Here is a 57,080-nt window from a genome sequence, read left to right on the forward strand (position 1 = left end):
CTTGTCGTTCACGCGCGCGGGCGGCCACCTCGACCGGGCCGGCAGCCGTGGTCACCGTCCGCGGCCGGTGCCGGCCGTTGCGGACCACCAGCCGGCGACCGGCCTCGTCACGCTGCCCGGCGAGCTCGGCTATGTACTGGTCCACCTCCGTCTCCAGAGCGGCGGCCAGCATCCGCCGAGCACCCTCGCGGACGATCTCGTCGATCAGGGAACCGGCCTCGGTGGTGCCGTCTTCATTGACTACGCTGAGCACGGGCGTGCCTTCCCGACCCGCGTTCGCAGCGCGGGCCTACTCGGTGACTTGACGATCACTCACTCGGGGAAGGTACGCCCTTCACGCGTCCTCCACAGGAGCTGATCCACAAGTCCTGAGCATTGCTCGTCGCCCCTCCCGCTCCTGCCCCGTATCCAAAGCCTTCTACGAACGCAAGAGAGCCGAGGGGAAAGAACCACAAGCAGGCAATCATCGCGCTCGCGCGACGTCGTCTGAACGTCCTGTGGGCCCTCATACGCGACGGTCGCACCTTCGAGATCACCGCGCCGCCGAGCCCCATCCCGCTGAGCTGACACGCTCACAGTGAGTCACGAGGCTGTGTTGACAAACACATTGGGAATCAGTAACCGGCTCAACCACGAGTCATTTTCGTGTCAGTCCCTCCCCAGGATCACAGCCACCCTCGTCTGGCGGCGTTCACGCCTGCCTGGAATCTGCTGGCTGCCTCCAGCCTCTCCATCAGGTGGGACATCATGCGGCGGACCGTGCGCAGCGAGACACCGAGCTTTCGGGCCGCGGACTCGTCCGTGTCGCCGGAGGCGATGATGCGCAGCAGGGTGCGTTCCACGGGCGTGCACCCGTTGTCGTCCGCCGGCGGCTGCTCACCGAAGGAGGTCCCTGTCGCCCAGCACTGCTCGAACAGCGCGCACAGGGCGGCCATGACGCCTGGGCTCTGGATCTCCAGCGCGCCTGAGCGGGGCGCAGACGGGTCCAGAGGCAGGATCGCGATGCGGCGGTCGACGATGACCATCTGTATGGGCACGGTCGGCACGGTGCGCAGTTCGCCGCCGTGTTCGATGAGCCAGTGGGCGTAGGCGAGTGTGTCGGGGTCGTTGCGGAAGCTTTCCCTGCAAACTGCCCTGATGGTGACGCCGCGGCGCAGTGCTTGCTCGTTGAGCGGAGTGGCGGCGCTACGGGCGTCGGGCCGGTGTGCGCCTCCCGGATTGAGTGACAGGCATTCGAACTCCGTCGTGCGCTGCAGCTCCTCCAGCCGGGCGCGGACGGCGTCCAGCCCCTGAAGTCTGATGGCGCTGTCGGACAGCCGGTTGCTGCGGTGCTCGGCGGCAATGGCGGCAATCGCCGCGCGTGTGGTCTCCACCTGGGCCTGCCGCCCGGCGAGTTCGGCTTCCGTCGAGGCGAGCAGCGTCGACAACCCGACCTCGGGACTCACCGGCCGGAGCCTTCCTCCGAACTGGTCGGACGGCTTGAGCAGCGCCAACGCCGCCAGTTCGTCGAACGCGGCCCGTATCTCGGCCTCGGTGAGGCCCGTGTCCTTGGACAAGGCGGCCACCCCGTGATCCGGGTACTGCAGCGTCGTCCGGTACACGGTTTCCGCATGAGCTGACAGTCCGAGCAGTTGCAGCACGTCGCTCTCTCCCCAGATCTACACCTTCGGCAAGGTCAGGCTTCCGGAGGGGCAGGAGGTGAACAAGTGTCAATGGAGACAACCTGGATCGGCGAGGAGGTGGCTCCAAAGTGCCAGGCAGCTTGAAGCCCGCCGTCTGCTAGTGACACCGCTTCGACGGTTGGACAGGCTTAACCCATCGAACGCAACACCCTACAAAACAGGGTGAAGGCAGAGAAACGACGCAATAGACGGCTATTCAAAAGGTGGAGTCTGTCATGTCCCGGATCATCGCAGTGCTGCTCACGTCCGCCGCTTCGATCGCCGGCGTCACCGCCTCCGGCGCCGTCGCCCCCAGCGCTTCGGAGCCCCGAGGCGTGGTAGCGGGTGACGGATTCGGCTGGGGCACCGGACAGATCCTCGACGACGGATACGGCTGGAGCCACCCCAAGGACACCACCAACTCCCCCCGGCAGCTCTGACACCGACGGCAGACGGGGACACACACCAGCCCCCGCTGAAACTCCGATGTACATGATCACAATACGGCTGGTCGGTTCCCGTGGAACCCCCGCTGCTCCGGCCCGCCTCAGAGAACTGCTCACGGCCCACTTCGCCCCCGCGGACCGGATCGAGCACCTGTGGCTACGCACCAGCGCAGGCCAGATCGACATGGTCCTCTTCATCCTCGCCGGATCCGAGGCCGAAGCCCTGCTCGCCGCTCACGCCGCCTGCGGCCGGGCCCTCGACCGCTCACCCCAGCTGACGGCGTGGCGCATGCACGACACCTACCACTAGTACTCCAGCAGGATTTTGCTGTCTGACCTGGGGGTTTCGCTGGGCGGCTGGAGTGTAGCGGGCTTCGGAGTGGTCAGAGGTGGTCTTCGGGAGGCCACCCCTCGATCGTGCGAGAGCGACGCAGGTAGTGGCAGCGGCGGGCGACCGCTTGGCGTTTCCGGCGCCCCCGCCGTACCGACCCACCGCCCGACACCCACCGCCCCCGCACTCTCACTCACATACGACCGTCCGTCCTCAAACCCTTCTCAACACCCCCGCCCGCGGCCTCGCCACCCCGGTCGACGTCTACCTCGCGTCCGACATGAACACCGACTGTGCGACCCACGCAAGCCAGGCGGTCGAGGCCACCGAACGCACCGGTTTCGGCGGCTTCTCGGCCACCGAGCAAGGGCACAACCCGCTGCTGGGGATCGGCACTGAGCTCGTCCAGCTGTGGCCTGACATGGTCGACGTCATTCTCGGGTCAACCGTGACACACCTACACCCAGACACTCGAGGCGGCGCCCGCGATCGCACAGCGGCTGGCGCTGAGTTCGCCGGACCGTGCTCAGCAGCGACATCGCCCCTGCTCACCCGCTTCGGCTCCGGAACCGTGTACGCCGCCCAAGTGGCGCGCCTGCCATGACTATGGAGGAATCCTGATGCCCACGATCCACATTCGACTGGTTGGCGGCCCGGCCGCATTCCCGCAGGAACAACGGGACAGGACGGTGACACCGGAGAGTCTTGAGGAACTGGACGACCGGGTCAGAGTCCGGTTCCTGGCCGGGTGGGAGCATTTCGAGTACACCGGCGACGAGTCGGCCGATCCCGCCGACGGGACAGTCGTACGATGCTACGAGTGGATCTACCGCACCCATATCGCCGAATGACAGTGAGGATGTAAGTGAGCGTTCCCCGGCGGGGTCTGACCCACCCACTGGCTGACTAACTGATCGTTTCAGAATGCCGTCCTGCGGAGACGCTGGCGGCCCCATGGAACAATCCTTTCAGCCACGGGCTCAGGGGAGATGACGCCGTATGGAACGGGTTGGGGCTGCGCGAGACCTCGTGCTCGGTTACGTCCGCGCTCTGAACGCGATTGATGAGGCCATGAAGGGGGCGATCCCCTCGCTTGAGCGACTGGCGGACATCGTCGGCCTGGCCCGTTCGCGCTGGATCAGCCGGAGTGATCACGTCGGCACCTACTCGTACAAGGTTCATGGGGCAGGGTGCCGCTTCGTGAGCGACAACGGCACTGAGGTCGATGTGGACTTTGCAGCCGACGGGAGCGAAATCTTCGACCCCTGGCGGCTACGCGGGTATGGGCTGAGCCTGCCGGAGCCTCTTGAGGTCACGGATCAGGACATGCGGTCCGCAGTGCGGTCGCTGCAACCGCTTCTGAACGAGGTGCGGCCGGGGTGGTTCAGCGTAGCCAACTGATCGCTTCAGGGCGAGGTTCGTAGGCGGCGGAGGCATATGAGACTGCAAGCCAGTTCGAGCAGGCCCTGGTGGAGATCGGCGCGTCGCTCGTAGCGGGTGCGGAGCCGTTTGAACTGGTGCAGCCAGGCGGTTGGGTCGGCCGCGCGGCGAGGTGCTTGCCGTGGGGGCGAGTCCTGTTCCGCGCGGCCTCCCGCCGAACCGGACATGACGGTTTCCCGGTCATCCGGCTCTCCAGTGACTACTGCGTGAGTGGTCTGGCTGGCCGTTCTGAGTGGATACGGTCGTGGCAGGTGTCGCAGGCCACGACGGTTTTGCGTCGCCGGTGGAGCATGACGCGCGCCCAGTCGGAAGGCTGCCATCCGGAATGTGCGAGGTCGGCGAGAGCGCGGACGTGGTGCACTTGCACGTTGCCCTTGCTTCCGCAGATCTCGCAGGTGTCCGCGAGGAGTCTCGCGATGAGTTCCTTCTGCGGATAGTCCACCCGTACCGGCTCGCGATCGGCGAGTTCTGCCGCCCGCTGCCGTTGGAGGGGAATCCCGCCGAACCGTGCCACCAGTGGTTTCCTGTTCTTCCGCTCGATACGGGCCTCGAAGCACACTCGGGGCCCGTTGGGGGTGTCGATTCTGGTCTTGTGCTTGGCGGCCATCTTCGACACTGACGAACGGTGCTTGGCTGCGAGAGTTTTGAGCATGGAGGTCTCCATGACCCATTGCAGCCGGTGCAGCCGGAAGACGTCTCCGGCGAGCAGGTAGTACTGGACGACGCCCCGGTAGATGGTCCCGAAGGTCGCCACGATCGCGTGATCGCTGCTGTTGGTCAGGGCCGTCTTCTTCGCGGGTTTCCCGCGGGCGATATAGGGGGCGCACTTGGCTTTGATCACGTCCCGTGGAACACGGAGTGCTATCTGACCGTTGACCCGACGGTAACGGCCGGTTTTCTTCGTGTCGTTGTGCTGGGTCGTGATCTCATAGCCGAGAAACCTAGCTGCCCGGGTGCGGGCATGGGTGATCAGCGTCTTTTCCTGGGACAGTTCCAGCTTGAGTTTGTCACGCAGGAACTGGGCCAGGCGTTGTTTGATCTGCTCGGCCTCGGCTTTCGGTCCGGTGAAACCGAGGAGGTGATCGTCCGCGTAGCGTATGTAGCGCAGCCTGCGATATGCCGGATCATTGGGATCCGCGCTCGGCAGGCTGACCATCCGCTGACGCAACGCACGGGCCTGGGCCCGATCGCCGCGCCGGCGGGCTTTCGCCAGCAGATTCTGCAACTCCAGGTAAGCCGGGTTTCGGGCCCGGCGGTCTCCTCGGGTGTACTCCGGAATCAGAACCGTTTCTACAAACTCATCCAACTTGTGCAGGTAGATGTTGGACAGGATTGGGGAGGCCACTCCGCCTTGCGGCGCTCCGGAGAGCGTGGTGCCCCATCTCCAGTCCTCCAGGTATCCGGCTGTCAGCATGTTGCGCACCAGCCGTAGAAACCGCTGGTCATGGATCTTTTCGCCGAGGATCGACAGCAGGACCTGGTGGTCCAGGCTGCCGAAGCAGTCGGCGATGTCCCCTTCGATGAACCAGGATGTCCCGGTCCAGGTGTGGTCCACCTCCCGCAACGCGGTGTGGCAGCCTCGGCGGGGACGAAATCCATGTGAGCGGTCGGAGAACGTTGGCTCGTAGTACGCCTCTAATAACAGGCGGACCACTTCTCCAACGAGCTTGTCCGACCAGGTCGGCAGCCCCAGCGGGCGCGTCTTCCCGTTCTTCTTCGGGATATGGATGCGTCGGACCGGCTTGAAGCGGTAACGCTCGTGACGCATCGCTTCAATGATCCGGCCGATCTTCCGCTGTGACATACCGTCCACGGTTTCCGACGTGACCCCGGGCGTCATCGCGCCGTGGTTGGCGTAAATGCGCCCGTAGGCCAGCAGATACAACTGCGGGTTGAACAGTTGCCTATACAGTTCATTGCACGGCAGGCCGCGCCTGCCGCGTTCACGCAGGACACCCAGCACCGTTTTGGCGCTTTGCATTCCGCATACCTCCCGGATTCGAGTGTCCGAATCACCTGGCCCCCTTCGCCCTGTGAACGGCTTTCCCGTCCTCCCTGGCCGGGCGTGACTCCGGCGACTACTACGGGGCCTCCGTCGCCATAGGACTCGCGTCCCGTAGGCGATCCCACGTTCGTCTCTGTCTGTACGTTCTAGCGCGACACAGGCGTCCCACTCATCTCCTTGAATGTCCTCGCTGAACATCGCTCCGTGCTCCGGAAGTTGCTCCGGCCACACAATCGAAGCCAGAGCAGAGCACGGCACCGGTTTCAGATGTCTTTCCGGCGGATGGGAACTTGCATCTTCTGGAGATTGGGCTTCAAACAATCCAGTCTTCGCCATATCGCGCGGGCCACCCAGCACACCGTCTCCGACAACTGAGCCCGGTCACTGGTTTTCTGACATGCTTTTGTCCCCTTCGCCTTTCGGATCCAGGTAAGTCATCGGGCCCAGGAACCTCCTTCCGAGTTCCTCCCGGCTGAGCCGGGGATACAAACAGAGCGCCTCGTGGCGCACAAGGCACGCTCGACCACCCAGCGCACCTTGCCCAGTCCGGAACCGTGGACGACACCGCGTCGCGCGATCAACGGCTTGATGCCCCGCTTCCACAGCAGGCGGCGGTACTTGTCGAAGTCATAGCCCCGGTCCGCATACAGACGCCGGGGCCTGCGGCGGGGGCGTCCCCGAAGTCCCCCAATCGGTGGGATGGCCTCCAGCAGCGGCAGGAGCTGGGTGACGTCGTGCCGGTTGCCGCCAGCGAGGGTGACGGCGAGCGGGGTTCCGTGACAGTCGACGATCAGGTGGTGCTTCGAGCCGGGGCGGGCGCGGTCGACAGGTGAGGGGCCGACGTGATCCCCCCTTTGAGAGCCCGGACGTGCGACCCGTCCACGGAGCAGTCATCCAGGTCCAGCAGGTCGGCGCGTCGAAGCTCGGTCAACAAGGCAGCGTGCAGGCGCGGCCACACGCCGGCCTCAGTCCAATCCCGCAGCCGACGCCAGGCCGTCACTCCGGAGCAGCCCACTGTCTCCATGGGGACGTCGCGCCACGCGACACCCGTCCGCAGCACGTACATGACGCCGGCGAGCGCCGCCCGGTCAGGAACGCGCAGCCGCCCGGGATAGCGGCGGCGGCGCTCAGGAGCGGGCGGCAGCAGCGGGGCCACCCGCTCCCACAGGTCGTCAGGAACAAGATCAGCGCGCACCCCGGACACCCTGCCGACCAAGATCGTTGAGCACAAGACCCGCAGCTCAACTCATTCTGAAACGACCAGTAACCTCGAAGTTTCGTGACGGTCCGCCGACGGAGTCGGTGGACCGTTTCCGTGCCGTGGGCTGAGGTTGTGCAGGCTGAGGGCCCGAGTGTCGCCTCGGGGTGGCGGCGGATTCCACTGCTCCGGGTGTTGGGGTGCTGTCGAAGGGACGGGGAATCCGCTGGTCAGCCAGGGTTGGGCAGTTGGCTGAGCCGGTCGCGGGCTGCGGTGATGTGACCGGTCCAGGTGAGCTGTACTGAGATTTGTGGAGTCCCTGATGCCAGGGTTACGGTCCTGGCGAAGGAGATCCACCAACACTATGCCTGCACCCCGTAAATACCCGGACGAGCTCCGCGAGCGCGCGGTCCGCGAGGTCCGTTCCACCGGCCGCCCGATCGCGCACGTTGCGAAGGACCTGGGCATCCATAAAGAGGCCCTGCGCGGCTGGGTCCGCCAGGCGGAGGCCGACCGTGGCGAGCGCGACGACCGGCTGACCACCGCCGAGCAGGACGAGCTCAGGCAACTCCGCAAAGAGGTGGCGGAGTTGAGGCGGGCGAACGACATCCTCAAGGCCGCGTCGGTGTTTTTTGCCCAGGAGATCGACCGTCCCCGGACGAGGCCGAGCAGGTGATCGACCATCTGCGTGACAAGGGTCTCGGGGTCGATCCCGTCTGCCGGGTGCTGGAGCTGTCGCCGTCGACGTACTTTGCCCGCAAGAAGCGGCCGAAGTCGGCCCGCCGGCTCCGCGATGAACAGCTCATGCCTGTGATCGAGTCGGTCCACGCCGAGTCGGACGGCACCTATGGAGCCCGCCGGATGACCCGTGCCCTCAAGCGCAAGGGGGTGGACGTCGCCCGCTGCACCGTCGAGCGCCTGATGGCCAAGCTGAACCTGGAGGGTGTCATTCGCGGACAGCGGCGCCGCACCACGATCTGCGAACCGTCGGCGCCGAGGCCGCCGGACCTGGTCGATCGGGACTTCACAGCCTCCCGCCCGGACGAGCTCTGGGTCGCCGACATGACTTATGTGAGGACGTGGTCGGGCTGGGCATACGTGGCGTTTGTCCTGGACGTGTACTCGCGGATGATCGTCGGCTGGCAGGTCGCGAACCACATGAGGACCGAACTGCCCCTGGACGCACTGGAGATGGGTCTGTGGAGACGCCGGATCAAGGCAGGCTCCGGCCTCATTCATCACAGCGACCGCGGATCTCAATACGTGTCAATTCGGTACACCGACCGGCTCGCTGACATCGGCGCCTCCGCGTCGGTCGGCTCCGTGGCCGACTCGTACGATAACGCGATGGCCGAGGCCCTGAACGGCACGTTCAAGGCCGAGCTGATCGAGATGCAAGGGCCGTGGCGGGACGTCGACCAGGTCGAACGGGCGATCTTCCAGTGGGTCACGTGGTACAACGAAGAACGCCTGCACTCCGCACTCGACTACGTACCGCCCGCCGAGTACGAACGCGACTTCTGACGACAACAGGAAGCCACCCCGCAGTCCGCCTGAAACAAGACCACCGGACTCTACGAAACTCGGGGCAGCTCACTGCCATGGGCGATCACCGGCTGACCAGAGCTTGTCCGTGCCCGAGCCTGATCCGCGGCCGGGCTGGGCGGGCTCGCTGGCCCGCCCGCCTGAGGTCTTCCTCCGGACAGGAGAAGGGCTCTTCTCTCCCCCTGGGCGAAAGAAGAGCCCTTCTCCCATCGGGCCGCTCTCATTGCATCCGGGACGGCTTCTTCTTGTTGAAGAGCCAGACGTCGAAGAGCTTCGTCAGGTTCTTCCCGGACTTGCCCTCACACAGGGCGATGAACTGTCCGGTGTCGGCGTTGCCGTGCCGGTGCTGTCGGGTCCAAGTACGGAGATTGTCGAAGAAGGTCTCGTCGCCGACGGCCTCACGCACCTTGTGCACGACCATGGCACCGCGTCCATAGACGGGCGGGTCGGAGAGGGGCGCCGCGCTGGGAGGATCGGCCGGAGGGAAGGCCCAGATTCCCCCGCTCTCAGCATCCGTGCCGTCGTAGAAGTCCTCGAAGATTTCGTCGGTGTTCCTGCCGCCCTACTCCTCCTCCCAGAGCCACTCCGCGTAGGTGGCCATGCCCTCGTTGAGCCAGACGTCCTTCCACTTGCGCCGGGTGACGGAGTTGCCGAACCACTGGTGCGCCAACTCGTGGACAAGCAGCCTCTCGTCCGGCGCCTCGGCATCGCCGCTTCGGTGCGGATCACCTCGAGGTCCTCGAAGGGGCCAGGCGGCCCTCAGCGGACTTCTTCCACACCCGCAGCTCGACATGGGCCTCACCAAGCGCGGCCTTGAGGTCCTCGATCTGCTCCTCGAGCATCGCCTCCCGGCTGGAGGCCTGCTTCGATGTTCCGGCCGTCAGGCCAGCCTTCCCGGACTCCAGGAACTGGTCCCGCCACTTGGCCACCGACGTCTGCGACGTCTTGTTCCGGCGGGCCGCCTCAGCGACGGTCATCTCACCAGCCAGGACCGACAGCACGATCCGTATCTTGTCCTCCACCGGGAACTGCGGCGGACGGCTCATCAGGCTCTCCTTCAGCTCGTCAGGGCTCAACAAACCCCTGTGCCAGAAAGTCTGACGCGCGACAGGACCACCCCGCCCACCGAGCACACCGCACCCGCGCCGCCATCCACCGCGCCGGCCCCATCACCACGCTGGTCACCGTCCAGGGCTGGCACCACGAGCAGCTCCTGGCCCCCGTCCGCACCGAAACCCTTCTCCAGGCCACGGGACGGAGCAGGGCAGATCTCCCCGGTGGATGCTTGTGGGTCATGCCCCCCCTCGACGCGACCACCTCAGCGGGGCCCGCCCTGCACGGCTGGTCCCTGGACGAGCCGACCGCGCCCCGGCACACGCAAGCGGCGGCGCCCGGCAGCAGCGCAGACACATGGGCCGGAACCCTTGCGAACACCGTGCCTGCCACCCGCTGGGCGGCTTGACCCGCGGCCGGGCCGCGGGTCGCCATCCGGCGGCGGGTGTCGTGCCTTCGCCGAACGGCGGCACGTCGTCTGTGGTGACGTCCAGACGCAGGCGCACCAAGCACAGTGGGGGCGCCAGGCACCGCGGTCGATGGCGGTGTCGGCACTCACCTCCTCGACGACGATGGGGACGACGAAGATCGGGTCGAGGACCTCGCAGCCGCCCCAGGTGACGCTGAACCGCACCCCGGTCCACGGATGCCCGGGGCCGGAGGCGGTGAGGTGGTCGGCGAGCTGCCGGGCGGCGTCGGGCCGCAGCAGCGTGGTCTCGTCACCGCTTCGAGTGGCGTGTTCATCACCGGCCCCGGGGAGCCTTGCCGGGAAGCACGCACTCCTGTGGTCCCCGTCGGCTATACCGGACCGGAGCCGACTGCCCTGCCCGCCGTAGGAGAAGGAGCCCACCGCCTCATGACCGACGCCGCCAACACCCTCCCACCACCCGTGCCGCCCGTGTGATCACGACCGTCGCCGTCGTCATCGCCGTCGCCTACATGGGCTTGTGGACCTTCATCTCTGTCCCTCAACTCACGGACTTCATCGGCGGCCGGGACATCGACTACCCGGTGTTCCCGGCCATCGCGGCCGTGGCCGGCCCCACCCTGTTCTGGGCCTTCGTCGGTCTCGGCCTCGGACTCACCTCCTGGGGCGGGCTGCCGGGATCGCCAGCACCGGCAGCCTCGCCAGCCTCACGTACGGGTACCTCCTGGCCTCCTCCGACGGCCACGGCTTCGACTACTGGCTGTTCCTCACAATGATCGTCGCCGCCACCCTCGGGGCCTTCTGCGTGACCCCCTACGCCCTCGTCCGCGGCGCCGTCCGGGCGCCGCTGATCCGCCGAGCCGGGGCAAGCCGTCCTGACGGCGCAGCCAGCCCCGGACACGGGACAGACCTCTTCCCTCGGCTATCGCGAGGAAAGAGGTGTCGTTTTCCGAAGGGGGCTTGCCCACGGCATGTGACCTGCGCAAACGAAAGATCGCCGGATTCGGGGGTTCACACCTCCGGCAGCACCTCCGGTCCCCCGCCTAGTGCAACCGTCCAGACAACTGTCCAGCCCCCTCCCGGTGCAACCCTCTCCTGTGCCTCAGCTCGTCCGGTGCTGGATCGCGTACGTCTCGTACGGCACGACGGCCCCATCGGCGGCAGGCTGGTCGGTGGTGCCGGTGCGGGTGAAGCCGGCCTTGGCCAAAACGCGGCCCGAGGCTGGGTTGGCGGGGTGGTGCATCGCTTCCACTCGGTCCAGGCCGACGGTGGTGAAGGCGAAGGCGACGACCCGCTGGGCGGCGTCGGTTGCGTAGCCATTGCCCCAGGTGTCCTCACGCAGGATGTAGCTGATGGTCCCCATGACGGGCGAGCGTCGCCGCAGGGCGATGTGGCCGATCATCTCGTCAGTGTCGAGGATGCCCCAGCTCCACTGCGCCCTCGGCGTCTCGGCCGCCCGCGCAAGGGCGCTGCGGATCTTGTCTTGGGCCTGGTCGAGGGGGAGCGGCCTGCCGGTGGTGTGCCGGACCGAGGCGCCGCTGTAGATGCGGGTGAGGGCGGGGGCGTCGTCGAGAGTCAGGGCGCGCAGGGTCACCATGCTGCGATCAGTTCCTTGGCCGTGGGGCGGTCGGTGGGGTCGGGGGCCAGGCAGGCGGTGATGGTGGCCTCGAAGCCGGGGAACGGCCAGGGCCGTACGTCGGTCAGCGGGGTGGTGCGGCCTTTAGCGATGACGGCCAGCTTGTCCAGGCGGTCGATGTTGTCGTCGTAGGGGACGGGGCGGTGGCCGGTCCAGCACCAGAACAGGGAGGCGCCAAGGCTCCACACGTCGGCAGCCGGCTGCGCCTGAATGTGTGTGTCCGCCGGGGTCGCGAGAACGGCGGCGGCGATCTCGGGGGCGGTGGTGTGGGTCAGGGCGCCGCGGTACGGCAGGGGCCGGTCGGAGTCGGGGCCGCAGGCGAGGGCGTAGTCGATGACCTCGGCGCGGCCGCCTGGGGTGATGAGGGTGTTGGTGGGCTGGATGTCGGCGTGGGCCCATCCGGCGGCGTGCATGCCGGCCAGGTGCTCGGCCCAGGTGCGGGCGATCTGCAGGAGCCAGGGCCGGACCGAGGGCCGGTCGCCTTCGGGGCCGCGGGCCAGGGCGAGCGCCCGCCACAGCGGAACGCCGTCGACCCAGCGGACCGCGAGCCACCGACCTCCGTCCCAAAGGCCGGCGTCGATGCGGTAGTCGGGGCGAAGGGCCCCGGCCGTGGTGAGGCGGAGGATATGCTCGTCCTCCTGGGCCATCTCGGTGGCCTTGTCCCGGGCGGTGGCCTCGTCGGAGTTGTTCGCCTTCAGGGCCACGACTCCCCGGCTTCCCCGAACCTTCCAGGCCCGGGAGCCGCGCCGGTCGCTCAGGAGGCTGGCGGTGAGGGGGTCGCCGAGCTGTTCGGTGAGGCGGGTGAGGGCTTCACCGGGGGGAGGAAGCGCTTGGCCCATGTCTTGATCTCCTTCCACTGATCGGGGACGTGCTCGAGGAGGCCGCGGCCGTCGTCCTCGGCGACGGCGAGCGCGGCCGCCAGGCCCGGGGTCGCGGTCAGGAAGCGGGGGTCGCGGCGACGAACAGCGGCCCGCACAGGGAGGAACGACACGGGGGCGGCCGGGATCCGGTCGCCGGCCCGGGTGGTTTCCTCCTCGCCCGCGTGGAACTTGCCGAACATGATCCCGACGGGGCCGTAAAGGTTCCTGAGGACCCAGTGGGGCCAGGCCAGCAGGTCACGGTGCCGGGCACGGGGGACATCGCCGAGGAGGACGATGTTCTCGCACCGCAGGCCACCGTGCGGCCGGGTCAGTAGAGGGCGCAGCCACTCCGCGGCCTGGACGCCCGCGTGGAACAGCTCCGCCTCCACCGCCGCAGGCTCGCCCTCGGCCCGATACACCATCCAGGTCGTCAGGCCCTGCTGGAGTGACGGGGCCAGGAAGGGGCAGTGGGCGGTCATCTGCCGCACGTACGCCGTGATGTCGACGGTGGTCGGGGTAGTGGTGCTGGCTTCGACGAGGCGCAGCGCCCCGGCGGTGAGTCGGGGCGCTGCGATGGTACGGCTGCGGGTCACGGGCGGTGGGTCGGGGGCTGCTCGGGGGTGAGGTCGTCGCCGTCACCGCCGGCGGGGCCGCAGTCCCACTCGGCCACCACGGTGCCGGTCTCGCGGTAGCGGGTGACGGCCTGCTCATCGACAGTGCCGTGAGCGCCGGTGAACCAGATGTCCGGCAGCGGCCCGTACGCCGCCTCATAGGCCGCGACCCAGGCGATCGGGCCGCGGCCGTTGTTCACGACGTGGCGAATCGGCTGGCCGGCGGTCTCCCGGCACAGGGCCTCGTAGGCGGGCGTGCCGAGCATGTCGTGCCAGGCGGCGTCCACGGCCGGGGAGAACATCTCGGGCGTGGACTGGCCGTCCTTGAAGCGCTGGCCGGTGATGGTCAGGAAGCGGCGCAGCTCGATGGTTGCGGTGCTCACGGTGGTGCCCCTCTCGGTGTCGTGTAGTGCTCGCCCGGCCCGGGCGGGCCGGCCGTCGTGCTGTACGACGCCGCGCACCCGAGGATCCCCAGATCTCGTCCGGGTGCGCGGCGGGTTCAGAGAGCCCTTGCGGACCGGGATGCTGGCTCGGTGAGACGGTCCAGGCGCTCGTAGAGGGCGCGGATGAGGCGGGCGCGGCCCTGCGCGCAGCGCACCGTGCCGTCCGGAACACCGGACAGGCACCGGTGGGCTTCCTCCAGGACGACGTCGGCGGCGACCGCGCGGGCGGCGCCGGTCAGCTGCAGCGCGATCTGCTGGAGGTCCGCTGGTTGTAGCCCGGTCCGCCGGTCCAGCCGAGCACGGCCGTGGCCAGGCGCCCGTGGGTGCCTCGGTCGAGGGGGAGTTCACCTTCGAGGAGCCCTTCGGGGTCATGCAGAACCAGGTGTCTGTTGCTCATCAAAGCCTCGTTGCGGCGGTCTCGGGGTGTCTGGCAGGGGCGGGCATGGCCCAAGGCTGGGTAGTTAACGGATTCGCGCTGGTGGCAAGCGAGTTGGCGGGTGTTCCGTGATGGAGCGGGGAACAAGGGCAACGGAGTCCCGTTGGAGCAGGTAGTCCGCCAAGACTTCTGCCGTTACGGAGCTCCGTTGCCTGCACGCCATTGTGCCCTGCCGCCCGGTCTGACGACCGTGACCCGAAGCCTCACCGTGGCCGGGGGCCGCTTCGCTCCCGGCCATCTGGGCGAGTTGACCCAGGTTCTGCCGTTCGAGCTGGTCGACGCGGTCCTGGAAGAGACCCGGAGTGTGCAGCGCAGGCTGCGGGACCTGCCCTCCCGGGTCGGGGTGTACTTCGTGCTCGCGATGTGCCTGTTTCCCGAGGTCGGTTACCGGCTGGTGTGGCAGAAGCTGATCACAGGCCTGATCGACCTCGACGTGGCAAGGCCCAGCACGAAGGCCCTGCGAGACCTGCGCCGCCGGGTCGGCGCCACGCCACTGCAGCGCTTGTTCGAGGTGCTGGCCGGGACGCTGGCCCAGCCGTCGACACGCGGGGTGAGGTTCGGGCCGTTCCGCACGGTTTCCTTCGACGGCTGCAGCTCCATCAAGATCCCCGACAGCAGCCGCAACACCGACCGCTTCGGACCGCAGAGCCGCGGCGGCTACCCGATGCTGGAGTTAATGACCTTGGTGGAGACCGGGACCCGGGCCCTGATCGGCGCGGTGTTCGGCCCGACCAGAGAGGGCGAGACCGACTATGCCCGCCGACTGCTGCACCACCTGCGCCCGGACATGCTGGTCCTGTGGGACAAGGGCTTCGACGCCAACGCCTTCCTCGCCGCCGTGGCCGACACCGGCGCCCAGTTCCTGGGCCGGATCCGCGCCAACCGCCGCACCCCCGTCCTTGTCCGTCTCGCGGACGGCTCCTATCTGTCCGTCATCGGCACCGTCCCGGTCCGCATCGTCGAAGCGCAGATCGTCGTGACCTGCAAGGACGGCACCTCGTTCACCGGCTCCTACCGCCTCGCCACCACCTTGACCGACGCTGGCCGCTACCCGGCCGGGGCACTGGTCGCGCTCTACCACCAGCGGTGGGAGCATGAATCGACCTACTACGCGCTGCGGCACACCCTCCTGAGGGGCCGGGTGCTGCGTTCGGCCGACCCCGCCGGTGTCGAGCAGGAGCTGTGGGCTCATCTCGCGCTCTACCAGGCCCTGCGGACGGTCATGGTGGAGGCCGCCGAGTCGCGGCCGGGCACAGATCCGGACCGCTGCGGCTTCACCACTGCCCTGCACACCGCCCGTGACCTGGTCGTCCAGGCCGCCGGCGTCACCGGATGCGGGACGACCGGTGTCATCAGCCAGCGCATCCTGGCCGGGCTCCTTCCGCCGAGGCGGCCCCGCGTCAGTCCGCAAGGTCAAGTCGCCCATCTCCCGCTACCACGCCCGCCAGGACGACGGCCGCCCGGATACCAGCCGCACCGTCACCGGCCTCGACATCTCCATCCTCGAACCCGAACCTGAGCTGCCCGCCGCCTCACACGACGACCGTCACATCCCGCCGGACGACCGCCGCCGACAGCGTGTCCTGGAGGTCCTCGACACCGACCCCGACCGCCACTGGCACCCGCGTGACCTCGCCCGTCACCTCGGCGACGTCACCCTGGGCACCATGCGCCGACAACTCGACCGATGGGCCAGCAACGGACTCATCCACAAAGCCGGACCCGCCGCCTACACCAGCCAAGGCACCTCATGAACCCCTTGCCACCAACGCGAATCCGTTAACTACCCGGCCTTGGGGCATGGCCTGGCTGCCGTCGTGCTCTTGGTCCTCGGTCTGCTGGGCCAGGAAGCGCTCGTAGCCGCGGTCGGCGCGGGCGAGCAGCGCCGGCGAGGGAACGCCGTACCGGGGCGCGGGACCGGTGGTGCTGATCGTGCGTGCGCGCATGAGGCACCGCCCTTCCGCTGGTGGTCCGTCGGTGCTTCGACGCTACGGACGGCGCAGGCCGGGCCTCAAGAAGGTTGCGGATAGTTGCGCGGGTTCACTCCAGGGCGTCGGCAGCGGCCCGGAGGAGCGTCCGAGCGGCGTCGCCGTGGACGGCCATCTGCGCCAGACCCTTGAATGCTTTGGCGTAGTCGGCCAGTTCGCGGGGCTGGCGGACGTTGATGCCAGCGGTGAGGGTTTCCACCACGGCGTGCCGGTCGTCGTAGAGGTAGAACGCCTCCAACGGCCACCCCGTGCGCGGGACGCCGAGCGGGATGATGCCCAGGGAAACCGACGGCAGCGGCATCACGGTGAGCAGGTGCTGCAGCTGGCCGGCCATCGTGGCGGGCGTGCCGATCCGGGTGCGCAGCACCCACTCCTCGATGAGGACGACGAACCGGTGGTCGCCCTCGTAGAGAAAGCGGGAGCGGGCCAGGCGGGCGGCGACGGCCTCGCGGATGTCGTCGGGGGTGCCCTGGAATTCGGTGATGGAGCGCATCAGGGCTTCGGCGTAGTCGGCGGTCTGGAAGAAGCCGGGGATGACGTTGGAGACGTACGCGCGGCAGGTGCGGGCGGCGGCGTTGCGGGTGAAGACCTCTTCCTGGGCGCGGCGCATGCCAGCGCGGTGCTGGCGGCGCCACTCCATGTACATCGACTCCACCGCGCGGGCGGTGGCCACCAGGTCCGCCGCCTGATCCTCGGCGTTGCAGGCGGTGCACCAGGCGCGGATGTCGGCGTCGGAGGGTGCGGCCTTGGCTCCGAGGATCCGGGAGGTCTTGGCCTTGTCCCAGCCGCAGCAGCGGGAGAGTTCACGCCCGTTGATCCCGGCGTCCCGCATGAGGTGGCCCAGGCGCACCGCGAGGGCTTCGCGGGCGGCCTGGGTGCTGGACGACGGGGAGACGGGCATGAGGCGCAGGTGTCCTGTGAGCGCGAAGGGTCAGGGGGTGTACTTGGCGTGCGGGATGGCGCGCTCCCACACCTTCTCGAACGCGGTGCGGCAGAGCTCGGCGGCGGCCGGGTCGGTGGTGCGCTCGCGGCCGTCCTTGGCCCAGTCGCCGGTGCCGGTAAAGTGGTGGAACTGCACCAGGCGGTCGTCAAGGAGCCAGAAGTCGTTGCCAGGGAGCGGGATGGTGCTCGCCTCGCGGCGGGCCAGCCAACGGACCTGCTCGCCGGCCTGGAGGTTGAGCGGGGTGATTGCGTACTCGTAGCGGATGTACTCGGTGACCGGCTCGGACACGATCCGCGCGCGGCGCATCACCACCCCACGGCCCACCGCCTCCCGCACGAGGGGCATCCACTGCGGCCAGAAGGAGCGGGCCGGGTCCAGGTGCGGGATACCGGTGCGGAGGAAGGCCGCGAAGTCATCGGCTTCGCCGCCTACGGCGTAGCTGTCGCGCATTTCCAGATGTACGGCCGTGCGCTCGGTGGCGGCCAGGAGCTCAGCGAACGTCGCGTCGTGCAGCGCTTGCGCGTTCAGCGGCATCGCATGCCTCCCTCGGGATCGGCACCATCCGGGCCGGGATGCGGATCACCCGCTCGTGCGCGGGGATCCCCTACCGCCTCCAGACCACCCACAAATCCCTCCTTGCAGCACCGAAGTGACGACCCGACAGCCCTGAATCTCAAAGACCCCAGACCGGTGAACCATGTCTCCACCGCAACCGTTTAACCCGGTGACAGTCAGCAGCCCGACCAGCTGTCCCAGTCCACCGTCCGCACGAGTTGCCTCAGGAAGATCCTGTGATCACCTTCCATGGCCCTTGGCAGATCAGGGTCATCACCAAGTCCGCCCTGTTCGACCAGCGGCTGGTGGTCAGGACCCCCACGGGAACTGTGATCATCCCCGGAAACGATGGGGCCTCCCGCGTCATAGACGAGCCCACGTGGAGCCTGTCGCCTGAGCACAACCACTGGGGCAGGGGATGGCGGACCAACATCCGACTCACCCCCGGTCCCGTCACCGCGCACGCCAGCGGAGGCCGCAGCCAGGAACTGTGGAGCACAGACTGGGACCTCGACGGCCACGACCCCAACCGGCGGAACCAAACGGGGAGCCGGCCCGTTCGAGATCCTCCGACTCTCCCTGCACACCGGCTCCGTGACGGTCACAGCACTGGCCGCGGACCTCGCGGTGGCCAAGGAGACGATTCGCCGGGACTCCCATGTGTTGGAGCAGCACGGGCTGGTACGCTGCACGCACGGTGGGGCCTACTCGGTCGAGAGGGCGGGATAGTGGGGCGCTGGGATGCTCTCCGGATCCGTCATCGACCTGGCGTACGTCGGGGCCAACGGCATCTCCCGCGAGTACGGACTGACCACCGACGACCCGGCCGTCAGCCAGGGTCAAGGCACAAGCCGTCCGCAGAGTCAGACGACGCATCTTCACTGGAGTGCGCGATCAAGTATTTCCGCTCATCGGGCGCCGTCCGACAGTTCCTCACCATCCTCTGCCAGAACTCCCCTCGCTTCCGGCCTGGCCTCCATCCGATGGCCGCTGACCTTCCGCTTCCGCGCATGGGACCACCTCCCCGGCCTCAGTTCCCCTGCCCGTCGCGGCCTGAACCAAGTCCCACTGACCCGACGCACCCGCAACCACCAGGCCAGGGATGCGATTCTTCTCGAATCTCACGACCCGTTCCTCGCAAGATCAGGACGAACACGCTCTTACGGGCAAGAACGCGACGAATGAAACGAACTGCAGCCACCGTGGCAGATGACCGGATATTCACTGACCGTCACCTCGCATGAGGAGGAACCCTATGTCCGAGAAGCCAGCCCCTCGGCTGCACGAAACCGCGTCCGATCAGGAGCCGGACGAGCTCACCGAAACCTTGCGCCAAGTGTTCGCATCGGTGCTGGACCTTCCTCCCCTGAAGGCAGACGACGACTTCTTCGACTGCGGAGGGCATTCACTGCAGGTAGTCCGTCTTATCAGCCGGATCCACCAGAGCCTTGGGATCTCGTTGCGGCCGGTCGATTTTATCGACCATGCGACTCCACGCCGGCTTGCCTCCCGTATCCGGCAGTCCTGAGTGTGGGCTTGCCGTCGGATCGCCGATGGGAATCAGCACAGTCTTCTCGAACCCGAGAAAATCTCCTTCGAATTGGTCGGCGAGTATGCCGGGAGTCACGGGGCCCAGCACATCAGCTTGTCATCGGCAGTTCCTGATTCACATGAAGGAGGAGGCTCATGCAGAATTCCACTGCCTGCCCGGAGGCCCTGGGCCGTGTGAAAGCACTTGTCGAAAGCGCGATCGCCCCCATCGTCGTGGTTGACTTCTCCTGGCTCTCCGCTGCTGGCACACTGTCCGACTTGCTGCATCGCAAGGCCGCCGGGCACGGGTTGTATCGGATTGATGCTGTCGAATGCCTCGACCAGGCATCTCCGGGCGCATCGATCCGGGAACTCGCGGGAGCCTGCGCCGAGCAGTTGAGGCAGCTCGGCATCCAGCCTGCTGCCGTCGTCGGGTACTGCGGTGCGTCCGGCTTGGCCATGGAGCTTTCCCGGGAATTGAATCCTGCCGACGGGGCGGAAAGTTCCATAGTTCTCGTCGAGCCCACCTGGCCGACGATGGAAGATGTCCTTAGTAATATTGCGGAGGTGCGCTCTGCTGTCGGAGCACAGAATACATGGACCGGCCCGCTGACCGTTGAGGCAATCATCGGCCAGCTCGCGGATGACATCGACGAAAGTCTCCGCGCTGGTGGGGTTCCCGAACCGGATCGCAAGGTGTCCGCGAAAATCGTTCTTGAACGCTACCAGGCATGGTTCAAGTTTTTGCTCGCCGTCGCCGAGACGCAGCCTCCTGAGGCGCGCAGCCCCGTGACCGTGCTCACCGGACATGACAGTGCGAACGGGCCGGCGGCAACCTGGGCCCCCGAGCTTGTTCGACTGCAGCGCATTTCAGTAGCAGAGAGCGACATGCTCACCAGTGACCGGACAAGCCAATACATCACCGAGATCTCCGCCATCGCCTGGGAGCGGATCGAGGCAGTGGGAGGAGCGGGAAGATGACCGAAGAAGAAATGAATCTGGTCGCGGTGGACCGATGGATCGGTTTATTCAACAGCGACAGCCACCGCATGATCGATGAATGCTACGCGGATGATTTCCGGGTTCGCTATATCGGCGTCGGTGAGATCACCGACAAAGAACTCTATCACGCCGTCGAACACCAGAGCCAAGCCGCAATGCCTGACATCACCGCTCGCGTCGTCCGCGTCGTAGCCGCAGGTGACACGGTTGTGGTCGAAGGAGTGATGTCCGGTACGGATCAGGAATCGAACGAGCAGGTGAGAGTCGAGTTCTGCTCGTGGCTCACGTTCGAGAACGGACTCATCACCCTCGAGCACTCGTACTTCGACGCCCAAAGCGGACCTGGCATGTCGGATCTGATTACCGCAGCTCTCGAGTTGCTCGGCCGCAGTGACATCAACTGACCGCGGTTATACGTCAAGGAGACTTTCTGTGAGTGAAAGCTCGCCCACTCCTGTCGATGACGCATCCTTCGCAAGGAGTCACCGATTCAACAGCGGGCTGCGCCAACTGCGTGAAGATCTCGGTGCGGCCGGGTACACCGAGGGAGCTATCGCTTCGGCCCTTGGCGCGTCGGATCCGGAGCGCGCCTTGAGCGAGACAGGATTTCATGCCTATTTCGCCCCAGATTCAGCTGCCTGCGCTGAATCGCCACTCGTCGTACTGACACATCTGTATGTGCTGAACCGCGCCGTGCCCGCGCACGCGGTGACCCGTGCGCTGGGCCGTCCGCTCACAGAGCTGCTGGATTCCCTTCATATGCTGGTGGAAGAGTCCGGACAGTACCGCGGGACGGTCTCGCTCACCCCCTACCGGTCCAAGCTGTTCCTCTCCGACCTGCTGTTCACCAGCGAGGGGCCGCAGTTGGTCACGCGAAACCCGCGCGCGGACGCCGTCATGCCGCCCCATGCCGCGACCTTCCAGGTTCTGCGCCAGATGGAACGGCCCGGCGAGGCGTTCCTCGACGTTGGGTGTGCGGGAGGATTCTTCGCCCTCATGCTGGAGGAGGAGTGCGATCGAGTCGCCGGCATCGACATCAACCCTCGGGCTGTTGCCTACGCAGAAGCGAACGCGGCGCTCAACGGCTCGGCTGCGACCTTCACCACCGCAGACATCGCCTCGTTCTCACCGCCCGAGGGCTCCCTGTTCAGCGATTTCCTCTTCAACTCGCCGACGGTGCCCCGGTACCGCGGACGGGACAACGAGGTCGGGCAGATGACGGCGAGGTCCTCACTGGATCTCGTGGTCGCCGCCGCACCCCGGATCCTGAGGCCCGGAGGCACCGTGCAGGTCATGCTCATCTGCGAAGTCCCGGAATCTTACGCGTCGTTGAACGCCATGGTGCAGGAATGGCTTGTGGGCACTCCGATCTCGAAACTGTTCATCGCCCCCTTGGACAGTCCCCATTTCACGGTGACCATGGAGCAGTTGCGCAGCCGACGCATCCATGGCCGCAGTCTGCTCCTGGAAGACCGAGCCGATGCCGAGCTGCTGTGCGGGGCATTGGCTGACCGCGGTGTGACGCACGTCGAGCCGGCTCTCGTCCGCATCAGCTTGTAGGGGCCCTGCCCAACCCCCGGTGATTCCCTCTCGCCCAACCAAGGAGACGAAGCTGTGCTTGACGGTGCCATCCATGAGCGGGTTCGACAGCAGGCCCAAGGGCGCCCGCACGCCTGTGCCCTGCGGCACCGGGGAGAGACGGTCACCTACGAGGTCCTGGACCGGGCTTCGGACAGGATCGCGTACTCCTTGGCGGTTGCGGGCATCGGCCCCGGTGACTACGTTCCCGTCCTGCTTCCCGTATCGCCGATGCTGGTCGCGACCTTATTGGCGGTGCTCAAGCGCGGGGCCGCTTACGCGGCGCTTGACCCGGCATGGCCCGACGAACACCTGCGTGTGATCAAGGACCGGCTGGACGCACGCCTCGCCGTCACGTCGCCGGGCGCTGCGCCGCAGGCATTCCTGGAGCGGTGGACTCCGCAAGGCTCCCTCCAGGAACTGGCGGCGATGGGCAGCTGCCCGCCGAAGGTGACCGTCGCCGGCACCGACCCGGCCATGGTGTTCTTCACCTCAGGCACCACAGGTACCCCCAAGGCCGTAGTGTCATCGCACCGGGCGACGAGCCGACTGTTCTTCGAAGGTGTCCAATGGTGCGAGTTTGGTCCCGCCACCGTCATGCCACAGCTCACGGCGATGCCGTGGGACGTCTTCTCCATGGAGCTGTGGGGACCGTTGCTCGCAGGGGGAACGAGCGTTCTCATCGATGAGCGGCCCCTGACCCCTGCTGGGCTGCGTCAAGCCATCCGACGCGACAGCGTCAACACCAGCTTCATCACCACGTCTCTCTTCCATCTCCTGGTCGAGGAAGACATCGCGGCATTCCAGGGACTGCGCACCGTGCTGGCCGGCGGAGAGAAGATGTCGGCCCGTCATGCCCGGCAGTTCCTGGAGCGCCATCCGACGATCCGGCTGATCAACGGGTACGGCCCTGTGGAGAACACGATCATCACGCTCTCCCACGATGTCCGGCTCGACGACACGAGGGCAGGCGACATCCCCCTCGGCCGTCCGGTCCCCCACAGCCAGGTGTACATCATGCGGGACGACGAGGAGTGTGCACCGGGTGAGACAGGAGAAATCTGCGCCGCCGGTGACGGATTGAGCCTGGGCTACCTAGGGGACCAGGACCTGACCTCCAGGAAATTCGTCCGGCTACGCGTACGGAAGCACAATGTACGCATGTATCGGACTGGGGACCTCGGCAGCCTGGGACACGATGGCCTCATTCGGTTCGCGGGCCGGGTTGACCGACAGGTCAAGGTACGGGGGCATCGCATCGAACCTGATGCGATCGAATACACCGCGTCGGCGTTGCCGGGGATCGAGCGGTGCGTCGTCGTGCCCCTACCGTCGGAAACCGATGGTGGCTGCCAGGCTCTCGTCCTGTTCTATCTCGCAGCACCTACCGGTCCGCTGCCCCAGCAGGTGAAAAGCGCCCTGCGGCAGCACCTGCCCGCCTACTCCATCCCGGACCGCATCGTCCAGGTCGAGCAGCTGCCCATCTCCTGGAACGGCAAGACAGACACCGCCGCGCTGCTGAAAGGCCTCCACCGGCCGGCAGGCCGACCCTAGGGGCACGCAATACAGGGCCTCCGTACCAGACCGCAAGGCTTCGGCTACTGCCATCGGTGCTTCCAAGCGGCTCAGGTTGGACCGGTGGAGTCCGTTGCATGGTGAAGGCTGCCTCACGGCAATCGGTCTGGTCACGAGATCGCCTTGATTCAGACCACCGGACTCCTTGAGTTCATCAACCTGAGCGGTCGGGAACAGCGGCCCAAGGAGAACCCGTGTCCCCACCGTGCCTCCCTTAGCGACGAAAGGAGAAGATCCGCTGTGCCCCCTTCACTGGCAGTCGTCTTCGCGTACGGGTCGGCGACACCGATGGAACTCGTGGCCGCCGCCCGTGATGTATGCGACCTCGTCTTCGTCTGTGATCCCTCCGACCACCACGTGAAGGCGCTTCTTCCCCTCCTGCGGATGTGCGGGAGAGTGGTTGAGCAGTACGGAGATCCCCAGTCCTTCGACCCGGCATCGACGGGCGAAATCTCGGGCGTTATCGCGTTCGGTGAAAGGGAACTGCCCCGTGCGGCACGTATCGCGGCTCACCACCGCTTGCCGTTCCACAGCAGCCGGACCGTAGCCGCTCTCACCGACAAACGCGACCAGCGAGCGAGGCTGGCGGCAGGCGGGCTCGATACAGTCCGCATCGCTACCATCGACAGCGAGGCCGATGCTCTGCCCGCGATGGACCACACAGGCACTCCCGCTGTCCTCAAGCCACGCCATGGCATGGGCGGACGCAATACGTACCTGATCAGCCACCGTTGGCAGATTCGTGAGGCAGTGGTGCAATCGTTCAACCAAGGCGAGACATCCCTCGTCCTTGAACAGGCCTTGCTCGGTGATCCGAGCATCGCCGGACCTGCATGGGGCGACTACATCTCCATAGAAAGCCTCAGCATGGACGGGAAAGTCACCCATCTCGGGGTGACAGGAAAAACACCGCTCGCTGAACCGTTTCGAGAGACAGGATTCTTCTTCCCGAGCACCCTCACTCCGGACATGCAGGCATCAGCCTGCGAAGTGACCACCGCAGCGCTGCGTTCTCTCGGCATCCGACACGGCATATCCCACACCGAGCTCAAGCTGACGGCTGAAGGCCCCAAGGTCATCGAAGTCAACGGCCGCCTAGGCGGATACGTCAATGACGTCTTCGCCCGTTCTACGGGACAGAGCGTCATCCGGCAGGCGATGACCGCCGCACTCGGTCAGGCCGTGTCCGCCGAGCCCCTGCGCGCACGCTGCGTGGCGTACCAGCTCTTCATCTCCCCCCCGGTATGGGCCCGCTCCCTCTCCGCAATCGACGGCGTTGAGGAGACCAGGTCGATCCCCGGTGTCAAACACGTCGTGTTCCACCGAAATATCGGTGACGCCATCGATTGGAGAGTCGGCACCGACAGTGCCGTCGCAACCGTGTACGGAGAAACTCCCGATCATCAGGAGCTCATGGCCGTCAAGGAAAAAATCGACCAGACCCTCGTCATAGAATACGCCACCTGACACCTGCTGCTCTCCCCTACCGCAACCCTGGACTGTTTCCTGCATGGCGGGTTGGCAGTTGTGGTTGTGCCTGGCGGGCGCCGCCGCCGTGCTTCGGGGCGTCGAGGTCGACCGTGCGTCGTCGGTTTGCCGTCTCCGCGATTCCGCAGTCCACACACGGGCTTGCCGCACGTGCCGACTCCGCGGCCGCCGGGCACCTCGCGTCGGCGCTGCACAGCTCCAGCAGTACGGCGTGCTTCTGACGGCGGGCTCGCACCGCACGAGCGCCGATGCCGCTTCGTGTGCGACACCGTCCTGCGGTTGCCGTTCGGCTTCGGCCCGCCGGTCTTCCCGGGTCAGAGCGGGGTTCTGCGCGGCTACGGCCGCCGCCACGGAGGCGCAGTTGTCACAACTGGCCCCGTGTCCATACTAATGCCTTCGCCACACAGGTGGGACCACCAGTACCCGGGCTTCTGCGGGAGCCCTCGCTTCAGCAGCCTGTTTTCAGCCGGACTCGCAACGACGCGACCACGGTCGGCCTCGACGGTCGAGGGGCCGCTGCCGGCGGGAAGCTCGATGATCCCCTCCGCGTCCGACCATCGGTGGACTCCTGCCAGTATCGGGGAACCGACGGGCAGCCCCATGGCACTGGCCTCACGGGCTGTCGACGGCGTCCTGGTAGAGCGTGACGTCGGGGTCGTCCATCAGGACGTTGGTGTCGACGACCAGCCGCACCGGCCAGTCGTCCTGCGGCAGCAGCTCAACGAGCCCCCGCACTGCGCAAAGCGGACGTGAAGCCGGCGTTGGGGAAGGGGGCTCGGTCCTGGCACCGCTCATGGGGGTGCTGTTGTCAGTGGTGCCAGGGACACCAGGCGGCAGGTCTCAGCGTCGCAGCCGCAGCTTGAGGGGTCGGTTTTCCCGGACTCGAAGGATCCGCCCATGCTCACCGAAGCACTCATGGCCGTGGCCTGAGCCGGCGGTAGCGCCGCCGTCCAAGCCGCCGGCACAGTCGCACGGACCGGCCTGCGGCAGCGGACAGCCCGTCTCATGGGGCGCGGTGACGCTCAGCGCGAGCATGTGGAGCGGGAGCCGCCGGGACCGCACTGCGCGGGCGCTGGAAGGAACCGATGCCACCGGCTCAGGACGCCGGGTCCGGGTTGCCGCCGCGGCGCAGGGCGCGGGCGCACCAGCCGATGACCGCTGCGTTGACCAGCGCCCCGAGACCGACGGCGGCGACGAACATTACTCCGCTGCCTGGAGGGTGGGCTGCGGCCGCAGGTCGCGATCCGTCTCCCCCTCCCGGACCGCATCGAGCAGGGCGCGCATGGCGGCCAGGGCCTCGCGGGCGCGTTCGGCGGTCGTGTCGAGCCGGCCCGCCTGCGCCTGCCTGACCATGTCGGCGGTGCGTGCCAGCACGGTGGTCTCCAGCCCTGCGGCGATCCGGCGGCGCTCGGCCCACCCGTCCCGGACAGCGTCCTCGGTGAAGGCGGCGAGGCGTTCCTCCCCTGTGCCCCGGGCGGCCCCGTGCCGCCGCCCGCGCAGGGCTCCGCTCCACCCGGCCGCGCCGACCGCCAGGGACACCCCCGCTGTTGCCGACGCGGCAACCACCCACACGGGGACCGTCGTGCCCCGGCTCAGGACGGCAAAGATCGCGGCCGCCGCGTGCACGACCAGGAACGCGACCGGGCGGGCCGACAGGAGCAGCGCACGCGGGCGGTTCTCGGCAGGGGCCCGGCCGGCGGCGGTGCGGGCCGCGTCCGCGGCGAGCGCCGCGCATGACACTAGCATGCTCAAGGCGGGCGGCAGGACGACGGGCCCGGTGTACTGGCCTGCCGCCATCGCCACCGGCCACAGCAGGGCCAGAGCGAACAGGATGCCCAGGGCGGCGCGGGGCGCACGGCGCAGCCACAGCAGCGAGACCGCCTGTGCCGCGGCCAGCAGCACGAAGAGCACGCCCGCGGACACCTGCGGTCCGCTCGATGTGGTCTCGCCCCGGATGACCAGCGTCGGAAGGAGCGGTTGCAGGCACAGGCCGACCGCGGCCGTCACCTGCGCCAGGCGGTGGCTTCGCGGGGCGGACCGTTCCACGGGGGCGCTGATCCGGCCGGGCAGGACCGCGCGTACCTCCCATCCGCCGTCCGCCGTGGGTCCGCTGTGCAGAGTGCCGCCCGCCTCCCGCGCCCGGGACCGCAGGAAGGCCTGGCCGCGACCTGAGCCGAGGCCCGCAGCGTGCGCCGCCGCACCGGTCGGCGGTGCCGCGCTCGTGACCACGACGTCGGTGCGGGTGTCGCCGAACCGGCACAGGACCCTCGTGTACGCACCAGGGGCATGCCGTGCCACGTTGGTCAGCGCCTCACGCACGATGCCGTACACCGCGTCGGCCACGACGCCGTCCGGCAGCGGGTCGATCTCACAGTCCACCCGCTGGTCCAGCCGGCGGAACCCCCGGACCAGATCCTGCAGCCGCTCCTCCGGCGACGGCAGGTCCTCACGCGAAGGCGACGGCGCCCTCACCGCGCCGAGCGCCCGGGTGACCTCGCGGCCGGTCTCGACTGCGAACCGAAGCGCCTCCTCGGCCAGTTCGGGACGGCGGTCGCGCAGCCCGAGCGCCGCCCCGGCGGTGACCACCACAGCCGTCAGATGATGAGCACTGACGTCGTGCATCTCCCGTTCCATACGACGCCGTTCCACAGCCGGGAGCCGACGGCTCTCCGCCTCGGCCCGCTTCAGCAGCTGCTCGGCCGCATGCCGCGCGCGACGGGACCGCCGTACGAGCAGGCCGACGCCGCACGCGGCCGCGTACAGCACCGCGGTCAGGACGAGGTCGAGTCCATTGCGCTCGCTAGCCCGTGCAGGCTGAGGCCCTGCAGAAACTGCCAGGCGGCGAGCGCCACGACACACAACAGAGCGGTGAAGATGTCGCGTTCGCTCGCCACGGTGAACACGGCCAGCGCGACGCCTGCTGTCCCGAGCACCGCCACCGCTCCCGTGGGCAGCGGCCCGGCACCCAGCGCACAGCCGGTGGCGACCAGGACGAGGACGGCCACCGGGCGGGCATGGCGCAGAGACAGCGCGGCCGTCACCCCCCCCCGGCAGCCAACACCGCCACGAGAACGGCAGAAGCGGGCGGGACGGTCCCACGTATCAGTGCCGTCCCGGGCCACACCACGACCTGGGCGCAGATCAGCAGGACCGGAACCAGGCGGTCATCAGTTCGATTCATGAGGGAACCAGGCTACGGCTCAGGGGAAACGGCCAGCTCCGGCTTGAGGCGGATTTCGCTCTCTTACCTGGGTTGCAGATGCGGAGACGGACGGCCTGACGTTCGTCTCGCCGACGCGGAAAGACGGAAGCAGCGTCGTGGAGGGGCGGCGTGCACCTCGGACGGTGGATGGCCCGGAAGCGTTCTCTACCTCCGGTTCGACGCGGCATTCATCCCGCAGCCTGAGGACCGGGCAATGCCCTGGCCATGGGCTCGATCACATCGAGAAAGCGATCGACCACCGGTTCCATCAGCGGTTCTTCCGCTCTTTTCCGTGTATCGCTTTCCCGGCTCCAGTCCGCAGGCGCACTGCACCTGCTCCCACAGCGACTCAGGGGGATCCCCATGTCCAAGCGCGTTATCGTCTCGTCGCTCATCGGCGTTACCGTCCTCGGCGGAGTGGCTGCCGGGGGGATCGCCATGGCATCGACGCCCACAAAGCCGGACCTGGAAAACGCCTCCGTGCGCTACGTCGCTCCGTCGGGCGGCAGCGCAGGCTCGCTCACCTTCACCGCGGATGTGAGTGACGACTCGGGTATCCGGGGCCTCAAGGTCATTGCCTGGCCCGCCAGTTCGAATCTCAGCCCGACCGAGGCGGAGCTTGGGCACGTGGACAGCGCCACGTGCCGAAGCACCACGGACGAGACTTCCCGCTGCACCTACACGCTGAAGGTCACGAAGGACGAGGCAGTCACGCTGGTCCAGGGCACCTGGCACGTCACGACATTGGCGACGGCCAAGGACGGGGACACCACGTTCGTGTCCCGCGCCGCCACATTCGACGTGACCCGCTGACCCGCCACCGTGGCCGGGCGCCGCTCAGGCGCCCGGCTCCCCCATCCCGCTCGTTTTCCTCATGAGGCCCTGCCCCTTTCTCGTCGTTTGGAACTGTAAGAAAAACGGCCCTGGCTCCCATCCGGTGGTGACGGAGTGTGAGAATCTGCCGCCGCCAGTTGCAGAGCATGCGATCGACGCCCTGACCTGGCTGTTTCACGAGCGGACGGCGCTGCCGTGAGGAAGCCGTCCTGGCACGCCAGGCTCACACCGATCAGGCACCGTGCAGGTCGGCCGAATCCAGACAGCGAGCGCTGCAACGTGCTGACCTGCGTCTCCCTGATCGGTGGGTCCTTCGACCGTCAAATCACCGTCCGTCACCACCGGATGTGCGACAGAGCCAGAAAAACGGCTCTGTTCCGTAGTCGGTGGTGACGGCTGGTGACGGGCGTCGTTGACGTTGTATGCGAGATATCAACTCCCTTGTGGCAACGGTGTTTTCAGGGCTCTCGGCGCTGGTCATCGGGGATGTGGTGGACGATGGCGAGATGATCCGGGTCTTGGCCCGGACCCGGGATGTTCCCTTTCCCTGTCCGATGTGCGGGGTCCCGACGGGGAAGGTGCACGGATACCACGTCCGGACCCTTGCGGATGTGCCGGTCGATGGCCGCCGGGTCGTGGTCAACGTCCGGGTACGACGTCTGGTCTGCCCGGTCCTGGGCTGTCGGCGGCAGACCTTCCGCGAGCAAGTCCCTGGGCTGATCGAGCGACTTCAGCGCCGCACCACGCGTCTGACCAGCCAGGTCTCGGGCGTGGTTAAAGAGTTGTGCGGTCGGGCGGCTGCCCGGCTCACCCGATTACTGGCCGTGCCCGTATCGCTCGCCACCGCCCTGCGGGTGCTGCGGGGAATCCCCCCGTCGACGCTGCGGATCCCGAGGGTGATCGGGGTCGATGACTTCGCCCTGCGCCGCCGTCACCGCTACGCCACGATCATCATCGATGCCGAGACCGGGGAACGCGTCGATGTCCTGCCCGACCGCGAAGCCGCCACATTGGAGGCGTGGCTGCGCGGGCAGAAAGGGATCGAAGTCGTGTGCCGGGACGGCTCGGCCACCTACGCCGAGGCGATCCGCCGGGCCCTGCCCGACGCGGTGCAGGTCAGCGACCGCTGGCATCTGTGGCGGAACCTGTGCGACAAAGTGCTGGCCGAGGTCCGCGCCCACGCCCCCTGCTGGGCCACCGTCAACCCGCCCCGGCCCGGCGGCATCCGCGAGCAGACCACCCGCGAGCGCTGGCACAAAGTCCACGCCCTCCTCGACTCCGGCGTCGGCAGGCTCGACTGCTCTCGCAGACTGAACCTCGCCCTGAACACCGTCAAGCGCTACGCCCGCATCCCTGAACCACCCGCGGATCGCATCGCCCCCCGCTACCGGCCCACCCTTGTCGACCCCTACCGCGACCACCTGCGCCGACGCCGGTCCGACAACCCGGCCGTTCCCGTCACGCACCTCCTGCACGAGATCAGGGAACTGGGCTATACCGGCAGTGCCAACCTGCTGGTCCGCTACCTCAATCAGGGCCGCGCAGAAGGCGACCGCCCCGTGACAACCCCCGCCGCGTCGCCCGGCTCCTGCTCACCCACCCCGAGCACCTGTGGACCAAGGACACCGACCTGCTCGGCCTCCTCACCGCGGCGTGCCCGGAGATGACCGAACTCTCCCGACTCACCGGCGAGTTCGCCGCGTTCCTGACCCCGGCCCAGGCCAACGACGACAAGCTCACCCAGTGGATCGCCACAGTCCGCACCGCTGGCCTGCCCAACCTGCACAGCTTCTGCAACGGCCTCGAGCTCGACCGCGCCGCCGTGAACGCCGGCCTCACCCTGCGCCACCACAACGGCCGGACCGAGGGCGTCAATACCCGGACCAAGAAGATCATGCGGCAGATGCACGGCCGAGCAGGATTCGACCTCCTCCGTCACCGCATCCTCCTGCAGTGAGGAGAACGCACCGTCACTGTCCCGCGTCAAGTTTTTGGCTCAGTGATCTCGGTTTGAAAGTTGGGGATGCAGGCTCGGGTCGTTGTAGACCTCGATCGGCCGGTGGCCGGACAGGGCCTCGTGGGGTCGGATGTGGTTGAACACATGCCGGTAGTGCTCGGCCTCGCGGGCGAGCATGGTGAGGTCCTCGATCTCCAGGCGGTAGAGGTGCTCGTACTTCAGCGAGCCGAAGGCGCGCTCGCCTTCGCCGACGCGGTCCGCACCACGTCGGCGAGGCTCGGGGCGAGCGTGGCGAGAAGCTCGACCGCCTCGGTGACGTAGCGGTAGGCCGTTGTGGTGCCGACGCCGAATCCGGCCGCGAGCTGGGCGTAGGTGTTTCCCACCCGCAGGTGGGCGATTGTGAGCAGGGCCTGGCGGCCGGCGCTCAGACGCCGCCACCGGGAACCGATCGCGCGGCGGTGCCGCCGCAACTGCTGTGTGAGGAAGCGAAGGGCGGAGCTGGACACGTCAGCGCCCGACGGGTAGACAAGCACGTGAAGCCTCTGGTGGAGACGGTTCTCTTGGTCGAAAACCCGTCTACCAGGGGCTTCACCACGTTGCCAGCCCAACTGACGTACTCAAGAACGAGGTTGGAAAAGGCTCAGTCCCTGGCCCAGCCGGGCTGCTGCCCATGCCGCGATATTCGAGTGGATCGAGGGCTGGTACAACTTGCACCGGCTCCACAGCAGCCTCGGCTACCGCAGTCCTGCCGAATACGAGACAGCCTTGGCGGCCTGACCAACACACCGATGGTGTCCGTCAAAGCGGAACAAGCTCACCGTTGCGCCACTCAGGGTCGGCTCGAGGGGTTGATTCCGACGAAGCGACTTGCCTCGTGATCGCCGCGCAAGCTGCATGAGCGGTGCGCATACCTACGCTCGGTGCACAGCTCTGAAGCCCGAGCTTTTTGGCGACCCTTCTGAAGATCCGAGTGATCGCCGGGTCGGCCCCTGCAAAAAATCTTCGGGCGTCTTGCATATCAAGCTCCAGCCGCGAGGCGACAGCCGGCCACTATGGCGCGTCGTCGAGTATCGAAACGGAGCGGACAACAACTCTGTGCCAGGGCGCAGCGCATGCGAGGGCGGATACCCAGAGCTGGCCGATGTCCAGGGATTCGACATAGAGGGATTTATGCTCGGAGCCGGTGTCGACTGAAACCTGCTGGCGCCGTCCAAGGGGGGCTAGCAGCTGCACAGATTGGATGGGGATCGTCAGCCCAGTGCCTAGGCACTTGAGGACTGCTTCCTTGTGCGTCCAGTGTTGCAGGACGAGATGTTCCGCGGGCGGCTCCCATGAAGGCAGAGCCTCCCGTTCCAACGGGGTGAAACTCTCGTCTGCCAGTCGGCTGACGTGGTGAACAGTCCGGCCCTCGAGTTCTTCCGCATCCAGTCCGACGGGGTAGTTGCTTGTGACGGCGACGGCCCACAAGTCACCAGAGTGTGTGACGGACATCTGCCAAACACCGCTCCGGTCATGCGGCCTGCCGTGGGGTATAGCGCACTGGGAACACTTGCGGTCAATCTCCAGGGCTTGTGGGGGGAGGCCAGCGTAGTGGGAGAGGACTCTGCGCAAGAGTGCACGAGAGAGTAGCCGATGTATTCGGTGCTGATGCACACGCAGCCTTTGGACCTCCGCATGCTCCGACATACTGAGCGTTTCACTCATGACGGCTACGTCACGAGCATTATAGGAGGAATTCCTGGCGGTCCAGACGTCGATTTGACCATCGGGAGGGATAAAGCGAGCAGTTTTCATATCAGTACAGCCTGCTTCCATGCAGCAGAGTATGCATTACTGAGGTTGAACTCGTGATGTCGCGTGGTTTCTCAGGTGGGTCGGATGGTCAGGCCGGTCTCGGCGAGGCAGCCGTCTATGAGGTCGCTGCGGTACTGGATGTGCCGTAAGCCGCGCCGGATGCGCTGGACGAGGTGTTCGGGTGTGCTGAAGGCGACGTTGGAGAGCCAGCCGCGCCGTAGCAGTGACCAGATCCCTTCGACGGGTTGAGGTCGGGTGCGTAGGGCGGCAGGTAGTAGATGGTCAGCCAGTCGCGGGATGCGGCGAACTCCCGCAGGCCGGCGGCCCTGTGATGCCCAGATGAGCACGATCGGGCCGCCGAGCTGCTGGTGGGCTGCGATCAGCAGGTTCCGGTAGTCGCGCCAGGAGAAGCTCTTACGGCCGTCGCGTCGGCCGTCGTCCCGGCGCGGCCGGTAGATCAGTCGGGACACGTGGCCGGGTTTGTAGCAGGTCAGCGCAGCGATCGACACTCGTCTGCGGGAACGGCCGCGGACCCGCACCACGGGGGTCCGGCCGCGCTGTGACCAGGTCTTCGAGTGCGGCGGCGTCATGGAGAAGCCGGCTTCGTCGCTGAGTAGGCCCGGGGCGCGGTGCCGAGATTGCTCCCGGCCCGTTTCCCCGGACCTCTCGCCGAACCCGCCGTGCCTATTACTAGGCAACGGGCTCTCCACGGTCTCTGCCGTCAGGTGGTTGCAGTGACCCAGGGGGTGGGAATCGTGTTGCCGCGGTAGCGATACCGGGTGACCGGGATCGCGCTGATCTTCCGCAACTCGATCTCGCCCGCGCTGATCGGCCGCCACCGCCCGGTGGGGGTGGTGAGCCGTCTGCGGACGTCCGTCCAGTTCCAGTGATGCCGCTCTTGCAGCAGCCGGATGACTCGCCACCAGTCGAGGTTGTCCAGGTTGCTGAAGGTGCGTTTCGCGACGGCATGCCTGAAGTATGTCGGCGACGGCTGAAAAGTGGACCAGGGGCGGCGCTTGAAAGTTGACCCCCTCCGGGGGTCTGGCTCGTTGAGTCAGGCCGGGAGGAGTGGTGATCAGCGTGGAGGACTGGGCGGAGATCCGTCGGCTTCACCGGGCCGATCAGATGCCGGTTCGGGCGATTGCAAGGAAGCTGGGGAGCGCGAGGAACACTGTCCGCAGGGCGATCGCGGACGACGCGCCGCCGAAGTATCAGCGGGCGCCGAAGGGCTCGATCGTGGACGCGGTCGAGCCGCAGATTCGTGAATTGCTCGAGCAGTGGCCGGAGATGCCGGCGACGGTGATCGCGGAACGGATCGGCTGGGACCGCGGTCTGACGGTGCTCAAGGAGCGGGTCCGGGACCTGCGGCCGGCCTATCGGCCTGCGGATCCGGCCTCGCGGACGGTCTATGAGCCGGGCGAGATCGGCCAGTGCGACCTGTGGTTCCCTCCCGCCGACATCCCGCTCGGCTTCGGCCAGGTCGGGCGGCCGCCAGTGCTGGTCATGGTCGCGGGCTACTCGCGCTGGATCACCGCCCGGATGCTGCCCTCCAGGTCTGCGGCCGACCTGATTGCCGGGCACTGGCGGCTGCTGAATGAGCTGGGTGCCGTCCCCCGGGTGCTGGTCTGGGACAACGAGGGAGCCGTCGGTTCCTGGCGGTCCGGCGGACCCCAACTCACTGACGAATTCGCCGCGTTCGCCGGACTCCTGGGCATCAAGTTCCTGCTCTGCAAGCCACGGGATCCAGAGGCCAAGGGCCTGGTCGAGCGGGCCAACGGCTATCTCGAGACGTCGTTCCTGCCCGGACGGGTGTTCACCTCGCCAGCCGACTTCAACATCCAGCTCGCCGACTGGCTGATCAGGGCCAACCGGCGCATCCACCGCACCTTGCAGGCCCGCCCGGCGGACCGGCTGGAGGCGGACCGCTCCCGGATGCTGGCCTTGCCGCCGATCGCCCCGCCGGGCTGGTGGAAGGCATCGCTGCGACTGCCCCGGGACCATTACGTCCGCCTGGACACCTGCGACTACTCGGTGCATCCCCTGGCCGTCGGCCGCCGCATCGAGGTCGCCGCCGATCTGGACCAGGTCCTGGTGGCCTGCGACGGCGTCGAGGTCGCCCGCCATGCCCGCAGCTGGGCCCGCCACCAGACGATCACCGATCCGGACCATGCGGCCGCTGCCGAGGCCGCCCGCAAGGCGGCCGCCGGCACGAAAGCGGCGCCGGTGGACGTGACGGAGGTCGAGGAGCGGTCGCTGGACACCTACGACCGGATCTTCGGCGTCATCGACGGCGGGCTGAGCACGGGTGAAGGGGCGGCGTGATGAGCACGAAGAACGGCACGAACCAGACCAGGACCAGCCGCGACGTCGAATCTGAACTGATCTATCTGACCAAGGCGTTGAAGGCCCCGGCCCTGCGGGATGCGGCAGCCCGGCTCGCCGAGCGGGCCCGCGACGAGGGCTGGAGTCACGAGGAGTATCTGGCCGCATGCCTGCAGCGGGAGGTCGCCGCCCGTGACTCCCACGGCGCCGAGGGACGCATCCGGGCGGCTCGTTTCCCCTCTCGCAAGTCGCTGGAGGACTTCGACTTCGATCACCAGCGGTCCGTGAAGCGCGAGGTCATCGCACATCTGGGGACGCTGGACTTCGTCGTCGGGAAGGAGAACGTGATCTTCCTGGGGCCGCCCGGCACCGGCAAGACCCACCTCGCCACCGGCCTGGGCATCCGGGCCAGGCCGGCCACCGGGTCGCCTTCGCCACCGCCGCTCAGTGGGTCACCCGCCTCGCCGAAGCCCACCAAGCAGGCAGGCTCAGCGACGAGTTGACCCGGCTGGGCCGGATCCCGCTGATCGTGGTCGATGAAGTGGGTTACATCCCCTTCGAACCCGAGGCCGCGAACCTGTTCTTCCAGTTCATCTCGGGCCGCTACGAACGCGCCTCGGTGATCGTCACCAGCAGCAAGCCCTTCGGACGCTGGGGCGAAGTCTTCGGCGACGACACCGTTGCCGCCGCGATGATCGATCGCCTCGTTCACCATGCCGAGGTCATCTCGCTGAAGGGTGACAGCTACCGCATGCGCGGCCGCGACCTCGGACGGGTTCCCGCGGCCAACACGGAGGAATGACCAACATCAACTGACGCAGCGGGGGGTCATTTTTCACCCGCCGGAATCGGCTCACATTTCAAGCGTCGCCGACAGAAGTAGTTGGCCCATCCGTGTGTGACCTGGTTGAGGTTCACCAGGACCACGGCCAGGTCTTGCTGCGATGTCCTGTGGGTGAGGGTACGGATCTTCGCCTTCACCGACCGCAGGGGTCGGTCGGCGATGAAGGTGTAGACGTACCACTTGTCCGTTCCGCGCTTGCGGCGCCACTGGATGTGAAACCCCAGGAAGTCGAACCCCTCGCTCAGGTGCACCAGTTAGGTCTTGGCTTCCGAGAGCCGCAACCCCATCGGTGCGAGGACCTGGGCGATCTCCTCGCGCAGTGCCTCGGCGTCCTGCCTGGTCCCTTTGACCAGGACGACGAAGTCGTCCGCGTAGCGGACCAGCCGCCACGAGGGCAAACCCTTGGCACCCCGTCGTTCGCGCCGACCGCTGGTGGACAGCTCTCCGTCTGGTTCCCACGCCCGGTGCAGGTGCTCATCGAGCGCCGACAGGGCGATGTTCGCCAGGAGCGGGGAGATGATGCCCCCTTGCGGTGTGCCGGTGAATGTCTCCTGGTGTTCCCCGAGCTCCGTGAGGAGACCGGACTTCAGGAATGCCTTCACCAGTGCCAGCACTCGTTTGTCCTTGATCCTCGTCCGGACACGGTCCATCAGCGCGACGTGGTCGATCTCGTCGAAACACGCCGCGATGTCCGCGTCCAGCACCCACCGATATCCATGGGTGCCGTAGAAGTGGATCTCAGCAATCGCGTCCTGAGCTCGCCGCTTGGGCCGGAACCCGTAGGAGACCGGCTTGAAGTCGGCCTCGAAGATCGGCTCCAGCACCAGCTTCAGCGCGGCCTGGACGACCCGGTCAGCGATCACGGGAATCCCCAGCCGCCGGACCTTTCCCGACCCACCCGGTTTGGGGATCTTGCGCTCCCGCACAGGTAGCGGCCGGAACGAGCCCTGCTTGAGCTGGGCCCGTAGGCCGTCCAGGAACTCGGGGACCCCGAATCGTTCCTCGACCTCGGCGGCCGTCAGGCCGTCGACGCCGGGAGTGCGGGCTCCCCGGTTGCCGGCGACCCGGTCGAACGCCACGATCAGCGTCGCCGGGTCGTGCACGAAGTTGAACAGATCATCGAACCGGCGGCCGGGATCGGCCACCGCCCAACGGTGAAGCTTGGCCTGCATCTCCGATACCCGCTGGCGTGGACCCACCGGGCCCGCCTCCAGCAGATCACCGCTGTTCAGCGGTGCGTCTTTCGGCATTGCAGTCTCCTTCCCTTCTCGATCCCGCTGCCGCCCTTCCCCATGTGCGCGGGCTCTCCCCGGCTCGGAGTACTACGGCGGCTCCGCCCCACCCGGACCGTTCAGCGGTCGATGCGCCTATCCCCAGCCGGGCACTGGCCGTGCACGGCAGGGGAGCTGAGAACGGGCGGTTCCCGTGTTCACTGCGATTCGCTCGTTGGAGTAGGAGTCCGACTGTGTCCCTGCGGCATCGCCACGAGTACGCCGTAGTCCTTCCTCGTGGCCTCCCGAACGGCTTCGAAATACCGGCCAAGGAGTTCCCCGCTGCTATCAGGCAGCGAGTGCGCACCGCTTCCGGCCCAGATCCACCAGGTTTCGAGCCGGTGTAGTCGTTAAGAGACGTAAAGACGCCGGTTCCTCGCGTACTCCTCTCCATCCCGCTCGCCGAACCCGCACCATCTGGCAGTACTGGCACGTCCCGGCTTTGTCAGGGCCGCTCCCGCCCTCCCCGGCATCACCCGGATCAGGCTGCCCTCAGCTCCACCTCCCTGCTACGACAGGTCGGCGGTGAAGTAGGGGTCGGACCGGGGCGCGGTACTGGCCTTGTGACCAGCCCGTTTCCCCGGCCCGCCCTCCGCACCGGACATGCGACTCTCACCGCATCCGGCGCTCCACGGACTCCCTTGGGACCGCGCGGTTCACACCGTCGCGGCCTCCGCCCACGGTGTCGGGATGCTGTATCCACGCCAGCGATAGCGGGTCACCTTCACCCGCTGCGGGACGAACAGCGTGATCCCGTCCTCCGCAGGCCGCCAACCAGGCTCGCCGGTCAAGTAGCGGCGCCGCAGAGTCTTCCAGTCGATCCCGGGATGCTGCTTCCTCAGCCACAACGTCACTCGACGCCAGCAGAAGTCGTCGAGATAGTGAAACGTGGCTGTGGACGACCCGAACCGGAAGTAGTAACACCACCCCCGCACCGCCGAGTTGAGCTGGCGGAGCAGGTCGGCGAGAGTGCGTTGACCTCTTTTGTTCGTCATCGCCCGCACCTTGCCCGTGATGGAGGCCAGCGCCTTCTTCGACGGATAGGTGTAGACATAGTGCTCGCTGGTGCCCTTCTTGCGCCTTCGCTGGATGTGAAAGCCGAGAAAGTCCAGCCCCTCGTCGATATGGCAGACGCGGGTCTTGGCCTCGGACAGGCGGAGCCCCAGAGGGGCGAGCACGGCCATGACCTCCTCCCACAGCGCGTCCGCGTGAGCTCGGACGCCGCACACCATGATCAGAAAATCGTCCGCGTAGCGGACGATCCGGTATGTGGCACCTCCGCGTCGGCGGTGTGCTGTCCGCCTGCCGCCGTTGCCGTGAGCGTCCCACTTGGCGCAGAAGTGTTCATCCAGCGCCGAGAGGGCGATGTTCGCCAACAGCGGCGAGGCGATGCCGCCTTGGGGTGTGCCGGTGTTCGTGTCCCTGGTCTCGCCATCGGCGGACATGATGCCCGCCTTCAGAAACGCCTTGACCAGGGCGAGAACCCGCTTGTCTCCGATTCGTCGGCGCATCCGCTCAAGGAGAGCGGAGTGTGCGATGTTGTCGAAGCACGCTTCGATGTCCGCATCCAGCACCCAGCGGTATCCCTTGGTGCCGAAGTGGTGCACCTCAGCGATCGCGTCATGGGCTCGTCGCTCGGGGCGAAAGCCGTAGCTGACCGGCTTGAAGGACGCCTCGAAGATCGGCTCCAGGACCAGCACGAGCGCGGCTTGCACGAGCCTGTCCATCGCGGTGGGAATCCCCAGCCTCCTGAGCTTTCCCCCACTGCCCGGCTTGGGGATCATGTGCTCCCGCACGGGCAGAGGGGCGAACGTGCGGGCCTTCAACTGCTCCCGCGTGTTCTTCAGAAAGGCCACGATGTCGGCGTCGTCGGCGATGAAGGCCGGGATGACCCGGTCCACGCCGGCGGTGCGCGCGCCCTTGTTGCCCCTCACCCTCTCCCACGCGACGGTGAGGAAGTCGGGGTGATGGACAAGGTTGTAGAGATCATCGAACCTGCGGTCGGGATCATCGACCGCCCATTGGTGCAGCTTGGTCTGCATCCGTCGTACCCGCAGCCAGGCCCCATCGGGGTCGAGCCACAGACCACCGGTGTTCACCAGCGTCTCCGTCCATTGCAGTTCCTCAACTACCTGAATCCGCTGGGCTGCTTCGCCATGTGGACGGCTTTCCCGCCCCCGGACTACTACCAGCCCTCCGCCCCACCTCGGGCCGTCGGCGGACGTCGCGCCTTCCCGCCCCATCGCACCTGGACAGCGCACTGAGACGGAAGCTTCGAAGTGGTTCCCACGTTCACTCTGATCCGCTCGTCGGGTGAGGCGGCCAGCTTTGCCCCTGCGGCATTGCCACGGTTACGCCGCAGTCCTTCACCGTGGCCTCCCGACCGGCAAGATCAATCCGATCCAGGAGTTCCTGCCCGTACGAGCAGTGCGCACCGCTATCCAGCCCAGATCCACCGGGTTTGAGCTGGCGGAGGTCTTGAGGGGCTTTACACCGCTGGTTCCTCTCGTCCACCTTCCCGTCTCGCTTGCCGGACCCGCACCGTCCGGTAGTTCCGGTGCGTCCCGTCGTTGTCGGGGCTGCTCTCCACCAGACCCGGCCGACTCTCCGGGCCCAGCTACCCCCTGCTTCTGCCGTCCCGCTGCGACGGGACGACGGTGCGGGTCTCACACCCGCACGCGGATCACAGCGCCTCGTGGCGCACGGTCTCACACCTCCACACGAATCACAGCGCCTCACGGCGCAACTCGAAGACGAGCCAGGCTCCACGGGCCGCCGCGAGGCTTTTACCCTCGGCCACACCTCCTTCTTCCACAGTTCGACGGCGTGCTCGTCGCGTTCAAGTGCTCTGCGGGCGGGTGCCTGCCATGACCAGCCGTGCCGTTTCAACAGCCGCCACACCGTCGCCACCGAAAGGCTCAGCCTCAGACGTCGGCGGATCACCGTCTGGACCCGGGCCAAAGTCCAACGGTCATCGTCGAAGCCGTGCGCTGACGGACCCTTGCCGAGTTCCTCCTCGAGCACGGCAAACTGGGCAGCAGTGACGGTCGGAGAGTTGGCCGGGCCCGCAGAACGCAGGGCCTCCATGCCGCCCTCGCGCCAGGCACGGCGCCAGCGTTCCACCGACCGCACACTCACGCGCAGGTCCTTCGCGATCACCGCGGTCTTCTCGCCCGCCGCGAACCTCTCACCGGCCCGGAGCCGGATCTTCTCCCGAAACATCCGACGCTCAGCGGTCAGGCCCCCACCCTCCGGATAACGCATACCACCGGCATACCGCAGGGATCATGAACCGTCACCAGCAGACAACCCGAAAACCTCAGTAGTGACCGCGGTAGCCCTTGGCGACGATCTCCTGGTGCAGCACCGTCGCGGTGTGCTCGCCCTCCTCCCAGCGCTGCCTCAGGTACTCCAGGTATGGATCGAGACTGGTGGGCCGGCGGGGCCGGGTGCGGCGTACGCATTCCTGCCAGGTGGCTGCCCGGGCGTACTTGCCCACGGTGCGGCGGTTCAGGCCCAACTCGCGGGCTGCTGAGTTGAGAGAGCGGCCGGTGTCGGTCACCGCGTGCACCGCCTCGAACAGCCGCTTCGCGTGGCGGCGGGCGGGGGTGTCGGCCTCGTCGGACGGTGTCGCCGGGCTCGTCGGCGGCGATGCCGCTTCGGGCTCGGGGACCGCAACGGACAAGCATCCTCGGTGGGCCGCGGCAACATCGCCGACCCGCTTCGACAGTCCCTGCCACAGTGGAAGCGGTCGCTGACCTGCACCGCGTTCGGGGCGCCTCGGCGATGTCTTGGCGGTAGACCAGCGAGCCATCCCGGCAGACCACGTCAACACCGGGGGTGTGTCCGCAGCCAGGTGGCCAATTGCTCGGCGTCGCGGCCGGCCCACAGCTCGATCGGCAACCGGGTGTCGGCATCCACCAGCAGGGTGCCGTAGACGTCCGTGTACAGCGCGAAGTCGTCCACGCTCAACACCCGCGGGATCGCTGGTGACGGAAGGGGCAAGCGCATCAAGTGGAACAGCAGCTTGTCCGCGACAGCGGTACCTGCAGGATCTGCAGGAGCCGGGCGTCGCCACGGCCGGCGAGGAGCACAGCACTCCGGCCATCTCCACCATGTGCTGCGGCGCTGGTAGCGCGCCGTCAGCCCCTCGACCTGCTCGGCGAACGTCCGCCGACCGCAGCTCGGGCCGTCACAGAACAACCGTCGCACCGACAGCTCGATCACCACCGGTCGGCCACCCACAGCGACATCGGCCAGCGCGCGGCCGTAGCGGCTGTGCACCCGCGCGGAACCGCGACCGCAGTCCGGACACGCCACCTTCAACTCGCGGGTGCGTGCAGCGATGCGGACTACGCCTCCCGCCACCCATACTCGTTCCACCCGCACCGCATCAAGGTGCGGAGACATGATCCATATGAGGTCATCACACTCGCCTACAGTGCCGCTACCCGTGACGGAGCGTCACCGGCGCACGGTGGCACACCCCAGCATCACGGAAATCTTGCCAGCGCCACCTTAGTACTGCAACCGCATGTGGGGGTTGTGGCCTCGGCGCTGGTAATGGCAGCGGCGGGCTCGGGCTTGGCTGCGGCGTCGGAAGTGTGACCAGTGCAGACGGTGCTCGTTGGCATGGCAGCGGGGCGTGACGACGATGTGCCCGATCATCCGGCGGATCTCCGGGACGCTGAGGGGTATGAGGTCCTGCTCGTCATCTCCGCTGCCCCTTTTATGGCTTCTGTGGCTCGGATGGCGGTCAGGTAGGCGAGGACGGCCATCGACAAGGTGATGTGCCGGTACCAGGCCCGGTAAAGCCGCACCTGGTAGTGTCCAGGCCGCATTCGCCTTTCGCGGTCTGGAAGCACTCCTCCACCTGCCAGCGGGCGCCGGCCGTCCTGACCAGGGCTTTCAGTCGGGAAGTGACGGGGCCGTAGCAGACGTAGTAGGCGATCTCGGTCGGGTCCGAGAGGCTGCGGCGGGCCAGCACCCAGTGGCCGTGACCGTTTTCCCAGACGGGCTGGATGGCGACGCGGGCCCAGTGGTAGATCCGCAGGCCGTGGGCGCCGGCTCCGGCGGAGATCCGCTTCCATGCCTGCTTCGGCAGCGCGGCGATCAACTCGTCGACCCGCGCGTCGCAGCCGTCGACCGTGCTGACGGTGTCGTTGACCTTGGTGGCCAGCACATACGCTGCCCCGCGTTCCTCCAGCCACCCGCGGAAGTGCTTGACCTGCCCGTATGCCTCGTCCGCGGCCACCCAGGCGAACGGCACCGCCGCGTCGATGGCGCGTTGGAGCATCCACTTCAAGTGCTCGATCTTCGTGGCGAAGGGCACCGTGTCGTCGATTCCCGCCGCCCGACAGCGGTCCCGGTCGTCCGTCCAGGACTTCGGGACATACAGTTCTCGGTCGATCAGCGCCCGCCCCTTGGCGGAGGCGTAGGCGAGGAAGGTACCGATCTGGCAATTCTCGGTACGGCCGGCAGTGCCGGAATATTGCCGCTGGACACCGGCTGACCGCACGCCCTTCTTCAGAAAGCCGGTGTCGTCCCCGATCAGCACGCCGTCCTTGGCGCCGATGGTCTCCACGACGAAGTCCCTGGCATCGTCACGAACCGCGTCCTCGTCCCACTCGGAGTGGTTGAGCAGACGCTGCACACCGTCCGGGCGGAGCTGGCCCGCCTGCTCGGCCACCGTCCAGCCGTTCTTCTTCTCCAACGGCGCCAGCAGGCCCGTCATATAGCCCAGAGCCCGATCTCGCGGCTCCGACCTGCCAAAACGTCCCGCAAACCGGGCATGCAGCCCTGCTATGCCCTCGGACCACGACTCGATCTGCTCAACCGACAGCGACTGATCACACAGTCACACCAACGACCAACCATGCCAACAGTCACGCCACATGCGGTTGCAGTATTAGGGAGTACGCCGACAAGGTTGAACTCGTGGAGTCGTAGGGGCTGACGGCTCGTGGGTCCTGCGGTATCACCGAAGGCATGCGGTATCCACAGGGAGGCGGGCTGACCGCCGAACGGCAGCAGTTCCGCGAGGAGGTACGGCTCCAGGCGGCCGAGCGGTTTGCCCAGGGTGAGGCGAGCTCAGTGATCGCCAAGGACCTGCGGGTCAGCGTCCGGTCGGTGCAGCGGTGGCGGCAGATGTGGGACGAGGGCGGTCCGCGGGCTCTGCGGTCGCAGGGGCCGGCGTCGCTTCCGAGGCTGAGTCAGAAGCAGTTCATTGACGCTGGGTCCCTCGCGTGCGCCGAGGTCGACTCACTCGGGAGCAAACCGCGCATCACCGCGGCGGTGCTGCCTTCGGGGAGTTTGCCGGCGCTGGTGCAGCGGCCCGGGCCTGAGACCGAGCCGGCATGCCTCGCCGTCGACGCTATAGCCGCGCGACCGGACAAGGGAGCTCTCGTGAGGGCCGTGAGCGCCAGTGGCAGTGGGATGGGTGATACGACGTTCCTGGTGACGGACGAAGGGGTGAAGTACCGCCTGCTGTCGCAGGAAGCCATCGAAGCCCTGGGGCTTGAAGGCGGCAAGACGCGAACTCTGCCCGCGCAGTTGCTGTCGATGCTGCCGACGGGGCCGGATCTCAGCCCTGAGGCTGCTTCTCTCGGTGAGGCGCGTGTGACGCTGCGTTGCGAATGATCACCCTCTGTGAGAGCTTCTTGATGTGTGATGTGTGTCACATGCATTTCGTGTGGATGCGATGCGTGAGCGGCCGGTCGTCGAAATGTCTCCTATATCCCTATTCGATTCGAGCCTTCGCTCGATTGAGCGCTGCATTTTTTGATGATTGCTCAATCGAGCATTTTCGGGCGCTGGTTGGTTAAACGGCCACCCGACAAATACTTGTCAGGTATTCGCTCCGGGTCGTACCTTGGTCAATCAAGCGTTGCGGAGTGAACTGTGTAAGGGCTTCGCGGCAGCAGGTAATTCACCAGAGAGGGGGTCCCGAATGGCAATGCGGCAATCTGAAGAAGCCGCCACGCGAAGCGGCATCATGGCGCTGGAGCAGGCATATTCGGGTGTTCTGAAGTGTCAGCAGGATGTCCAGTCGACCCGGGGTAATCTCGCGTCCGGATATGGCGGAGCGGACGGTGGCCGATACGGTCAACTCCTGGACCAGTGGGACGGACAGGTGGACATCATCCTGACGAATCTGGACAGGATGGTGGACGAGCTCAACAACACGCTCCGAGAGCACGGTCTCGCGCAGGGATCGGCAAATGAAGCCATCGACCGGGAGCACACGAGGTCGACGCGCGTCTTCGACGAGCTCAACCCGGGAGCCGCCCACAGTTCCTGATCCCACAACATCACGGGACGCGCCCACCGCATGACAGTTCGAATTGCCCAGCCGCACCCCGCCCACGGGTAGCGTCCGGGCGACCTCATGACACTCGCTGAAGAGATCGAGGACACTATGGATTTCAGCGACGGCTACATCTACGTCGACTACAACCATGCTGACAACGCCGCGGAAGACATGGTCTCCCAGTCCCAGGCCATTATGAGCATCCTGGCCAACCTGGAAATGGAACTCACCGAACTCAAGAATACGTGGATCGGTGACGACCGAGATGTCTACACCGAAGTTCAGGGGAAGTGGGACCAGGCGGTCGAGAACATCAAAATACTCCTGGCCAGCCACTCCGCACTCCTCACCGAAATCTCCGGGAACTACAAGTTCAACGAGAGCAGCCTGTCGCAGAGGTGGGGTGACATCAGAATCGGAAGCCACTGAACAAGACCTGATGCCGTCGTCCTACGCTGTGCCGGGCGGGGGGCGACGGCGCTGATATAACTCATTTCACTGAGCAGGTGCCATGTCCGACCAAGGCAATACAACAGTTCTCGACAGTGAGTGGATGAAGGCATTCATCCGGGACAACATCCAGGACTTCCGCGCCGTACTGGGGAAAATTCTCAAGGATGATCCCAGTGGGCGTGCGATCAGCTTTATCGCCGACGGGGATGTCACGCCGTCCACGCTGCTCTCCAGCAAGCCGCTGGCGATCGGTCTCATGGCCGGCAACGGCGACAAGGACAACGGTGTCGGGGGCGGCGAGCTGAACAAGGCCATCCAGGAGATGGCGGCGGCTATCAGCAAGATACTCACCGACCATGATGTGATGTTCGAAGACGTGGAAGACGCCCTCTGGGAGACCATCCGAAAGATGCGGGACAGCCAGGCCAAGAGCCTGGACAAGATCTCGACCGAGTTCTTCCTCGATGCTTTCGAGGACGTGGAGAACTCGCTCGGCTCTGACAGTGGTACCCGCACGTCTTCGAACAGTACGAGCACAGAATAAGACGCCCGATGAAGAGGCTGGGAGCTGCGCCATGGCCGAAGCGCGTGACGCCGCGAAGAACAACGACGACAACTGGAAGAGAATAGTCGAGCTGCTCACCGGCTACATTCTGCCGCAGCGCAAGACGTTGTTCGACACTCCCAAGGGGAACGAGGGTATCCCCCTGATGCACGTCAGGCTGGACAAGGTCGGCGGCTCTCAGCACATGCCGGGATTCGTCCAATCAGGTGGATGGCTCAGAGACAAGACGGACTTCGTCCTCCCCTACTACCGCCTTGGAGACAGCGGGAAGGATGACCCCTCAGAGGGCAGCAACCTGGGCCACTACAAGGCGCACATCACGTTCATCGGGCGCGCGGCCGGAGACACTCCGCCCTCCGGTAACGTCGCAGTCCGCGGCGGTGAGAAGACCAGTAAGGTCCTCAAAGAGGATGGCATGTGGAACAAGGGCGACGGCGAGAAGATCAGTTGGGACGCCTTGCCGCTGATGCAGTACGTGCACGGTTCGAAGGCTGCACTGGACAAGATTGTTCTATACCCCCATAGCACCCAGGGATTCGAGAGTCGTGGGATTTCGATCCCCGACGACTCCTATGTGGACCTCCTGACATTCACCGAGGTCGCCAAGTCCCTCGACCGCGTCGTGAAGTTCTTCCAGGACAGCGCCAAGACGCTGGAAGAATGGGAAGCCAAGGACATCGGTAATGGCAGCATGTCCTGGGCCGGCACCAGTGCGAGCCTTTTCAAGCAATTGGTGCACAAGATGGCCAAGAACTATGAAGGTTACGCCGCACAGGTGGGAAATAATGAGGGCTTCGTCCCCGTAGCCTCTGCGGATGGTGAGACGATCGGTTCCGCACCTGGGCGCGCACTGATGGACGCTCAACCGGGAGCGGACCTCCTGGGTCGCGGAGGACGAGGACGTCTGGGGCACGGACGATGGCGGTCTGCCGCAGGCCCTGGGCCGCTGATGTCGGCTGAGTGCAGGGAAGTTGGTGAAGGACGCGATGAGTCAGTCGATGGACGACCGGGTGGCCAAGGCGATGGCCGATTTCAAGGTCGCCGAGAAGGTGGTGGCGGAGTTGGAGGCCGAGCTGCGGCAAGCCTCGGCCACGGCACGTTCGGTGGACCGGTCGGTGCAGGTGACCGTGGGTTCGAAGGGTGATTTGGTGAGCGTCGATTTCCTCGACGGGAAGTACAAGACCATGGCGGCTTCGCAGCTCTCCGCAGCGGTGATTCAAGCGGCCTCCCAGGCGCGAGCGGATATGGCGCGCCACATGGTCGAGAAGATGGATCCGGTGGCCCGAACAATCGCTGGTGGAGCCGCCCAGGAAGGGCGCGAGCTGGACTGGGAGAAGCTCCTCGGTCCGCTCAAGCAGGAAATGGCCGCTGACGATCATGCACCGACGCCCATGAGCCGGCTCCGCGACGAGATCGATGACGAAGAGGAGGGCAACGGCCGTGGCTGACTACTCTGCGGACGTGAACAAGATCCTCGCCAGCTCTGAGAACCTTGGCGACGCCGCGAGATTGCACAGCACGCTTGGCCCTGAATTCGAGAAGGATATGAACGGCGTTTACGGATGGTGGGGTGAGGAAGGCGTGGACGACCCGTTCGCCGACGTGGTGGGCCCTGCCTGGGTGGAGGAGCGAGACACGTCCCTCGGCATTATGCAGAAGATCTCGGACGGGCTCGACGCGCTGTACCGAGCGGTCGTCGATCAGGCCGCCGCCGTCCAGAAGCCCCAGACGGACGCCCTCGACTGGATGGGCGGCGCCGGCTCCGCCGACCCTGACGCGGGAACGAAGCGATAGCACTATGATCAACGTCCCCCCGGCTCTCGCCGAGTTCATGGAGGTCTATGTAGGCGGTAAATACTTCAGCGGAAACGAGGACGAGGGCTATAGAAGCCGGTTCCCTTTTGAGATGTCGGCGGATCAACTCCGCAGTCTCTCGTCCTTCCTGAGCCGTGGACTGTCTGAGATCGCGTATTCGCTACCGGAGAGCATCGGCGAACAGTTCAGCAGTGCGGTGCGGGTGTTCATCGACGACAACGGCAAGAACCATCTGAGCGAGTTCGCCGAGCAGCTCGACGAACGCGCCTGGGTCCAGGTGCAACGCTCGATGAAGATGGCCGAGGGCAAGGCTGAATTGATCATCGAATTCAGCTATATGATGCTGGAGATCGCGCTGATCAGCATCAGGGCCGCGCTGACCGGCGGCTTCTCGCTGTCCGAAATCCTCCTTGCGAAATATCGTACGGCTCTCGCCATGATACTCATCGCGCGACGGATAAGCCGTGAGCTGCCTATCCCGATCGCCGGAGCGATGGAGGGCCTGCAGGGGGCCTTCACCAGCTTCCTGGCGCAACTCACGTCAATGGTGGGTCCGGATAATGCTGACCGGCGGCGTACGGACTTCGACTGGACGGACATCGGTAAGTCCGCGCTCCTTGAGGCGATGGGAGGCATCGCGGGCGCCGGACTCAAGTCGATCACCAATAAGGTCACGAAGGACCTCGTCAAGGACCAGCCTAAATGGGTCAAGGAAGCGGTCGAGCTTCCCGATTCCTTCGTCAACGAGGCATTCGCCGAGACAAGCGCGAAGACTGTCTTCGACTTGATGTTCACCGGCAAGTTCAGTGTCGACCCGGACACGATGCTGAGTGCCGGCGTGAGCGGGGTCATGCATCACGCCACGGCGGGCGTAGGGGTTGCGACCGGCAAGGCGATCAACGACATCTTCAAGAACAAGATGGACTTCTTGAAGAACAAGACGGACTTGAACTCCGTTACGAACCCTGACGGGCAAGGGGCGGGCAGCGCAGGATCGGAGAGCCGCCCGCAGGTGACGTCCAGCACCTCGCACACGGCCGACGAGGTCACAACCGATGTCACGCCCGGTGTGCCCCACACTCTTGGGCACCCCAACCCGTTGGTGGCCGGAGCCGGAGCCGGAGCCGGAGCCGGAGCCGGAGCCGGAGCCGGAGCCAACGGCTCTGGAACGAAGCCGGCCTTCACCGGCTCCAGTGGCCCTGGCGCGGATCAGAGCGTCGCCCCGAGCGTCGTGGATCCGCTGGACGTACCCGACATCATCACCGACCCGGACAGTGACACGGCGTCGATCTTCAGCGATGTCAGTGACGTCAGCGCCCTGACAGACGCCAGTGACGTGCCGTCGGTGTTCAGCGATGTCAGCGACCTCACCGACCCGGACAGTGACACGGCGTCGATCTTCAGCGATGTCAGTGACGTCAGCGCCCTGACAGACGCCAGTGACGTGCCGTCGGTGTTCAGCGATGTCAGCGACCTCACCGACCCGGACAGTGACACGGCGTCGATCTTCAGCGATGTCAGTGACGTCAGCGCCCTGACAGACGCCAGTGACGTGCCGTCGGTGTTCAGCGATGTCAGCGACCTCAGTGGCGCCTCGTCTGTCACCGACTTCGAGTCCGCCGACTTCCCGCCGCCGAGAGTGGCCGGTGGCTTCACCGACGCGTCCGCCACCGTGCCGGCCATCGGCGACAGCGGCATACCGGGCAAACTGCCGGATGCCGACCTCCCCGTGGGAAGCAACGACCCGAACACCTTGGGCACGCCGGCATCGAGTACACCGGGCCTGGGCAGTTCCGCCCAGAGCCAGTGGGCTCCGCCGGCTGACTCGGCCGCCGCGGATGCCGCATCCACCATCCAGCCCGACCAGCCCAGACTTACCCCCGACCAGCCTGGGTTGCGGCCCGGCCAGGATCAGCCGGACCTTGCCGGCCCGGCTCGCCCCGATCCCCTCAGCCCTGTATCAGACAGCCCGGAACGCACGGAAAACACCACGGACTCGGGTACCAGTCCCCACCGCCCCACAGCGGACAGCGCGGTATCGCCTGCACCGGCCGTCACCGACGGGGGCACGACAACCCGTCCTCAGCCCGCCGGCACCGCACCCCACAGCGGGCAAGCCGCCGTGGCCACACCCGGATCGCCGGCCCACACCGGGACAGGCGCTCCAGCCGGCCCGACACCACCCGCGCCCACCACGAGCGCTCCGCTCGGCCAGGCTCCGACACCAACCCACGCTGACAACGCCGCCCCGGCCAAGACAGCCCCGGCCAACCCCGCTTCCACCAACACGGCCACCCCGGCTTCTGCCGCGAGCACGACACCCACAGCCAGTAAGACTCCCACCGCCGGTACGACACCCGGTACGACACCCGGTGCGACACCCACGACCAGCAAGACTCCGGTCGTAGCGACGGTCTCCACCTCGAGCGCAGACCCTGCCCAATCCACCCCGCAGACCGCATCAGCGCACGGCAGCGGTACGAAAACTGGTTCCTCGGCCATCCAGCCAGCCGGCACGTTCATCGTCCCACCCGCGAAACCGGCGCAAGGCCCGAAGAAGTACACGAAGCCGTCGAACAGCGCGTGGGCCCGTCCTCGGCTGCTCGTCAGCGCCGTCAACGACTCGAGGGGCAAACGCATAGGAGCGGTGTCCTTCAACGCCACAGACCTGTCGAGGCGTCAAGGGAACTACGAAAAGCTGTCGGAGCAGACGCACTTCGTCCAGGCGTTCCGCGACAGCCAGGGTGAGTGGGCCGGCACTTGGAAGGACCTGCCCGAGAACTTCAAGGACTCGTTCTTCCTCGGCCTGCACCACGATGAGAAGGGCTTCAGGGTCGTCGTCAGCGATGACGAGGCGGATCAGGGAACGAGTGGGACTCCCGTGAACACACGCGAAGTGATCATGAGTCCCCAGGAGCTCGGCGAGCTGCTGCGTGACCTTAAGAACAACTTCTCGGACTTCAAGGAGATCACCCTCTTCTCCTGTACGGCGGGAGCCGATCGAGTCACGAACGCGGATGCGGAACAGGTTGTCGCCGACGCGCAGATCGTCGCAGACGTCTCGGGTTTCGACATCAACGCGCCTACCGGGAAAATCGCCTTCCACAAGCCGAAGGCAGGCGGGGACGTCCGCATCACCCTGGACCACGACAAGTTCGGCAGGGCGACCGAATGGCGAAAATTCCGGCCCCGGAAAACGCCCATCGGCACCCCCACCGACGCCAAAACCGCCAGTGCCTCGCCGCCGTCGAATGTCCCCGTGAGCACGGGAGAACAGCCGGAGTCACCAGACTGGAACGCACCGGGTGAGGATGCCGCGGGTGTGGTCGGGGCGTCGGGTGACGGGACTGGCAGTGATGTGGAGATGCCGGAGGTTCCGGCCGGCGAGGGCTCCGCGGTTTCTGTCGTGTCGGGTGGCCAGGCGGCGGGTGCTGAGTGGTGGGCACCGGAGCTGCCCTCCAGCAGGGCCGCACGCAGCCACCTGCGACGGCGCGTGGGCTGGACACAGGAACAGGTGGCCACGTTCCTCGGCGTGACGGCGGACGAGGTGGGGCAGTGGGAGATCGAGGGCGGCTCCGAGCCCGGCACCGCGGTCGCCGAGGCGTATGCATGGCTGCTGCAGGGCTTCGACACCGCTCCCGCTGTGGGGTTGCAGCCTGCAGCCGGCCAGCAGGCACCGGAGCTGCCCTCCAGCAGGGCCGCACGCAGCCACCTGCGACAGCGCGTGGGCTGGACACAGGAAGAGGTGGCCACGTTCCTCCGCGTGACGACGGGCCAGGTGAGGAAGTGGGAGAGCGAGGGCAGCTCCGAGCCCGGCACCGCGGTCGCCGAGGCGTATGCGCGGCTGCTGCACGCCTTCGCGAACGCTCCCGCTGTGCCGCCGCTGCCCGCCGCGGCCGAACGTGCGGGCCTGCGGGAGAAGGCGGGCTGGACCCCGCCGGAGATGGCCGCTCACCTCTCAGTGACGAGACTCAGCGTTCTGAACTGGGAGAGCGGTCGAGCTACTCCGGCCGGCCGCGCGGGCCGGGAGTATGCGTGGCTGCTGCACGCCTTCGACACCGCTCCCCCTGTGCCGCCGCTGCCCGCCCCGGCCGAACGTGCGGGCCTGCGGGAGAAGGCGGGCTGGACACAGTCAGAGATGGCCGCTCACCTCTCGGTGTCGATAGCCAGCGTTAAGCGCTGGGAGAGCGGTCGAAGGACCCCGGACGGCCGCGCGGGCCGGGCGTATGCGCGGCTGCTGCACGCCTTCGACACCGCTCCCCCTATGCCGCCGCTGCCCACCGCGGCCGAACGTGTGAACCTGCGGAAGAAGGCGGGCTGGGCCCTGCAGGAGATGGCCGCTCACCTCTCGGTGACGAGAGGCAGCGTTGAGCGCTGGGAGAACGGTCGAGCTACCCCGACCGGCCGCGCGGGCCGGGCGTATGCGTGGCTGCTGCACGGCTTCGACACCGCTCCCCCTGTGCCGCAACTGCCCACCCCGGCCGAACGTGTGAACCTGCGGGAGCAGGCGGGCTGGACCCGGCAGGCGGTCGCCGCTTACCTCTCAGTGACGGACACGGCGGTTAAGAGCTGGGAGAACGGTCGAGCTACCCCGGCCGTCGGCCGCGCGCGCCGGGAGTATGCGCGGCTGCTGCACGCCTTCGACACCGCTCCCCCTGCGCCGCAACTGCCCCGCGGCGGGGAGGCTGCGGCCGGGCCGGACGACACTAGGCAGGCGCCGACTCCCGCGGGCGGGAACGCCGGACCACAGGCGGCCGGGGATACTCCGAGCGGTGGACGTGCCGGTGGGACGGGTGCCTTCCCAGAGCTTGTGGTTCCCGGCGGCTCAGCGGGCCCGGCTGCGGCCCCGTCGTCACCGCACACTCAGCACAATCCTGCCCATCCTGCCCATCCTGCCAGTGATGACACCCAGGACGATGCTGCCAGCGCCACTGATGACAGTGATGACAGTGATGACAGTGATGTGGAGATGTCGGATGCCGCGGGTGTGGTCGGGGCGTCGGGTGACGCCACTGATGACAGTGATGTGGAGATGCCGGAGGTTCCGGCCGGCGAGGGCTCCGCGGTGTACGACTTTGGTGAGAACGACCCGCACTGGCTGACTAGGGCACTGGGCGTCCGTCCGCAGGAGCAGGTCGTCCGTCCGCAGGAGCGGGAGGGCCAAGTCGGTGAAACACCGCACTTCGAGCCCTCGTCTCCGGGAATCCCGTGGAGCGACACCGGCCTCGCCGACGAGGACGAGGACGAGGAGGAGTTTGCGGTCTTGACGGGCCCGGTCGGCACGCCGGGCCGGGAGGACCCGGCAGATCCTGGGCGCTATGTGGACCCGGCCCTCTTGACGCGGGGGAAGGACCCGGCGGAGTCGGCGGGCTTCCTGGAGGAGGAGCAGGAGGAGGAGTCGGTATCGCGCGGCGTGCCGGTGGGCCACAAGGAACAGGGCAACGCGGGCTTGGGGGCGGCCGGGGATACTCCGAGCGGTGGACGTGCCGGTGGGACGGGTGCCTTCCCAGAGCTGGTTCCCGGCGGCTCAGCGGGCCCGGCTGCGGCCCCGTCGTCACCGCACACTCAGCACAATCCTGCCCATCCTGCCCATCCTGCCAGTGATGACACCCAGGACGATGCTGCCAGCGCCACTGATGACAGTGATGTGGCGATGTCGGATGCCGCGGGTGTGGTCGGGGCGTCGGGTGACGGGACTGACAGTGATGTGGAGATGCCGGAGGTTCCGGCCGGCGAGGGCTCCGCGGTTTCTGTCGTGTCGGGTGGCCAGGCGGCGGGTGCCGAGTGGTGGGCACCGGAGCTGCCCTCCAGGGCCGCACGCAGCCACCTGCGACAGCGCGTGGGCTGGACACAGGAACAGGTGGCCACGTTCCTCCGCGTGACGGCGGACGAGGTGGGGCACTGGGAGAGCGAGGGCGGCTCCGAGCCCGGCACCGCGGTCGCCGAGGCGTATGCATGGCTGCTGCAGGGCTTCGACACCGCTCCCGCTGTGGGGTTGCAGCCTGCAGCCGGCCAGCAGGCACCGGAGCTGCCCTCCAGCAGGGCCGCACGCAGCCACCTGCGACAGCGCGTGGGCTGGACACAGGAAGAGGTGGCCACGTTCCTCGGCGTGACGGCGGTCCAGGTGTGGCGGTGGGAGAGCGAGGGCGGCTCCGAGCCCGGCACCGCGGTCGCCGAGGCGTATGCGTGGCTGCTGCACGCCTTCGCGAACGCTCCCGCTGTGCCGCAGCTGCCCTCCGCGGCCGAACGTGCGGGCCTGCGGGAGAAGGCGGGCTGGACACAGCCGGAGATGGCCGCTCACCTCTCAGTGACGAGAGTCAGCGTGCAGAACTGGGAGAACAGTCAAGCTACCCCGGCCGGCCGCGTGGGCCGGGCGTATGCGTGGCTGCTGCACGGCTTCGACACCGCTCCCCCTGCGCCGCAGCTGCCCACCCCGGCCCAACGTGCGGGCCTGCGGAAGAAGGCGGGCTGGACACAGCCGGAGATGGCCGCTCACCTCTCAGTGACGGACAAGACGGTTAGGAACTGGGAGAACGGTCGATATATCCCGACCGGCCGCGCGGGCCGGGCGTATGCGCGGCTGCTGCACGCCTTCGACACCGCTCCCCCTGCGCCGCAGCTGCCCCGCGGCGGGGAGGCTGCGGCCGGGCCGGACGACACTAGGCAGGCGCCGGCTCCCGCGGGCGGGAACGCCGGACCACAGGCGGCCGGGGATACTCCGAGCGGTGGACGTGCCGGTGGGACGGGTGCCTTCCCAGAGCTTGTGGTTCCCGGTGGCTCAGCGGGCCCGGCTGCGGCCCCGTCGTCACCGCACACTCAGCACAATCCTGCCCATCCTGCCAGTGATGACACCCAGGACGATGCTGCCAGCGCCACTGATGACAGTGATGTGGCGATGTCGGATGCCGCGGGTGTGGTCGGGGCGTCGGGTGACGGGGACTGGCAGTGATGACAGTGATGTGGAGATGTCGGATGCCGCGGGTCTGGTCGGGGCGTCGGGTGACGGGACTGACAGTGATGTGGAGATGCCGGAGGTTCCGGCCGGCGAGGGCTCCGCGGTGTACGACTTTGGTGAGAACGACCCGCACTGGCTGACTAGGGCACTGGGCGTCCGTCCGCAGGAGCAGGTCGTCCGTCCGCAGGAGCGGGAGGGCCAAGTCGGTGAAACACCGCACTTCGAGCCCTCGTCTCCGGGAATCCCGTGGAGCGACACCGGCCTCGCCGACGAGGACGAGGACGAGGAGGAGTTTGCGGTCTTGACGGGCCCGGTCGGCACGCCGGGCCGGGAGGACCCGGCAGATCCTGGGCGCTATGTGGACCCGGCCCTCTTGACGCGGGGGAAGGACCCGGCGGAGTCGGCGGGCTTCCTGGAGGAGGAGCAGGAGGAGGAGTCGGTATCGCGCGGCGTGCCGGTGGGCCACAAGGAACAGGGCAACGCGGGCTTGGGGGCGGCCGGGGATACTCCGAGCGGTGGACGTGCCGGTGGGACGGGTGCCTTCCCAGAGCTGGTTCCCGGCGGCTCAGCGGGCCCGGCTGCGGCCCCGTCGTCACCGCACACTCAGCACAATCCTGCCCATCCTGCCAGTGATGACACCCAGGACGATGCTGCCAGCGCCACTGATGACAGTGATGACAGTGATGTGGAGATGTCGGATGCCGCGGGTCTGGTCGGGGCGTCGGGTGACGGGACTGACAGTGATGTGGAGATGCCGGAGGTTCCGGCCGGCGAGGGCTCCGCGGTTTCTGTCGTGTCGGGTGGCCAGGCGGCGGGTGCTGAGTGGTGGGCACCGGAGCTGCCCTCCAGCAGGGCCGCACGCAGCCACCTGCGACAGCGCGTGGGCTGGACACAGGAACAGGTGGCCACGTTCCTCGGCGTGACGGCGGACGAGGTGGGGCAGTGGGAGAGCGAGGGCGGCTCCGAGCCCGGCACCGCGGTCGCCGAGGCGTATGCATGGCTGCTGCAGGGCTTCGACACCGCTCCCGCTGTGGGGTTGCAGCCTGCAGCCGGCCAGCAGGCACCGGAGCTGCCCTCCAGCAGGGCCGCACGCAGCCACCTGCGACAGCGCGTGGGCTGGACACGGGAAGAGGTGGCCACGTTCCTCGGCGTGACGAGGGGCCAGGTGTGGCGGTGGGAGAGCGAGGGCGGCTCCGAGCCCGGCACCGCGGTCGCCGAGGCGTATGCGTGGCTGCTGCACGCCTTCGCGAACGCTCCCGCTGTGCCGCAGCTGCCCTCCGCGGCCGAACGTGCGGGCCTGCGGGAGAAGGCGGGCTGGACCCCGCAGGAGATCGTCGCTTACCTCTCAGTGACGGACAAGACGGCTAAGAGCTGGGAGAGCGGTCGAGCTACCCCGGCCGGGCGCGCGGGCCGGGAGTATGCGTGGCTGCTGCACGGCTTCGACACCGCTCCCCCTGTGCCGCCGCTGCCCACCGCGGCCCAACGTGCGGGCCTGCGGAAGAAGGCGGGCTGGACCCGGCAGGAGATGGCCGCTCACCTCTCAGTGACGGACAAGACGGTTGGGAACTGGGAGAACGGTCGAGCTACCCCGGCCGGCCGCGTGGGCCGGGCGTATGCGTGGCTGCTGCACGCCTTCGACACCGCTCCCCCTGTGCCGCAGCTGCCCCGTGGCGGGGAGGCTGCGGCCGGGCCGGACGACAATAGGCAGGCGCCGGCTCCCGCGGGCGGGAATGTGCTAACCGCCAGTGCCTCGCCGCCGTCGAATGTCCCCGTGGGCACGGGAGAACAGCCGGAGTCATCGGACTGGAACGCCCCGGGTGAGGATGCCGCGGGTGTGGTCGGGGCGTCGGGTGACGGGACTGACAGTGATGTGGAGATGCCGGAGGTTCCGGCCGGCGAGGGCTCCGCGGTGTACGACTTTGGTGAGAACGACCCGCACTGGCTGACTAGGGCACTGGGCGTCCGTCCGCAGGAGCAGGTCGTCCGTCCGCAGGAGCGGGAGGGCCAAGTCGGTGAAACACCGCACTTCGAGCCCTCGTCTCCGGGAATCCCGTGGAGCGACACCGGCCTCGCCGACGAGGACGAGGAGGAGTTTGCGGTCTTGACGGGCCCGGTCGGCACGCCGGGCCGGGAGGACCCGGCAGATCCTGGGCGCTATGTGGACCCGGCCCTCTTGACGCGGGGGAAGGACCCGGCGGAGTCGGCGGGCTTCCTGGAGGAGGAGCAGGAGGAGGAGTCGGTATCGCGCGGCGTGCCGGTGGGCCACAAGGAACAGGGCAACGCGGGCTTGGGGGCGGCCGGGGATACTCCGAGCGGTGGACGTGCCGGTGGGATGGGTGCCTTCCCAGAGCTGGTTCCCGGCGGCTCAGCGGGCCCGGCTGCGGCCCCGTCGTCACCGCACACTCAGCACAATCCTGCCCATCCTGCCAGTGATGACACCCAGGACGATGCTGCCAGCGCCACTGATGACAGTGATGACAGTGATGTGGAGATGTCGGATGCCGCGGGTGTGGTCGGGGCGTCGGGTGACGCCACTGATGACAGTGATGTGGAGATGCCGGAGGTTCCGGCCGGCGAGGGCTCCGCGGTGTACGACTTTGGTGAGAACGACCCGCACTGGCTGACTAGGGCACTGGGCGTCCGTCCGCAGGAGCAGGTCGTCCGTCCGCAGGAGCGGGAGGGCCAAGTCGGTGAAACACCGCACTTCGAGCCCTCGTCTCCGGGAATCCCGTGGAGCGACACCGGCCTCGCCGACGAGGACGAGGAGGAGTTTGCGGTCTTGACGGGCCCGGTCGGCACGCCGGGCCGGGAGGACCCGGCAGATCCTGGGCGCTATGTGGACCCGGCCCTCTTGACGCGGGGGAAGGACCCGGCGGAGTCGGCGGGCTTCCTGGAGGAGGAGCAGGAGGAGGAGTCGGTATCGCGCGGCGTGCCGGTGGGCCACAAGGAACAGGGCAACGCGGGCTTGGGGGCGGCCGGGGATACTCCGAGCGGTGGACGTGCCGGTG

At 67.2% G+C, this 57,080-nt stretch carries 48 protein-coding genes and 14 pseudogenes (1 of these 62 running past the window's edge); 30 read left to right on the forward strand and 32 right to left on the reverse strand.

All coding sequences use genetic code 11. From position 1 onward, the window contains the following. Positions 1-253 (reverse strand): annotated as a pseudogene (locus QFZ82_RS01005) (transposase); the annotation flags it as partial. A 139-nt stretch (positions 254-392) separates the two neighbouring features. Here QFZ82_RS01005 and QFZ82_RS01010 point away from each other — a divergent pair. Continuing rightward, positions 393-567: pseudogene (locus tag QFZ82_RS01010) on the forward strand (IS110 family transposase); the annotation flags it as partial. A gap of 98 nt (positions 568-665) precedes the next feature. Here QFZ82_RS01010 and QFZ82_RS01015 read toward each other — a convergent pair. Continuing rightward, complete coding sequence (locus QFZ82_RS01015) at positions 666-1,640, reverse strand: LuxR C-terminal-related transcriptional regulator (protein WP_307711334.1); 975 nt, start codon at positions 1,638-1,640, stop codon at positions 666-668. Positions 1,641-1,897: 257 nt separating this feature from the next. Here QFZ82_RS01015 and QFZ82_RS01020 point away from each other — a divergent pair, with 257 nt between their 5' ends. The 4 genes from QFZ82_RS01020 to QFZ82_RS01035 all read left to right on the forward strand — a co-directional run bounded on the left by QFZ82_RS01020 (position 1,898) and on the right by QFZ82_RS01035 (position 3,839). Continuing rightward, positions 1,898-2,101 (forward strand): hypothetical protein, encoded by a 204-nt coding sequence (locus tag QFZ82_RS01020; RefSeq protein ID WP_307711210.1) that lies wholly within the window; start codon positions 1,898-1,900, stop codon positions 2,099-2,101. Between the two features lie 52 nt (positions 2,102-2,153). Beyond that, positions 2,154-2,417 (forward strand): hypothetical protein, encoded by a 264-nt coding sequence (locus tag QFZ82_RS01025; protein ID WP_307711211.1) that lies wholly within the window; start codon positions 2,154-2,156, stop codon positions 2,415-2,417. Between the two features lie 641 nt (positions 2,418-3,058). Continuing rightward, on the forward strand, positions 3,059-3,289 hold the full coding sequence (locus QFZ82_RS01030) for a DUF5988 family protein (protein WP_307711335.1): 231 nt from the start codon (positions 3,059-3,061) through the stop codon (positions 3,287-3,289). A gap of 148 nt (positions 3,290-3,437) precedes the next feature. Then, entirely contained in the window at positions 3,438-3,839 is a 402-nt protein-coding gene (locus QFZ82_RS01035) for a hypothetical protein (RefSeq protein ID WP_307711318.1), read from the forward strand. Between the two features lie 5 nt (positions 3,840-3,844). Here QFZ82_RS01035 and QFZ82_RS01040 read toward each other — a convergent pair. The 3 genes and pseudogenes from QFZ82_RS01040 to QFZ82_RS01050 all read right to left on the reverse strand — a co-directional run. Beyond that, positions 3,845-3,967: pseudogene (locus tag QFZ82_RS01040) on the reverse strand (IS5/IS1182 family transposase); the annotation flags it as partial. A gap of 110 nt (positions 3,968-4,077) precedes the next feature. Then, entirely contained in the window at positions 4,078-5,859 is a 1,782-nt protein-coding gene (locus QFZ82_RS01045; protein WP_307711302.1) for a reverse transcriptase/maturase family protein, read from the reverse strand. A gap of 536 nt (positions 5,860-6,395) precedes the next feature. Further along, positions 6,396-7,078: pseudogene (locus tag QFZ82_RS01050) on the reverse strand (IS5 family transposase); the annotation flags it as partial. Between the two features lie 367 nt (positions 7,079-7,445). On the opposite strand from QFZ82_RS01050, the gene QFZ82_RS01055 reads away from it, so the two are divergent. Further along, a protein-coding gene (locus QFZ82_RS01055; RefSeq protein WP_307711216.1) for an IS3 family transposase occupies positions 7,446-8,605 on the forward strand; the annotation gives its coding sequence in 2 pieces (ribosomal slippage) (positions 7,446-7,710 and positions 7,710-8,605; 1,161 coding nt in all). Positions 8,606-8,846: 241 nt separating this feature from the next. Here QFZ82_RS01055 and QFZ82_RS01060 read toward each other — a convergent pair. Together QFZ82_RS01060 and QFZ82_RS01065 are read right to left on the reverse strand one after the other, a co-directional pair. After that, positions 8,847-9,419 (reverse strand): annotated as a pseudogene (locus tag QFZ82_RS01060) (M1 family aminopeptidase). Continuing rightward, positions 9,352-9,672: a transposase gene (locus QFZ82_RS01065; protein ID WP_307711246.1), complete on the reverse strand. Its 321-nt coding sequence runs from the start codon at positions 9,670-9,672 to the stop codon at positions 9,352-9,354. The pseudogene QFZ82_RS01060 and the gene QFZ82_RS01065 overlap by 68 nt, the downstream one beginning before the upstream one ends. 907 nt (positions 9,673-10,579) lie before the next feature. Between QFZ82_RS01065 and QFZ82_RS01070 the strand changes: the two genes are divergently transcribed. Then, positions 10,580-10,882 carry a hypothetical protein gene (locus QFZ82_RS01070; RefSeq protein WP_307711336.1) on the forward strand — a complete coding sequence of 101 codons (303 nt, stop codon included), beginning with the start codon at positions 10,580-10,582 and terminating at the stop codon, positions 10,880-10,882. A gap of 326 nt (positions 10,883-11,208) precedes the next feature. Here the strand turns inward: QFZ82_RS01070 and QFZ82_RS01075 are convergent, their stop codons facing one another. The 5 genes from QFZ82_RS01075 to QFZ82_RS39610 form a co-directional block, all read right to left on the reverse strand. Then, a complete protein-coding gene (locus tag QFZ82_RS01075) occupies positions 11,209-11,703 on the reverse strand; it encodes a GNAT family N-acetyltransferase (protein ID WP_307711337.1) in 495 nt (164 codons plus the stop codon). Continuing rightward, complete coding sequence (locus tag QFZ82_RS01080) at positions 11,697-12,581, reverse strand: protein kinase (RefSeq protein ID WP_307711338.1); 885 nt, start codon at positions 12,579-12,581, stop codon at positions 11,697-11,699. Before QFZ82_RS01080 ends, QFZ82_RS01075 begins: the two co-directional genes overlap by 7 nt. After that, on the reverse strand, positions 12,497-13,195 hold the full coding sequence (locus tag QFZ82_RS01085; protein ID WP_307711339.1) for a DUF6875 domain-containing protein: 699 nt from the start codon (positions 13,193-13,195) through the stop codon (positions 12,497-12,499). Before QFZ82_RS01085 ends, QFZ82_RS01080 begins: the two co-directional genes overlap by 85 nt. Continuing rightward, positions 13,192-13,596 carry a hypothetical protein gene (locus QFZ82_RS01090; protein WP_307711340.1) on the reverse strand — a complete coding sequence of 135 codons (405 nt, stop codon included), beginning with the start codon at positions 13,594-13,596 and terminating at the stop codon, positions 13,192-13,194. The genes QFZ82_RS01085 and QFZ82_RS01090 overlap by 4 nt, the downstream gene beginning before the upstream one ends. A 295-nt stretch (positions 13,597-13,891) precedes the next feature. Beyond that, complete coding sequence (locus tag QFZ82_RS39610) at positions 13,892-14,053, reverse strand: hypothetical protein (RefSeq protein ID WP_373429213.1); 162 nt, start codon at positions 14,051-14,053, stop codon at positions 13,892-13,894. Between the two features lie 187 nt (positions 14,054-14,240). On the opposite strand from QFZ82_RS39610, the gene QFZ82_RS01100 reads away from it, so the two are divergent. Continuing rightward, complete coding sequence (locus tag QFZ82_RS01100) at positions 14,241-15,611, forward strand: IS4 family transposase (RefSeq protein WP_307711285.1); 1,371 nt, start codon at positions 14,241-14,243, stop codon at positions 15,609-15,611. Between the two features lie 13 nt (positions 15,612-15,624). Here QFZ82_RS01100 and QFZ82_RS01105 read toward each other — a convergent pair whose 3' ends face one another. The 4 genes from QFZ82_RS01105 to QFZ82_RS01120 all read right to left on the reverse strand — a co-directional run bounded on the left by QFZ82_RS01105 (position 15,625) and on the right by QFZ82_RS01120 (position 17,557). Next, positions 15,625-15,771, reverse strand: a complete 147-nt coding sequence (locus tag QFZ82_RS01105) for a hypothetical protein (protein WP_307711286.1) — start codon at positions 15,769-15,771, stop codon at positions 15,625-15,627. A gap of 69 nt (positions 15,772-15,840) precedes the next feature. After that, positions 15,841-16,038, reverse strand: coding sequence for a hypothetical protein (locus tag QFZ82_RS01110; protein ID WP_307711341.1), 198 nt, complete (start codon positions 16,036-16,038; stop codon positions 15,841-15,843). Positions 16,039-16,132: 94 nt separating this feature from the next. Beyond that, positions 16,133-16,981: a DUF5753 domain-containing protein gene (locus QFZ82_RS01115; protein ID WP_307711342.1), complete on the reverse strand. Its 849-nt coding sequence runs from the start codon at positions 16,979-16,981 to the stop codon at positions 16,133-16,135. A 30-nt stretch (positions 16,982-17,011) separates the two neighbouring features. Beyond that, positions 17,012-17,557 carry a DUF6879 family protein gene (locus QFZ82_RS01120; protein ID WP_307711343.1) on the reverse strand — a complete coding sequence of 182 codons (546 nt, stop codon included), beginning with the start codon at positions 17,555-17,557 and terminating at the stop codon, positions 17,012-17,014. 585 nt (positions 17,558-18,142) lie between these two features. On the opposite strand from QFZ82_RS01120, the pseudogene QFZ82_RS01125 reads away from it, so the two are divergent. The 7 genes and pseudogenes from QFZ82_RS01125 to QFZ82_RS01155 all read left to right on the forward strand — a co-directional run. Continuing rightward, positions 18,143-18,467, forward strand: a pseudogene (locus tag QFZ82_RS01125) (DeoR family transcriptional regulator); the annotation flags it as partial. A 366-nt stretch (positions 18,468-18,833) separates the two neighbouring features. Further along, positions 18,834-19,106, forward strand: coding sequence for an acyl carrier protein (locus QFZ82_RS01130; protein WP_307711344.1), 273 nt, complete (start codon positions 18,834-18,836; stop codon positions 19,104-19,106). 158 nt (positions 19,107-19,264) lie between these two features. Continuing rightward, positions 19,265-20,089 carry a hypothetical protein gene (locus QFZ82_RS01135; protein WP_307711345.1) on the forward strand — a complete coding sequence of 275 codons (825 nt, stop codon included), beginning with the start codon at positions 19,265-19,267 and terminating at the stop codon, positions 20,087-20,089. Beyond that, positions 20,086-20,514 carry a nuclear transport factor 2 family protein gene (locus QFZ82_RS01140; RefSeq protein ID WP_307711346.1) on the forward strand — a complete coding sequence of 143 codons (429 nt, stop codon included), beginning with the start codon at positions 20,086-20,088 and terminating at the stop codon, positions 20,512-20,514. The genes QFZ82_RS01135 and QFZ82_RS01140 overlap by 4 nt, the downstream gene beginning before the upstream one ends. 28 nt (positions 20,515-20,542) lie before the next feature. Next, positions 20,543-21,670, forward strand: coding sequence for a methyltransferase domain-containing protein (locus QFZ82_RS01145; RefSeq protein WP_307711347.1), 1,128 nt, complete (start codon positions 20,543-20,545; stop codon positions 21,668-21,670). A gap of 54 nt (positions 21,671-21,724) precedes the next feature. Then, complete coding sequence (locus QFZ82_RS01150) at positions 21,725-23,242, forward strand: amino acid adenylation domain-containing protein (RefSeq protein ID WP_307711348.1); 1,518 nt, start codon at positions 21,725-21,727, stop codon at positions 23,240-23,242. Between the two features lie 261 nt (positions 23,243-23,503). Further along, positions 23,504-24,730, forward strand: coding sequence for an ATP-grasp domain-containing protein (locus QFZ82_RS01155; protein WP_307711349.1), 1,227 nt, complete (start codon positions 23,504-23,506; stop codon positions 24,728-24,730). A gap of 551 nt (positions 24,731-25,281) precedes the next feature. Here QFZ82_RS01155 and QFZ82_RS01160 read toward each other — a convergent pair. The 4 genes and pseudogenes from QFZ82_RS01160 to QFZ82_RS01175 form a co-directional block, all read right to left on the reverse strand. Then, positions 25,282-25,380 (reverse strand): annotated as a pseudogene (locus QFZ82_RS01160) (GntR family transcriptional regulator); the annotation flags it as partial. Continuing rightward, positions 25,364-25,486, reverse strand: a complete 123-nt coding sequence (locus QFZ82_RS01165) for a hypothetical protein (protein ID WP_307711350.1) — start codon at positions 25,484-25,486, stop codon at positions 25,364-25,366. The gene QFZ82_RS01165 and the pseudogene QFZ82_RS01160, both read right to left, overlap by 17 nt. Positions 25,487-25,951: 465 nt before the next feature. Continuing rightward, on the reverse strand, positions 25,952-27,517 hold the full coding sequence (locus QFZ82_RS01170) for a sensor histidine kinase (protein WP_307711351.1): 1,566 nt from the start codon (positions 27,515-27,517) through the stop codon (positions 25,952-25,954). A 5-nt stretch (positions 27,518-27,522) separates the two neighbouring features. Further along, complete coding sequence (locus tag QFZ82_RS01175) at positions 27,523-27,756, reverse strand: hypothetical protein (RefSeq protein WP_307711352.1); 234 nt, start codon at positions 27,754-27,756, stop codon at positions 27,523-27,525. A gap of 560 nt (positions 27,757-28,316) precedes the next feature. Here QFZ82_RS01175 and QFZ82_RS01180 point away from each other — a divergent pair. Then, positions 28,317-28,766 (forward strand): DUF5707 domain-containing protein, encoded by a 450-nt coding sequence (locus QFZ82_RS01180; RefSeq protein ID WP_307711353.1) that lies wholly within the window; start codon positions 28,317-28,319, stop codon positions 28,764-28,766. Between the two features lie 473 nt (positions 28,767-29,239). Further along, positions 29,240-30,744: pseudogene (locus QFZ82_RS01185) on the forward strand (ISL3 family transposase). A 39-nt stretch (positions 30,745-30,783) separates the two neighbouring features. Here the strand turns inward: QFZ82_RS01185 and QFZ82_RS01190 are convergent. Together QFZ82_RS01190 and QFZ82_RS01195 are read right to left on the reverse strand one after the other, a co-directional pair. Continuing rightward, positions 30,784-30,921, reverse strand: a complete 138-nt coding sequence (locus QFZ82_RS01190; RefSeq protein WP_307711354.1) for a hypothetical protein — start codon at positions 30,919-30,921, stop codon at positions 30,784-30,786. A gap of 62 nt (positions 30,922-30,983) precedes the next feature. Next, positions 30,984-31,277, reverse strand: a pseudogene (locus tag QFZ82_RS01195) (transposase family protein); the annotation flags it as partial. A 133-nt stretch (positions 31,278-31,410) separates the two neighbouring features. Between QFZ82_RS01195 and QFZ82_RS01200 the strand changes: the two are divergent. After that, positions 31,411-31,521, forward strand: a pseudogene (locus QFZ82_RS01200) (IS3 family transposase); the annotation flags it as partial. A 273-nt stretch (positions 31,522-31,794) separates the two neighbouring features. On the opposite strand, the gene QFZ82_RS39615 reads toward QFZ82_RS01200, so the two are convergent. Then, complete coding sequence (locus tag QFZ82_RS39615) at positions 31,795-32,559, reverse strand: 4'-phosphopantetheinyl transferase superfamily protein (protein ID WP_373429214.1); 765 nt, start codon at positions 32,557-32,559, stop codon at positions 31,795-31,797. 50 nt (positions 32,560-32,609) lie between these two features. Beyond that, positions 32,610-33,128, reverse strand: a pseudogene (locus QFZ82_RS01205) (transposase). A gap of 481 nt (positions 33,129-33,609) precedes the next feature. Here QFZ82_RS01205 and istA point away from each other — a divergent pair. From istA to QFZ82_RS01220, 3 genes and pseudogenes are all read left to right on the forward strand, one after another. After that, a complete protein-coding gene (istA, locus tag QFZ82_RS01210; RefSeq protein WP_307711355.1) occupies positions 33,610-34,860 on the forward strand; it encodes an IS21 family transposase in 1,251 nt (416 codons plus the stop codon). Further along, positions 34,860-35,363, forward strand: coding sequence for an ATP-binding protein (locus QFZ82_RS01215; protein ID WP_307711356.1), 504 nt, complete (start codon positions 34,860-34,862; stop codon positions 35,361-35,363). Before istA ends, QFZ82_RS01215 begins: the two co-directional genes overlap by 1 nt. Next, a pseudogene (locus tag QFZ82_RS01220) lies at positions 35,333-35,662 on the forward strand (ATP-binding protein); the annotation flags it as partial. The gene QFZ82_RS01215 and the pseudogene QFZ82_RS01220, both read left to right, overlap by 31 nt. A 26-nt stretch (positions 35,663-35,688) precedes the next feature. Here the strand turns inward: QFZ82_RS01220 and QFZ82_RS01225 are convergent. The 8 genes and pseudogenes from QFZ82_RS01225 to QFZ82_RS01260 form a co-directional block, all read right to left on the reverse strand. Next, complete coding sequence (locus QFZ82_RS01225; RefSeq protein ID WP_307711357.1) at positions 35,689-35,955, reverse strand: group II intron maturase-specific domain-containing protein; 267 nt, start codon at positions 35,953-35,955, stop codon at positions 35,689-35,691. 3 nt (positions 35,956-35,958) lie between these two features. Next, the gene (locus QFZ82_RS01230; RefSeq protein ID WP_307711358.1) at positions 35,959-36,954 is read right to left on the reverse strand and encodes a reverse transcriptase domain-containing protein; all 996 of its coding nucleotides are present in this window, start codon (positions 36,952-36,954) and stop codon (positions 35,959-35,961) included. 677 nt (positions 36,955-37,631) lie between these two features. After that, complete coding sequence (gene ltrA, locus QFZ82_RS01235) at positions 37,632-39,218, reverse strand: group II intron reverse transcriptase/maturase (protein WP_307711359.1); 1,587 nt, start codon at positions 39,216-39,218, stop codon at positions 37,632-37,634. Between the two features lie 49 nt (positions 39,219-39,267). Then, positions 39,268-40,239, reverse strand: a complete 972-nt coding sequence (locus tag QFZ82_RS01240) for a winged helix-turn-helix domain-containing protein (protein ID WP_307711360.1) — start codon at positions 40,237-40,239, stop codon at positions 39,268-39,270. Positions 40,240-40,294: 55 nt separating this feature from the next. Continuing rightward, positions 40,295-40,660, reverse strand: coding sequence for a hypothetical protein (locus QFZ82_RS01245; RefSeq protein ID WP_307711361.1), 366 nt, complete (start codon positions 40,658-40,660; stop codon positions 40,295-40,297). Between the two features lie 143 nt (positions 40,661-40,803). After that, positions 40,804-40,941 carry a hypothetical protein gene (locus QFZ82_RS01250; protein ID WP_307711408.1) on the reverse strand — a complete coding sequence of 46 codons (138 nt, stop codon included), beginning with the start codon at positions 40,939-40,941 and terminating at the stop codon, positions 40,804-40,806. Positions 40,942-41,226: 285 nt separating this feature from the next. Further along, positions 41,227-41,385: pseudogene (locus tag QFZ82_RS01255) on the reverse strand (ISL3 family transposase); the annotation flags it as partial. 254 nt (positions 41,386-41,639) lie between these two features. Then, positions 41,640-42,802, reverse strand: a pseudogene (locus QFZ82_RS01260) (IS701 family transposase). 161 nt (positions 42,803-42,963) lie between these two features. Here QFZ82_RS01260 and QFZ82_RS01265 point away from each other — a divergent pair. The 9 genes from QFZ82_RS01265 to QFZ82_RS01305 all read left to right on the forward strand — a co-directional run. Then, positions 42,964-43,614 (forward strand): type VII secretion protein EccB, encoded by a 651-nt coding sequence (locus QFZ82_RS01265; protein WP_307711362.1) that lies wholly within the window; start codon positions 42,964-42,966, stop codon positions 43,612-43,614. Between the two features lie 310 nt (positions 43,615-43,924). After that, complete coding sequence (locus tag QFZ82_RS01270) at positions 43,925-44,275, forward strand: hypothetical protein (protein ID WP_307711363.1); 351 nt, start codon at positions 43,925-43,927, stop codon at positions 44,273-44,275. Between the two features lie 87 nt (positions 44,276-44,362). Continuing rightward, positions 44,363-44,713: a WXG100 family type VII secretion target gene (locus tag QFZ82_RS01275; RefSeq protein WP_307711364.1), complete on the forward strand. Its 351-nt coding sequence runs from the start codon at positions 44,363-44,365 to the stop codon at positions 44,711-44,713. Positions 44,714-44,795: 82 nt separating this feature from the next. Then, the gene (locus tag QFZ82_RS01280) at positions 44,796-45,281 is read left to right on the forward strand and encodes a type VII secretion system-associated protein (RefSeq protein WP_307711365.1); all 486 of its coding nucleotides are present in this window, start codon (positions 44,796-44,798) and stop codon (positions 45,279-45,281) included. 31 nt (positions 45,282-45,312) lie between these two features. Then, a complete protein-coding gene (locus QFZ82_RS01285; RefSeq protein WP_307711366.1) occupies positions 45,313-46,446 on the forward strand; it encodes an AAWKG family protein in 1,134 nt (377 codons plus the stop codon). Beyond that, positions 46,355-46,750, forward strand: coding sequence for a YbaB/EbfC family nucleoid-associated protein (locus QFZ82_RS01290; RefSeq protein ID WP_373429215.1), 396 nt, complete (start codon positions 46,355-46,357; stop codon positions 46,748-46,750). Before QFZ82_RS01285 ends, QFZ82_RS01290 begins: the two co-directional genes overlap by 92 nt. Then, the gene (locus tag QFZ82_RS01295) at positions 46,743-47,096 is read left to right on the forward strand and encodes a hypothetical protein (RefSeq protein WP_307711270.1); all 354 of its coding nucleotides are present in this window, start codon (positions 46,743-46,745) and stop codon (positions 47,094-47,096) included. The genes QFZ82_RS01290 and QFZ82_RS01295 overlap by 8 nt, the downstream gene beginning before the upstream one ends. A gap of 4 nt (positions 47,097-47,100) precedes the next feature. After that, entirely contained in the window at positions 47,101-54,066 is a 6,966-nt protein-coding gene (locus tag QFZ82_RS01300; RefSeq protein WP_307711368.1) for a helix-turn-helix domain-containing protein, read from the forward strand. A gap of 16 nt (positions 54,067-54,082) precedes the next feature. Then, positions 54,083-57,080, forward strand: the 5' portion of a protein-coding gene (locus tag QFZ82_RS01305) for a helix-turn-helix domain-containing protein (RefSeq protein WP_307711369.1). Its footprint extends 854 nt past the window's final position; only the first 2,998 of its 3,852 coding nucleotides appear in the window; its start codon is at positions 54,083-54,085; the stop codon falls past the right edge of the window.

The organism is Streptomyces sp. V4I23 (assembly GCF_030817975.1).
Classification (GTDB): domain Bacteria; phylum Actinomycetota; class Actinomycetes; order Streptomycetales; family Streptomycetaceae; genus Streptomyces.

Coding starts and splice junctions, on each gene's coding strand:
- QFZ82_RS01020 (WP_307711210.1), top strand. CDS start 1,898: ATGTCCCGGATCATCGCAGTGCTGCTCACGTCCGCCGCTTCGATCGCC.
- QFZ82_RS01025 (WP_307711211.1), top strand. CDS start 2,154: ATGATCACAATACGGCTGGTCGGTTCCCGTGGAACCCCCGCTGCTCCG.
- QFZ82_RS01030 (WP_307711335.1), top strand. CDS start 3,059: ATGCCCACGATCCACATTCGACTGGTTGGCGGCCCGGCCGCATTCCCG.
- QFZ82_RS01035 (WP_307711318.1), top strand. CDS start 3,438: ATGGAACGGGTTGGGGCTGCGCGAGACCTCGTGCTCGGTTACGTCCGC.
- QFZ82_RS01045 (WP_307711302.1), bottom strand. CDS start 5,859: ATGCAAAGCGCCAAAACGGTGCTGGGTGTCCTGCGTGAACGCGGCAGG.
- QFZ82_RS01065 (WP_307711246.1), bottom strand. CDS start 9,672: ATGAGCCGTCCGCCGCAGTTCCCGGTGGAGGACAAGATACGGATCGTG.
- QFZ82_RS01075 (WP_307711337.1), bottom strand. CDS start 11,703: ATGGTGACCCTGCGCGCCCTGACTCTCGACGACGCCCCCGCCCTCACC.
- QFZ82_RS01080 (WP_307711338.1), bottom strand. CDS start 12,581: ATGGGCCAAGCGCTTCCTCCCCCCGGTGAAGCCCTCACCCGCCTCACC.
- QFZ82_RS39610 (WP_373429213.1), bottom strand. CDS start 14,053: ATGAGCAACAGACACCTGGTTCTGCATGACCCCGAAGGGCTCCTCGAA.
- QFZ82_RS01110 (WP_307711341.1), bottom strand. CDS start 16,038: ATGCGCGCACGCACGATCAGCACCACCGGTCCCGCGCCCCGGTACGGC.
- QFZ82_RS01115 (WP_307711342.1), bottom strand. CDS start 16,981: ATGCCCGTCTCCCCGTCGTCCAGCACCCAGGCCGCCCGCGAAGCCCTC.
- QFZ82_RS01120 (WP_307711343.1), bottom strand. CDS start 17,557: ATGCCGCTGAACGCGCAAGCGCTGCACGACGCGACGTTCGCTGAGCTC.
- QFZ82_RS01130 (WP_307711344.1), top strand. CDS start 18,834: ATGTCCGAGAAGCCAGCCCCTCGGCTGCACGAAACCGCGTCCGATCAG.
- QFZ82_RS01135 (WP_307711345.1), top strand. CDS start 19,265: ATGCAGAATTCCACTGCCTGCCCGGAGGCCCTGGGCCGTGTGAAAGCA.
- QFZ82_RS01140 (WP_307711346.1), top strand. CDS start 20,086: ATGACCGAAGAAGAAATGAATCTGGTCGCGGTGGACCGATGGATCGGT.
- QFZ82_RS01180 (WP_307711353.1), top strand. CDS start 28,317: ATGTCCAAGCGCGTTATCGTCTCGTCGCTCATCGGCGTTACCGTCCTC.
- QFZ82_RS01190 (WP_307711354.1), bottom strand. CDS start 30,921: ATGCTCGCCCGCGAGGCCGAGCACTACCGGCATGTGTTCAACCACATC.
- QFZ82_RS39615 (WP_373429214.1), bottom strand. CDS start 32,559: ATGGAAGCAGGCTGTACTGATATGAAAACTGCTCGCTTTATCCCTCCC.
- QFZ82_RS01215 (WP_307711356.1), top strand. CDS start 34,860: ATGAGCACGAAGAACGGCACGAACCAGACCAGGACCAGCCGCGACGTC.
- QFZ82_RS01230 (WP_307711358.1), bottom strand. CDS start 36,954: ATGCCGAAAGACGCACCGCTGAACAGCGGTGATCTGCTGGAGGCGGGC.
- ltrA (WP_307711359.1), bottom strand. CDS start 39,218: ATGGGGCGGGAAGGCGCGACGTCCGCCGACGGCCCGAGGTGGGGCGGA.
- QFZ82_RS01240 (WP_307711360.1), bottom strand. CDS start 40,239: ATGCGTTATCCGGAGGGTGGGGGCCTGACCGCTGAGCGTCGGATGTTT.
- QFZ82_RS01265 (WP_307711362.1), top strand. CDS start 42,964: ATGCGGTATCCACAGGGAGGCGGGCTGACCGCCGAACGGCAGCAGTTC.
- QFZ82_RS01270 (WP_307711363.1), top strand. CDS start 43,925: ATGGCAATGCGGCAATCTGAAGAAGCCGCCACGCGAAGCGGCATCATG.
- QFZ82_RS01275 (WP_307711364.1), top strand. CDS start 44,363: ATGACACTCGCTGAAGAGATCGAGGACACTATGGATTTCAGCGACGGC.
- QFZ82_RS01280 (WP_307711365.1), top strand. CDS start 44,796: ATGTCCGACCAAGGCAATACAACAGTTCTCGACAGTGAGTGGATGAAG.
- QFZ82_RS01285 (WP_307711366.1), top strand. CDS start 45,313: ATGGCCGAAGCGCGTGACGCCGCGAAGAACAACGACGACAACTGGAAG.
- QFZ82_RS01300 (WP_307711368.1), top strand. CDS start 47,101: ATGATCAACGTCCCCCCGGCTCTCGCCGAGTTCATGGAGGTCTATGTA.